The sequence below is a fragment of the Pseudomonas sp. NPDC099000 genome (assembly GCF_044759925.1).
GTDB lineage: Bacteria > Pseudomonadota > Gammaproteobacteria > Pseudomonadales > Pseudomonadaceae > Aquipseudomonas.
Genome location: NZ_JBIWAF010000019.1, coordinates 20,954 through 78,329, shown reverse-complemented (window position 1 = coordinate 78,329; position 57,376 = coordinate 20,954). Strand labels below are relative to the sequence as shown.

52 protein-coding genes (1 of these 52 only partly in view) are annotated in these 57,376 nt (G+C 59.3%); 29 read left to right on the top strand and 23 right to left on the bottom strand.

The features are described 5' to 3' along the window. From ACIQV9_RS20560 to ACIQV9_RS20490, 15 genes are all read left to right on the top strand, one after another. Nucleotides 1–1,343, top strand: the final stretch of a protein-coding gene (locus ACIQV9_RS20560; RefSeq protein WP_403105046.1) for a YncE family protein. 1,666 nt of this gene lie to the left of the window's left edge; 1,343 of the gene's 3,009 nt are visible here — the last part of the coding sequence; its start codon lies off the left edge, out of view; it ends in the stop codon at nt 1,341–1,343. 361 nt (nt 1,344–1,704) lie between these two features. Next, nucleotides 1,705–3,327: a methyl-accepting chemotaxis protein gene (locus tag ACIQV9_RS20555; protein ID WP_403105043.1), complete on the top strand. Its 1,623-nt coding sequence runs from the start codon at nt 1,705–1,707 to the stop codon at nt 3,325–3,327. Continuing rightward, nucleotides 3,327–3,863, top strand: coding sequence for a chemotaxis protein CheW (locus ACIQV9_RS20550; RefSeq protein WP_403105040.1), 537 nt, complete (start codon nt 3,327–3,329; stop codon nt 3,861–3,863). Before ACIQV9_RS20555 ends, ACIQV9_RS20550 begins: the two co-directional genes overlap by 1 nt. Beyond that, nucleotides 3,860–5,125 carry a CheR family methyltransferase gene (locus tag ACIQV9_RS20545; protein WP_403105038.1) on the top strand — a complete coding sequence of 422 codons (1,266 nt, stop codon included), beginning with the start codon at nt 3,860–3,862 and terminating at the stop codon, nt 5,123–5,125. Before ACIQV9_RS20550 ends, ACIQV9_RS20545 begins: the two co-directional genes overlap by 4 nt. Beyond that, nucleotides 5,122–5,805, top strand: coding sequence for a chemotaxis protein CheW (locus tag ACIQV9_RS20540; RefSeq protein WP_403105035.1), 684 nt, complete (start codon nt 5,122–5,124; stop codon nt 5,803–5,805). The genes ACIQV9_RS20545 and ACIQV9_RS20540 overlap by 4 nt, the downstream gene beginning before the upstream one ends. Next, nucleotides 5,802–8,093: a hybrid sensor histidine kinase/response regulator gene (locus ACIQV9_RS20535; RefSeq protein ID WP_403105033.1), complete on the top strand. Its 2,292-nt coding sequence runs from the start codon at nt 5,802–5,804 to the stop codon at nt 8,091–8,093. Before ACIQV9_RS20540 ends, ACIQV9_RS20535 begins: the two co-directional genes overlap by 4 nt. After that, on the top strand, nt 8,090–9,100 hold the full coding sequence (locus ACIQV9_RS20530; protein ID WP_403105030.1) for a chemotaxis response regulator protein-glutamate methylesterase: 1,011 nt from the start codon (nt 8,090–8,092) through the stop codon (nt 9,098–9,100). Before ACIQV9_RS20535 ends, ACIQV9_RS20530 begins: the two co-directional genes overlap by 4 nt. A gap of 48 nt (nt 9,101–9,148) precedes the next feature. Beyond that, a complete protein-coding gene (locus ACIQV9_RS20525) occupies nt 9,149–10,150 on the top strand; it encodes a diguanylate cyclase domain-containing protein (protein ID WP_403105027.1) in 1,002 nt (333 codons plus the stop codon). A 290-nt stretch (nt 10,151–10,440) separates the two neighbouring features. Further along, a protein-coding gene (gene prfB, locus ACIQV9_RS20520; protein ID WP_403105024.1) for a peptide chain release factor 2 occupies nt 10,441–11,536 on the top strand; the annotation gives its coding sequence in 2 pieces (ribosomal slippage) (nt 10,441–10,512 and nt 10,514–11,536; 1,095 coding nt in all). Between the two features lie 112 nt (nt 11,537–11,648). Next, entirely contained in the window at nt 11,649–13,151 is a 1,503-nt protein-coding gene (gene lysS, locus ACIQV9_RS20515) for a lysine--tRNA ligase (RefSeq protein WP_403105021.1), read from the top strand. 102 nt (nt 13,152–13,253) lie between these two features. Then, the gene (locus tag ACIQV9_RS20510) at nt 13,254–13,970 is read left to right on the top strand and encodes a TetR/AcrR family transcriptional regulator (RefSeq protein ID WP_403105018.1); all 717 of its coding nucleotides are present in this window, start codon (nt 13,254–13,256) and stop codon (nt 13,968–13,970) included. 152 nt (nt 13,971–14,122) lie between these two features. After that, nucleotides 14,123–14,683, top strand: coding sequence for a hypothetical protein (locus ACIQV9_RS20505; protein ID WP_403105015.1), 561 nt, complete (start codon nt 14,123–14,125; stop codon nt 14,681–14,683). Between the two features lie 36 nt (nt 14,684–14,719). Beyond that, nucleotides 14,720–15,997: a flavohemoglobin expression-modulating QEGLA motif protein gene (locus ACIQV9_RS20500; RefSeq protein WP_403105012.1), complete on the top strand. Its 1,278-nt coding sequence runs from the start codon at nt 14,720–14,722 to the stop codon at nt 15,995–15,997. Nucleotides 15,998–16,144: 147 nt separating this feature from the next. Next, a complete protein-coding gene (locus ACIQV9_RS20495; protein ID WP_403105010.1) occupies nt 16,145–17,059 on the top strand; it encodes an alpha/beta hydrolase in 915 nt (304 codons plus the stop codon). Beyond that, nucleotides 17,056–17,385, top strand: a complete 330-nt coding sequence (locus ACIQV9_RS20490) for a hypothetical protein (RefSeq protein ID WP_403105007.1) — start codon at nt 17,056–17,058, stop codon at nt 17,383–17,385. Before ACIQV9_RS20495 ends, ACIQV9_RS20490 begins: the two co-directional genes overlap by 4 nt. Nucleotides 17,386–17,579: 194 nt before the next feature. Here ACIQV9_RS20490 and ACIQV9_RS20485 read toward each other — a convergent pair whose 3' ends face one another. From ACIQV9_RS20485 to ACIQV9_RS20475, 3 genes are all read right to left on the bottom strand, one after another. Next, a complete protein-coding gene (locus ACIQV9_RS20485; RefSeq protein ID WP_403105004.1) occupies nt 17,580–18,368 on the bottom strand; it encodes an OmpA family protein in 789 nt (262 codons plus the stop codon). Between the two features lie 56 nt (nt 18,369–18,424). Next, nucleotides 18,425–18,838 (bottom strand): DUF4398 domain-containing protein, encoded by a 414-nt coding sequence (locus ACIQV9_RS20480; protein ID WP_010462902.1) that lies wholly within the window; start codon nt 18,836–18,838, stop codon nt 18,425–18,427. 389 nt (nt 18,839–19,227) lie between these two features. Continuing rightward, nucleotides 19,228–19,572: a pilin assembly protein gene (locus ACIQV9_RS20475; RefSeq protein ID WP_094468905.1), complete on the bottom strand. Its 345-nt coding sequence runs from the start codon at nt 19,570–19,572 to the stop codon at nt 19,228–19,230. Between the two features lie 214 nt (nt 19,573–19,786). On the opposite strand from ACIQV9_RS20475, the gene ppc reads away from it, so the two are divergent. From ppc to ACIQV9_RS20440, 7 genes are all read left to right on the top strand, one after another. Beyond that, nucleotides 19,787–22,417 (top strand): phosphoenolpyruvate carboxylase, encoded by a 2,631-nt coding sequence (gene ppc / locus ACIQV9_RS20470; RefSeq protein WP_403105000.1) that lies wholly within the window; start codon nt 19,787–19,789, stop codon nt 22,415–22,417. 288 nt (nt 22,418–22,705) lie between these two features. Next, a complete protein-coding gene (gene adk / locus ACIQV9_RS20465; RefSeq protein WP_109628179.1) occupies nt 22,706–23,353 on the top strand; it encodes an adenylate kinase in 648 nt (215 codons plus the stop codon). Between the two features lie 93 nt (nt 23,354–23,446). Continuing rightward, the gene (gene tsaB / locus ACIQV9_RS20460; protein WP_403104997.1) at nt 23,447–24,121 is read left to right on the top strand and encodes a tRNA (adenosine(37)-N6)-threonylcarbamoyltransferase complex dimerization subunit type 1 TsaB; all 675 of its coding nucleotides are present in this window, start codon (nt 23,447–23,449) and stop codon (nt 24,119–24,121) included. Between the two features lie 256 nt (nt 24,122–24,377). Then, complete coding sequence (locus tag ACIQV9_RS20455) at nt 24,378–24,683, top strand: hypothetical protein (protein WP_219097639.1); 306 nt, start codon at nt 24,378–24,380, stop codon at nt 24,681–24,683. After that, entirely contained in the window at nt 24,680–25,540 is an 861-nt protein-coding gene (locus ACIQV9_RS20450; protein ID WP_403105108.1) for a DUF72 domain-containing protein, read from the top strand. The genes ACIQV9_RS20455 and ACIQV9_RS20450 overlap by 4 nt, the downstream gene beginning before the upstream one ends. 33 nt (nt 25,541–25,573) lie before the next feature. After that, nucleotides 25,574–26,395: an oxaloacetate decarboxylase gene (locus tag ACIQV9_RS20445; protein WP_403104994.1), complete on the top strand. Its 822-nt coding sequence runs from the start codon at nt 25,574–25,576 to the stop codon at nt 26,393–26,395. A 2-nt stretch (nt 26,396–26,397) separates the two neighbouring features. Beyond that, complete coding sequence (locus ACIQV9_RS20440) at nt 26,398–27,093, top strand: extensin family protein (protein WP_403104991.1); 696 nt, start codon at nt 26,398–26,400, stop codon at nt 27,091–27,093. 3 nt (nt 27,094–27,096) lie between these two features. Here the strand turns inward: ACIQV9_RS20440 and ACIQV9_RS20435 are convergent, their stop codons facing one another. After that, nucleotides 27,097–27,717, bottom strand: coding sequence for an energy transducer TonB (locus tag ACIQV9_RS20435; RefSeq protein WP_403104989.1), 621 nt, complete (start codon nt 27,715–27,717; stop codon nt 27,097–27,099). Between the two features lie 93 nt (nt 27,718–27,810). Here ACIQV9_RS20435 and ACIQV9_RS20430 point away from each other — a divergent pair, with 93 nt between their 5' ends. After that, nucleotides 27,811–28,593: a class I SAM-dependent methyltransferase gene (locus ACIQV9_RS20430; protein WP_403104986.1), complete on the top strand. Its 783-nt coding sequence runs from the start codon at nt 27,811–27,813 to the stop codon at nt 28,591–28,593. A gap of 117 nt (nt 28,594–28,710) precedes the next feature. Here the strand turns inward: ACIQV9_RS20430 and ACIQV9_RS20425 are convergent, their stop codons facing one another. Continuing rightward, entirely contained in the window at nt 28,711–29,349 is a 639-nt protein-coding gene (locus tag ACIQV9_RS20425; RefSeq protein WP_403104983.1) for a TetR/AcrR family transcriptional regulator, read from the bottom strand. A 93-nt stretch (nt 29,350–29,442) separates the two neighbouring features. Between ACIQV9_RS20425 and ACIQV9_RS20420 the strand changes: the two genes are divergently transcribed. The 3 genes from ACIQV9_RS20420 to ACIQV9_RS20410 all read left to right on the top strand — a co-directional run bounded on the left by ACIQV9_RS20420 (nt 29,443) and on the right by ACIQV9_RS20410 (nt 34,488). After that, the gene (locus ACIQV9_RS20420) at nt 29,443–30,543 is read left to right on the top strand and encodes an efflux RND transporter periplasmic adaptor subunit (protein ID WP_403104981.1); all 1,101 of its coding nucleotides are present in this window, start codon (nt 29,443–29,445) and stop codon (nt 30,541–30,543) included. Nucleotides 30,544–30,549: 6 nt separating this feature from the next. Continuing rightward, nucleotides 30,550–33,615, top strand: a complete 3,066-nt coding sequence (locus ACIQV9_RS20415) for an efflux RND transporter permease subunit (RefSeq protein ID WP_403104978.1) — start codon at nt 30,550–30,552, stop codon at nt 33,613–33,615. A 483-nt stretch (nt 33,616–34,098) separates the two neighbouring features. Continuing rightward, nucleotides 34,099–34,488, top strand: coding sequence for a DUF6124 family protein (locus ACIQV9_RS20410; protein ID WP_403104976.1), 390 nt, complete (start codon nt 34,099–34,101; stop codon nt 34,486–34,488). A gap of 69 nt (nt 34,489–34,557) precedes the next feature. Here ACIQV9_RS20410 and ACIQV9_RS20405 read toward each other — a convergent pair whose 3' ends face one another. The 5 genes from ACIQV9_RS20405 to plsB all read right to left on the bottom strand — a co-directional run bounded on the left by ACIQV9_RS20405 (nt 34,558) and on the right by plsB (nt 39,462). After that, nucleotides 34,558–35,247: a DUF4197 domain-containing protein gene (locus tag ACIQV9_RS20405; RefSeq protein ID WP_403104973.1), complete on the bottom strand. Its 690-nt coding sequence runs from the start codon at nt 35,245–35,247 to the stop codon at nt 34,558–34,560. Between the two features lie 28 nt (nt 35,248–35,275). Then, nucleotides 35,276–35,674: a YbaY family lipoprotein gene (locus tag ACIQV9_RS20400; RefSeq protein ID WP_403104970.1), complete on the bottom strand. Its 399-nt coding sequence runs from the start codon at nt 35,672–35,674 to the stop codon at nt 35,276–35,278. Between the two features lie 76 nt (nt 35,675–35,750). Beyond that, the gene (locus ACIQV9_RS20395) at nt 35,751–36,116 is read right to left on the bottom strand and encodes a YbaY family lipoprotein (protein WP_403104968.1); all 366 of its coding nucleotides are present in this window, start codon (nt 36,114–36,116) and stop codon (nt 35,751–35,753) included. 150 nt (nt 36,117–36,266) lie between these two features. Continuing rightward, a complete protein-coding gene (locus tag ACIQV9_RS20390; RefSeq protein WP_403104965.1) occupies nt 36,267–36,869 on the bottom strand; it encodes a hypothetical protein in 603 nt (200 codons plus the stop codon). A 109-nt stretch (nt 36,870–36,978) separates the two neighbouring features. Beyond that, nucleotides 36,979–39,462 (bottom strand): glycerol-3-phosphate 1-O-acyltransferase PlsB, encoded by a 2,484-nt coding sequence (gene plsB / locus ACIQV9_RS20385; protein WP_403104962.1) that lies wholly within the window; start codon nt 39,460–39,462, stop codon nt 36,979–36,981. Between the two features lie 236 nt (nt 39,463–39,698). Between plsB and ACIQV9_RS20380 the strand changes: the two genes are divergently transcribed. After that, entirely contained in the window at nt 39,699–39,908 is a 210-nt protein-coding gene (locus tag ACIQV9_RS20380; RefSeq protein ID WP_010462862.1) for a cold-shock protein, read from the top strand. A gap of 116 nt (nt 39,909–40,024) precedes the next feature. Here the strand turns inward: ACIQV9_RS20380 and ACIQV9_RS20375 are convergent, their stop codons facing one another. The 4 genes from ACIQV9_RS20375 to ACIQV9_RS20360 all read right to left on the bottom strand — a co-directional run bounded on the left by ACIQV9_RS20375 (nt 40,025) and on the right by ACIQV9_RS20360 (nt 45,243). Continuing rightward, nucleotides 40,025–40,402, bottom strand: coding sequence for a hypothetical protein (locus tag ACIQV9_RS20375; protein ID WP_403104958.1), 378 nt, complete (start codon nt 40,400–40,402; stop codon nt 40,025–40,027). Nucleotides 40,403–40,477: 75 nt separating this feature from the next. Continuing rightward, on the bottom strand, nt 40,478–41,287 hold the full coding sequence (locus ACIQV9_RS20370) for a putative RNA methyltransferase (RefSeq protein ID WP_403104956.1): 810 nt from the start codon (nt 41,285–41,287) through the stop codon (nt 40,478–40,480). Further along, nucleotides 41,287–42,438: a succinyl-diaminopimelate desuccinylase gene (gene dapE, locus ACIQV9_RS20365; RefSeq protein WP_403104954.1), complete on the bottom strand. Its 1,152-nt coding sequence runs from the start codon at nt 42,436–42,438 to the stop codon at nt 41,287–41,289. The genes ACIQV9_RS20370 and dapE overlap by 1 nt, the downstream gene beginning before the upstream one ends. Nucleotides 42,439–42,651: 213 nt before the next feature. Next, nucleotides 42,652–45,243, bottom strand: coding sequence for a glycosyltransferase (locus ACIQV9_RS20360; protein ID WP_403104951.1), 2,592 nt, complete (start codon nt 45,241–45,243; stop codon nt 42,652–42,654). 218 nt (nt 45,244–45,461) lie between these two features. Here ACIQV9_RS20360 and tcdA point away from each other — a divergent pair, with 218 nt between their 5' ends. Continuing rightward, a complete protein-coding gene (gene tcdA / locus ACIQV9_RS20355; RefSeq protein ID WP_403104948.1) occupies nt 45,462–46,271 on the top strand; it encodes a tRNA cyclic N6-threonylcarbamoyladenosine(37) synthase TcdA in 810 nt (269 codons plus the stop codon). A 117-nt stretch (nt 46,272–46,388) separates the two neighbouring features. Here tcdA and ACIQV9_RS20350 read toward each other — a convergent pair whose 3' ends face one another. The 9 genes from ACIQV9_RS20350 to map form a co-directional block, all read right to left on the bottom strand. After that, on the bottom strand, nt 46,389–46,793 hold the full coding sequence (locus ACIQV9_RS20350) for a SufE family protein (protein WP_403104945.1): 405 nt from the start codon (nt 46,791–46,793) through the stop codon (nt 46,389–46,391). After that, nucleotides 46,790–47,995: an aminotransferase class V-fold PLP-dependent enzyme gene (locus ACIQV9_RS20345; protein WP_403104943.1), complete on the bottom strand. Its 1,206-nt coding sequence runs from the start codon at nt 47,993–47,995 to the stop codon at nt 46,790–46,792. The genes ACIQV9_RS20350 and ACIQV9_RS20345 overlap by 4 nt, the downstream gene beginning before the upstream one ends. Before the next feature lie 161 nt (nt 47,996–48,156). Beyond that, on the bottom strand, nt 48,157–49,191 hold the full coding sequence (gene dapD, locus ACIQV9_RS20340; protein ID WP_403104940.1) for a 2,3,4,5-tetrahydropyridine-2,6-dicarboxylate N-succinyltransferase: 1,035 nt from the start codon (nt 49,189–49,191) through the stop codon (nt 48,157–48,159). Between the two features lie 33 nt (nt 49,192–49,224). After that, complete coding sequence (locus tag ACIQV9_RS20335; RefSeq protein WP_010462846.1) at nt 49,225–49,587, bottom strand: ArsC family reductase; 363 nt, start codon at nt 49,585–49,587, stop codon at nt 49,225–49,227. A gap of 382 nt (nt 49,588–49,969) precedes the next feature. Continuing rightward, a complete protein-coding gene (locus tag ACIQV9_RS20330) occupies nt 49,970–50,725 on the bottom strand; it encodes a M12 family metallopeptidase (protein ID WP_403104936.1) in 756 nt (251 codons plus the stop codon). A gap of 78 nt (nt 50,726–50,803) precedes the next feature. Next, complete coding sequence (locus tag ACIQV9_RS20325; protein WP_403104933.1) at nt 50,804–51,454, bottom strand: hypothetical protein; 651 nt, start codon at nt 51,452–51,454, stop codon at nt 50,804–50,806. A 373-nt stretch (nt 51,455–51,827) separates the two neighbouring features. After that, the gene (dapC, locus tag ACIQV9_RS20320) at nt 51,828–53,027 is read right to left on the bottom strand and encodes a succinyldiaminopimelate transaminase (RefSeq protein ID WP_403104931.1); all 1,200 of its coding nucleotides are present in this window, start codon (nt 53,025–53,027) and stop codon (nt 51,828–51,830) included. 153 nt (nt 53,028–53,180) lie between these two features. Then, a complete protein-coding gene (locus ACIQV9_RS20315; protein WP_403104928.1) occupies nt 53,181–55,883 on the bottom strand; it encodes a [protein-PII] uridylyltransferase in 2,703 nt (900 codons plus the stop codon). Nucleotides 55,884–55,928: 45 nt separating this feature from the next. Beyond that, the gene (gene map / locus ACIQV9_RS20310) at nt 55,929–56,711 is read right to left on the bottom strand and encodes a type I methionyl aminopeptidase (protein ID WP_010462836.1); all 783 of its coding nucleotides are present in this window, start codon (nt 56,709–56,711) and stop codon (nt 55,929–55,931) included. A gap of 373 nt (nt 56,712–57,084) precedes the next feature. Here map and rpsB point away from each other — a divergent pair. Then, the coding region (rpsB, locus tag ACIQV9_RS20305) for a 30S ribosomal protein S2 (RefSeq protein WP_403104924.1) at nt 57,085–57,376 on the top strand (292 nt) is incomplete at its 3' end.

Below are 57,376 nucleotides of genomic sequence, written 5' to 3'. Positions count from 1 at the left end.
TCAACAAAGGGCTTGATCATGTGTTGTCACGTAAAGAGTTAGAGCTGTTCAAGCCTGGTAACCAGTTAACCGTCCGGTTACGCGTAGACCTTTATCCCAATGAAAATGCCGACACGATTGTGACCTTTTTGTTGAAGCGCTACATCTTGGTCGTGGCGGGGATGGATGACTCGTTAGAGTTCCTGAATGCACCCTATATTGTTGCGCCGACCGGGCGCCTAACGGATATCGAATTAAAAGCTGTTGATGCGAACGGCGACTTCATTAAGCAGAAGTCGATCTACGTGACGATTCCCGATAATTTTAAATACGCAGAGGGTAGTAGTGGTCGGCGTGAATTCAAAACCGGCTTTTTCGGCGAGGTTATTATCAAGGGGGTCACAGCACCTGATGCGCCTGGAACGAGTTATACCGTCAAGACAGAGCTTGATGGTAAGGCTTTCATTGCCAAACTGGATGTCACGGCGCGAGGGTGGGTCGGGGAGCTGGACATTGGTTTTATTTCGAATCCTATTACTGTTAGCCCGGATGGTACTAAAATCTGTGCGATTAGTCCGCACCATATAGATGGTAAGTTAGTTGTCATTGATACCCTGTCGCTAAAGGTATTGTCTGAGGAAAAAGTTAATGGGTATTACATTGCCGTTGGTCCTGATAGTAATCGTGTCTTTGTAAGTAGTTATCATAGTAATAGTTATATAGTTATTAACTTGGCAGCAGGAGGGAAGGTCTTGGTTTCGGCAGTTCATGATTCTGGGAATTGTATCTGGAGTCGGGAAGGGGTTTATGCTTATGTGTTGGCTAGTTACGGCAGGCTTGTCAAGGTCGATACAATATTGGGGCGTACGACATCTATTGTAACGGGAAATAGACATTTTGACGCTTCAATGATTATTAGTCCTGACGGTCAAAATATTTTCTTTTGCGGAAGTGATGCATTTGGTCATATATACAAAGTATCTACTGCCAGTCTTGCGTTCATAAGAACGACTACTGCTTCCACCCGGGGGGCAGGAATTGCAATCAGTCCGGATAGTAAGCGTCTGTATGTCAGTTTTTATTCCGACCAAAAGATAAGGGTGTTCGATTCCGCAAACTTGCTGGAAACTCGTTCCGTGGATGCTTTTAAACCTGGCGTAAATACGCTGAGCCCCGATGGTCGATTGCTCTACATTGCCAGTGAGGACGCGAAAGTGAGGGCTTTCGATACGGTGAGTTTTCAGGTGGTCAAGACTTTTGATGTTGCAGGTGACCCGAAGAGCCTTGCCCTCAGCCCTGATGGTTCGCGCCTCTATGTAGCCTATAAAACCAAAACGATTATCACGGTTATTCAAGTCGGATAGCCTCAGTGAAAGGGTGACGAATCTATTTACTCTTCAATAAACCCCATCAACGCTTTTCTACATCGCTGATGAGGTTTGTTGTTTGGTTTCAGATTTGGCTAAAGCAGGCTACTCATGCCGTCAGCCCCGACGATCCGATGCCGACATTTTCAGCCACGCTACCTACCCCAATGACCCTTTCGCGCTCCGTTTCTTCCAAATCACCACTGGCACCTCCCCCCGAAATAGTGCAAAGGCCCACCTCAGGGCCAATCCCGGCTGTTTTTTGCCGGGGATGAGAAGTGGTGCGCAACCCTTTCTAGATGCAACCCCGCCCTCGGCTATACTCCGCAGCATTTGAATCCCCCCCCGAGGACTGACTGTGAAGAACTGGACGTTGCGCCAACGCATCTTGGCGAGCTTTGCGGTGATTATCGCCATTATGTTGCTGATGGTCGTCGTGTCGTATTCCCGTTTACTGTCGATTGAGTCCAGTGAGAACGTTGTGCGCTCGGACAGCATCCCCGGGATTTACTACAGTTCCCATCTTCGCGGTGCCTGGGTCGATGATTACGTGCTGACCCAGCAACTGATCGGAATGAGCGGCGGTCGAGCCATGACCCAGGCTGACAAGGATATGTACCAGGCTATTGAGGAAAGGCTGCAACGCTCGATGGACAGCTATCAGAAGTCCATCTTCGAGAAAAATGATCAGGCCAAATTCGACGAGTTTCAAAAGCAGCATGATCAATATGACAAGCTGCTCGAAGAAGTACTCGATTTCTACCAGCGTAAGGACATCGAACAGGCCCAACGCCTATTTGCCGAACAACTGACCCCAGCATGGATTGCTGGGCGCAAACAATTGGACGAACTCGTTGATTTCAACAGAGAGGCGGCTGAGGCGGCCACTGACTCGATTATTTCATCGGTAGCGGTGGCAAAGCTAATCATGGGCATTTCGTTGCTGGTCGCGGTCATTATTGCCGGGCTCTGTGGTCTTTTGTTGATGCGCGCGATCATGGCGCCGTTGAAGCGGATCGTCGAAATTCTCGAAATCATGCGCACAGGCGACCTGAGCAGTCGTTTGAACCTCACTCGCAAGGACGAGTTTGGCGCGGTGGAAACCGGCTTCAACGACATGATGGTCGAGCTCACCTCTCTGGTGTCTCAGGCCCAACGCTCCTCGGTGCAGGTCACCACATCGGTGACCGAGATCGCCGCCACCTCCAAGCAACAGCAAGCGACCGCCACTGAAACCGCCGCCACCACCACCGAAATCGGCGCAACGTCCCGTGAGATTGCGGCCACTTCGCGAGATCTGGTGCGCACCATGACCGAAGTGTCCACCGCCGCCGATCAGGCCTCGGTGCTTGCCGGTTCCGGGCAGCAAGGGCTGGCGCGGATGGAAGAGACCATGCAATCGGTGATGGGCGCGGCCGATCTGGTCAACGCCAAACTGGCGATCCTTAATGAGAAGGCCGGCAACATCAACCAGGTGGTCGTGACCATCGTCAAGGTCGCCGACCAGACCAACCTGCTGTCGCTCAACGCGGCGATTGAGGCTGAAAAGGCCGGCGAATACGGCCGCGGGTTTGCCGTGGTCGCCACCGAAGTGCGGCGTCTGGCGGACCAGACTGCCGTCGCCACGTACGACATCGAGCAGATGGTGCGCGAGATCCAGTCGGCGGTGTCGGCCGGGGTGATGGGCATGGACAAATTCTCTGAAGAAGTGCGCCGCGGCATGTCCGAGGTGCAGCAGGTCGGCGAGCAGTTGTCGCAGATCATCCATCAGGTTCAGGCGCTGGCGCCGCGGGTGTTGATGGTCAACGAAGGCATGCAGGCGCAGGCCACCGGCGCCGAACAGATCAACCACGCGCTGGTGCAGTTGGGTGATGCCAGCAGTCAGACCGTCGAGTCCTTGCGCCAGGCCAGTTTCGCCATTGACGAGCTGAGCCAGGTGGCCGTAGGGCTGCGGGGCGGCGTCTCGCGATTCAAAGTCTGATGAGCGAACTTGTGGTCAAAAGCGGCACAATGATGCCGGCCAGACACGCGTTGTTTCTGCTGTTTCGCATCGGCAACGAGCGATATGCCTTGCAGGCGCGCGAAGTGGTCGAAGTACTGCCGCGTCTGCCATTGAAGCCGATTGCCAAGGCGCCGGATTGGGTCGCCGGGGTGTTCGCCTATCGTGGAGCGGTGGTGCCGGTGATCGACCTCAGCGCGCTGACGTTCGGCCAGCCGGCGCAAGCCCGCACCAGCACGCGGCTGGTGCTGGTGCACTATTGGCCGGATGAGCAGACGCCTTCAAAGTTGCTCGGGCTGATTCTGGAGCAGGCCACCGACACCTTGCGCTGCAACCCGGCGGATTTTAAACCCTATGGCCTGGACAATCGCCAGGCACCCTACCTGGGGCCGGTCCGTGAAGATGCCCAGGGTTTGCTGCAGTGGGTGCGGGTGGCCGATCTGCTCGATGATCAGGTGCGCGCGCTGCTGTTTCCTTCGCCACCGCTGGACCTGGCTCTGCTTGAGGACCGGCCATGAGCAGCGATCAGCGGTTTTTCGATTTCCTCAAGGAACGCATCGGCCTCGACGTGACGTCGGTGGGTCCGGCGATCATCGAGCGCGCGGTGCGCCAGCGCAGCACGGCCTCCAGGGCGCTGACGGCCGATGAGTATTGGCACACGCTGCAAGGTTCGCGGGACGAACAGCAGGCGTTGATCGAAGCGGTGATCGTTCCCGAGACGTGGTTTTTCCGCTACCCGGAATCCTTCGCGACCCTGGCGAAACTGGCGACCCAGCGCCTGGCCGACATCAGTAACATGCGCGCGCTGCGAATTCTCAGCCTGCCGTGCTCCACGGGCGAGGAGCCGTACTCCATCGCCATGGCTTTGCTCGATGCCGGGCTCAAGCCGCATCAGTTCAAAGTCGAAGGCATGGACGTCAGCCCGTTGTCGGTGGCAAAAGCCAAGCGCGCGCTGTACGGCAAGAATTCGTTCCGTGGCCAGGACATCGAGTTTCGCGAGCGGCATTTCCGTGCCGAAGAAGACGGCTATCGCCTCAGCGAGCGGGTGCTGGAACAGGTGCGATTGCAGGTCGGTAATCTGCTCGATCCGGCGTTGCTGGACAGCGAGCCGCCTTACGATTTTGTGTTCTGCCGCAACCTGCTGATCTATTTCGATCTACCCACCCAGCAGCAAGTCTTCGAAGTGCTCAAACGGCTGACGCATGTCGACGGTGTGCTGTTTATCGGCCCGGCCGAAGGCAGTTTGCTCGGTCGATTCGGCATGCGCTCGATCGGCATTGCGCAGTCTTTTGCGTTCAGCCGACAAAGCGCGCCTGAATCTCCGCCAGCCTTCGTACCGACACCGCTGCCGGTGCGCCAACCGGTGCGCAGCGTGGCACCACCGCCCGTGCGCAATCGTCCGTTCACCGCCGTCGCGTCGCTGGCCAACACCCCGAAAACAGCCAATCCGGACGCCGCCGCGCTGCTGGCGAACATCGCCGCGCTGGCCAACGAAGGCAAAAGCGCCGAAGCCCGCGCCGCCTGCGAAGGTTATTTGCGCAGCCACGAACCGGTGGCCCAAGTGTTTTACTGGCTGGGACTGCTAAGTGATGTCGCCGGCCGAGTCCTCGAAGCCCAGGGTTTTTATCGCAAGGCGTTGTACCTCGAACCGCAACACCCCGACGCGTTGATGCACCTGGCAGCCTTGCTGCAATCCCAGGGCGACACGGCGGGTGCGAAAAGATTGCAGGACCGCGCCGCTCGCAGCGAGCGCGCCGCCGACAGTGAGCGTAAACGATGAACGCCTTCGACACCTTGAGCCTCACACATGAAGATGCCCAGGCCATCGACGACTGCTGGAACCGCATCGGGATCCACGGCGACAAGTCCTGCCCGCTGCTGATCGAGCACATTCACTGCCGTAATTGTGCGGTGTATTCCGCCGCTGCCACGCGCTTGCTCGACCGCTACGCCTTGCAACAGGACGATCGCGAGCAGGTCTCGGTGGCGGTCGAAATCGACGTGAAAACCCGCTCGCTGCTGATGTTTCGTCTCGGCGAAGAATGGCTGGGCCTGGCCACTCGCAGCCTGGTCGAAGTGGCGCCGCTGCAGGCGATTCACTCGTTGCCGCACCAGCGCTCCCGGGCCTTGCTTGGCGTGGCAAATGTGCGCGGTGCTTTGGTGGCGTGCCTGTCGCTGGTGGAACTGCTCGGTCTCGATGGCACCGGCAGCGTGGCGTCTGGGGCGCGAGTGATGCCGAGGATGCTGATCATTGCCGCCCACGGCGGGCCAGTGGTGGTGCCGGTGGATGAAGTGGACGGGATTCATGCGATCGACGAGCGTATCCTCGATGCCGCATCGCAGTCTGGCACCCAGGCCAGTGCCAGATACACCCGGGGCGTGTTGCAATTCAAGGGGCGCAGCCTGCGTTGGCTGGATGAAGAACAGCTATTGTCCGCCGTGACCCGGAGCCTCACATGACCCCCGAGCAAATGCGCGACGCCTCGTTGCTGGAGTTGTTCAGCCTCGAAGCTGAAGCCCAGACCCAGGTGTTGAGTGCAGGTCTTCTGGCGCTTGAGCGTGATCCAACCCAGGCCGATCACCTTGAATCGTGCATGCGCGCCGCTCACTCGCTCAAAGGTGCGGCGCGGATTGTCGGGGTCGATGCCGGCGTGAGCGTCGCCCATGTGATGGAAGATTGCCTGGTCAGCGCGCAGGAAGGGCGCCTGTACCTGCGGCCCGAGCACATTGACGCATTGCTGCAAGGCACCGATTTACTGATGCGCATAGCGACGCCCAATAACAATCCAGGCCCCGAGGACATTGAGGCTTATGTGGCGTTGATGGCGCGGTTGCTGGATCCGCTGGCACTTGCCGCGCCGATCAGCACACCCATCGCGCCGTTCATGGCCGAGTCTTCCCCGCAGGAGCCAGAGATAGAGCTGCCTGTTCCGGTTGTCGAGCCGATGCCGGCAATGCCCGTCGAACCTGCGCGCCAGACCAAACGCACCACCGAAAACGGCGAACGCGTACTGCGCGTCACGGCCGAGCGCTTGAACAGCCTGCTCGACCTGTCGAGCAAATCCCTGGTGGAAACCCAGCGACTCAAGCCGCACCTGGCCACGATGCAACGCCTCAAGCGCATGCAGAACAATGGCCTGCGAGCACTGGAAAACCTCAACGTTCACCTCAAGGAACATGCCTTGAGCCTCGAAGCCCAGGAAGCCCTGGGTGATGCCCGTCGGCTGCTGGCCGAGTCCCAGCAATTGCTGGTGGAAAAAAACGCTGAACTGGATGAGTTTGCCTGGCAGGCCAGTCAACGGGCCCAGGTTTTGTACGACACCGCGCTGGCCTGTCGCATGCGGCCGTTTGCCGACGTGTTGAGCGGGCAAGTGCGCATGGTCCGCGACCTCGGTCGCAGCCTCGGTAAACAGGTGCGGCTGGAGATCGAGGGCGAGAAAACCCAGGTCGATCGCGACGTCCTGGAAAAGCTCGAAGCGCCGCTGACGCACTTGTTGCGCAACGCTGTGGATCACGGCATCGAGTCCCCCGAGCAACGCTTGCTCGCCGGCAAGCCTGAAGAAGGGCTGATTCGTCTGCGCGCCTCCCATCAAGCCGGTCTGTTGGTGCTGGAGTTGAGCGACGACGGTCACGGCGTCGATCTGGAAAAGGTCCGCCGCAGCATCATCGCGCGGCAGTTATCCCCCGCTGAAACCGCCGCGCAGCTAAGTGAAGAAGAGCTGCTGACGTTCCTGTTCCTGCCGGGTTTCAGCTTGCGCGATACGGTCACCGAAGTGTCCGGGCGCGGCGTTGGCCTCGACGCGGTTCAGCACATGGTCCGTCAGTTGCGCGGCGCGGTGGTGCTGGAGCAGACGGCAGGCGAGGGCAGCCGCTTTCATCTCGAAGTGCCGCTGACGCTGTCGGTGGTGCGCAGTCTGGTGGTGGAAGTCGGTGACGAGGCATACGCGTTTCCGCTGGCGCACATCGAACGCATGTGCGACCTGGAACCGGCGGACATCGTTCAGGTCGAAGGGCGTCAGCACTTCTGGTACGAAGGCAGGCATGTCGGGCTGGTCGCCGCCAGTCAACTGTTGCAGCGTCCGGCGAGCGCGAGCAGTCCGCAAACCCTGAAAGTCGTGGTGATCCGCGAGCGCGAGGCGATTTACGGCGTGGCGGTCGAGCGCTTTATCGGCGAGCGGACGTTGGTCGTATTGCCGCTGGACGAACGTCTGGGCAAGGTGCAGGACATTTCCGCCGGGGCCTTGCTCGACGACGGGTCGGTGGTGCTGATCGTCGACGTCGAAGACATGCTGCGCTCGGTGGACAAACTGCTCAATACCGGGCGGCTGGAGCGGATTGCCCGTCAGGGCAGCCAGGCCGTAGAAGCGGCCCGCAAACGGATTCTGGTGGTCGACGATTCGTTGACCGTTCGCGAGTTGCAGCGCAAGTTGCTGCTCAATCGCGGCTACGACGTGGCCGTGGCGGTCGATGGTATGGATGGCTGGAACGCCCTGCGTTCGGAGGATTTCGATCTGCTGATCACCGACATTGATATGCCGCGCATGGACGGCATCGAACTGGTGTCTTTACTGCGCCAGGACAATCGCCTGCAATCGCTGCCGGTTATGGTGGTGTCCTATAAAGATCGCGAAGAGGACCGTCGTCGTGGACTGGACGCCGGAGCCGACTATTATCTAGCCAAAGCCAGTTTTCATGACGACGCCCTGCTTGATGCAGTGGTTGAGCTCATCGGAGGAGCGCGGGCATGAAAATAGCGATCGTCAACGACATGCCGATGGCGGTGGAGGCCCTGCGCCGCGCCTTGGCATTCGAACCGGCGCATGAAGTGGTCTGGGTCGCCGCCAATGGCGCCGAGGCGGTGCAACGTTGCGCCGAACTCACCCCGGATCTGATCCTGATGGACCTGATCATGCCGGTGATGGACGGCGTGGAGGCCACCCGTCGGATCATGGCAGAGACCCCGTGCGCCATCGTCATCGTCACGGTCGACCGTCAACAGAACGTGCACCGGGTGTTCGAGGCCATGGGCCACGGCGCGCTGGACGTGGTCGACACGCCGGCCCTCGGTGCCGGCAATGCCCAAGAGGCAGCGGCGCCGTTGTTGCGCAAGATCATAAACATTGGCTGGCTGATTGGTGACAAGGGCAATAGCGAGCGATCGGCCCCCAGCCCGCTGCGCAGTTCGGCCTCGCGCCAGCACCTGGTCGCGATCGGCTCGTCGGCCGGCGGGCCGGCGGCGCTGGAAGTCTTGCTGAAAGGGCTGCCACGGGATTTTTCGGCTGCGATCGTGCTGGTACAGCATGTGGACCAGGTATTTGCCGCCGGCATGGCCGAGTGGCTCAGCAGTGCCAGCGGCCTGAAGGTGCGCCTGGCCCAGGAAGGCAAGCGGCCGCAGCCCGGCACAGTGTTGCTGGCGGGCACCAATCACCATATTCGCTTGCTGAAAAACGGCACGCTGGCCTACACCGCCGAACCGGTCAACGAAATCTATCGGCCCTCGATCGATGTGTTTTTCGAGAGCGTGGCCAGTTACTGGAACGGCGATGCCGTGGGGGTTTTGCTCACCGGCATGGGGCGTGACGGCGCACAGGGGCTTAAACTCATGCGCCAACAGGGCTACCTGACCATCGCTCAGGACCAACAAAGCAGTGCAGTTTACGGAATGCCGAAAGCGGCAGCGGCCATCGACGCCGCCGTGGAAGTTCACCCACTGGACAAGATAGCGCCACGATTGCTGGAGATTTTCCCAAAATGAAGACTTTTCACAGCAATCCTGACCCAAGCAGTATTCAGGTGACCGCACATGACTGACTTACAGCTCGACGACTTCAAAACCAACGAAAACGCCGCCATGGTGTTGTTGGTGGACGATCAGGCGATGATCGGCGAGGCGGTGCGCCGCGGGTTGTCGAACGAAGACAACATCGACTTCCATTTCTGCGCCGACCCGCATCAGGCCATCGCCCAGGCGATCCGCATCAAACCGACGGTGATCCTCCAGGATCTGGTGATGCCCGGTCTTGACGGCTTGAGTCTGGTGCGCGAGTACCGCAACCATCCGGCGACCAAGGACATCCCGATCATTGTCCTGTCGACCAAGGAAGACCCGCTGATCAAGAGCGCGGCGTTTGCGGCCGGGGCCAATGATTACCTGGTCAAGTTGCCGGACAACATCGAACTGGTGGCGCGCATCCGCTATCACTCGCGTTCCTACATGACGTTGCTGCAGCGCGATGCGGCCTACCGTGCGTTGCGGGTCAGCCAGCAGCAATTGCTCGACACCAACCTGGTGCTGCAGCGGTTGATGAACTCCGACGGCTTGACCGGGCTGTCGAATCGCCGGCATTTCGACGAATACCTGGAACTGGAATGGCGCCGTTCCCTGCGTGATCAGAGCCAGTTGTCACTGTTGATGATCGATGTCGACTACTTCAAGTCCTACAACGACAGCTTTGGCCACCTCGAAGGCGATGAAGCCCTGCGTAAAGTCGCGACCGCGATTCGCGACGCCAGCGCCCGACCGTCGGATCTGCCAGCCCGTTACGGAGGGGAAGAATTTGTCCTGGTGCTGCCCAATACCACGCCGGGCGGCGCGCGACTGGTGGCGGAAAAACTGCGCCTGACCGTGCAGGGGCTGAAGATTCCGCACATTTTCCCCAGCGAAGGCTCAAGCCTGACCATCAGCATCGGCCTGTCGACCATGATCCCGCAGCCGGGCAGCGATTGTCGGCAATTGATCTCGGCGGCGGACAAGGGGCTGTACCTGGCGAAGAACAATGGGCGTAATCAGGTGGGAATTGCATAACGTCATTCGGCGCCCTGTAGCAGCTGCCGAGCAGCGCGAGGCTGCGTTCGGCGGCGAAGCCGTCGTAAATTCAGGCTGCGCAGTCTTTCAGTTAAACCGCATGCACAGAATTGACGAGGACTGCGTCCTCGAACGCAGCCTCGCAGGCTCGGCAGCTGCTACAAGTGTCAGCTTCTCATAGCTTCAGCCCAAAACCATTCGCCCTAAAGCCGCCAGGCGGACTGCCGTTTCAGGCCGTTTGCCGTTATACTCGCCGGCTTTCAAAAGTTCGCCAACGAGTGCTGCCCGCCATGGAAATCAACCCGATCCTTAACAGTATCAAGGACCTGTCCGAGCGCTCCGAAACTATTCGGGGGTATCTTTGACTACGATCAAAAGCATGAGCGTCTGACTGAAGTCAATCGCGAGCTTGAAGATCCGTCTGTCTGGAACAACCCGTCGTACGCTCAGGAACTGGGCCGCGAGCGGTCGCTGCTGGCTCAGATCGTCGAAACACTCGACGAAATGCACAGCGGTCTGGCCGATGCCAAAGATTTGCTGCTGATGTCCGCCGAAGAAGAAGACCAGGCCGCCGTCGATGACGTCGCTGCCGAAGTCGAGCGCCTGCGCGAGTCGCTGGAAAAACTCGAATTCCGTCGCATGTTCAGCGGTGAGATGGACGCCAACAACGCCTACCTGGACATCCAGGCCGGCTCCGGCGGTACCGAGGCCCAGGACTGGGCCAACATCCTGCTGCGCATGTACCTGCGCTGGGCAGACAAACGCGGTTTCGACGCAACCATCATGGAGCTGTCGGCCGGTGAAGTCGCCGGGATCAAGGGCGCCACGGTCCACATCAAGGGCGAATACGCCTTTGGCTGGCTGCGCACCGAGATCGGCGTGCACCGTCTGGTGCGCAAGAGCCCGTTCGACTCCGGCAACCGTCGTCATACCTCGTTCTCGGCCGTGTTCGTGTCGCCGGAAATCGATGACAACATCGAAATCGACATCAACCCGTCGGACCTGCGCATCGATACCTACCGCTCCTCGGGTGCCGGTGGTCAGCACGTAAACACCACCGACTCGGCCGTCCGTATTACGCACGTACCGACCAACACCGTGGTCAGCTGCCAGAACGAACGCTCCCAGCACGCCAACAAAGACACCGCGATGAAAATGTTGCGGGCGCGCTTGTACGAGCAGGAAGTGCAGAAACGCAATGCCGCCTCCCAGGCCCTGGAAGACACCAAGTCGGACATCGGCTGGGGTCACCAGATTCGCTCTTACGTGCTCGATGCGTCGCGAATCAAGGATTTGCGCACTAACATCGAACGCAGTGACTGCGACAAGGTACTCGACGGCGACATCGACGAATACCTGATGGCGAGCCTGAAACAAGGGCTGTAAAGGCACGCGCTACAGGATCTGCGGACACTCCGCGGTCCTGTAGGAGCGAGGCTTGCCCGCGAACCCTGCCGTCAGGCAGGGGCAACGAACCTGTGATGGAATTTCTAAAGACATGAGCGACCTACAACTCGACCCGCAAGCCCTGCAACAGGAAGAAAACTCCCTGATCGCCCTGCGCAAGGAAAAGCTTGCTGCCGAGCGCGCCAAGGGCAATGCCTTCCCCAACGACTTCCGCCGCGACAACTACTGCGAAGACTTGCAGAAACAGTACGCGGACAAGACCAAGGAAGAGCTGGCAGAGGCTGCGATCCCGGTCAAGGTTGCCGGTCGCATCATGCTCAACCGTGGCTCGTTCATGGTGATCCAGGACATGACCGGGCGCATTCAGGTCTACGTCAACCGTAAGACCCTGTCCGAAGAAACCCTGGCCGCGGTGAAAACCTGGGACATGGGCGACATCATTGCAGCCGTTGGCACCCTGGCCCGTTCCGGCAAGGGCGACCTGTACGTTGAAATGACTGAAGTGCGCCTGCTGACCAAGTCGCTGCGCCCGCTGCCGGACAAGCATCACGGCCTGACCGACACCGAACAGCGCTACCGTCAGCGCTACGTTGACCTGATCGTCAACGAAGAGGTGCGCCAGACCTTCCGCGTGCGTTCGCAAGTGATTGCGCACATCCGCAGCTTCCTGATGAAGCGCGACTTCCTCGAAGTCGAAACGCCGATGCTGCAAACCATCCCGGGCGGCGCGGCGGCCAAGCCTTTCGAGACGCACCACAACGCGCTGGACATGGAAATGTTCCTGCGTATCGCGCCTGAGCTGTACTTGAAGCGCCTGGTTGTCGGCGGCTTCGAGAAAGTGTTCGAGATCAACCGCAACTTCCGTAACGAAGGCGTTTCGACTCGTCACAACCCTGAATTCACCATGTTGGAGTTCTACCAGGCTTACGCCGACTACGAAGACAACATGGACCTGACCGAAGAACTGTTCCGCGAACTGGCGCAGCTGGTTCTGGGCAGCACCGACGTGCCGTATGGCGACAAGGTGTTCCACTTCGGCGAACCGTTCGTGCGTCTGTCGGTGTTCGACTCGATCCTCAAGTACAACCCCGAGCTGACCGCTGACGACCTGACTGACATCGACAAGGCTCGCGCCATCGCCAAGAAGGCCGGCGCCAAGGTGCTGGGCTTCGAAGGTCTGGGCAAGTTGCAGGTAATGATTTTCGAAGAACTGGTCGAGCACAAGCTGGAGCAGCCGCACTTCATCACTCAGTATCCGTTCGAAGTGTCGCCGCTGGCCCGTCGTAACGACGAGAACCCAAGCGTCACCGACCGTTTTGAGCTGTTCATCGGCGGCCGCGAAATCGCCAACGCTTACTCCGAGTTGAACGACGCGGAAGACCAGGCAGAGCGTTTCATGGCGCAGGTTGCCGACAAGGACGCGGGCGACGACGAAGCCATGCACTACGACGCCGACTTCGTTCGCGCGCTGGAGTACGGCATGCCGCCAACGGCCGGTGAAGGGATCGGCATCGACCGTCTGGTGATGTTGTTGACCAACTCTCCGTCGATCCGCGATGTGATCCTGTTCCCGCACATGCGGCCGCAAGCGTAAGTGTTTCGATAAAAAAGCCGCCTGAAATGGGCGGCTTTTTATTGCCTGTCTGGTACAAACGTATCAAATGGTTACTTTTGAAGTAAGAGAGGAATACCTGTCGTGAACCGTGCAATTGCTCAAGAAGGTGCAGCGGGCATCGCCACTGCGGTCGCTGAAAGCGTTCAGTACCAGGGTCGCAAGGCCAGCCGACAGGGCAGCGAGCAGCGTCGACAGGACATTCTCGACGCGGCGATGCGCATTGTCGTGCGCGATGGCGTGCGGGCCGTGCGCCACCGAGCGGTAGCGGCCGAGGCCGGCGTGCCGCTGTCGGCCACCACTTACTACTTCAAGGATATCGATGACCTGCTCACCGATACCTTCGCCCAATACGTAGAGCGCAGCGCCGCGTTCATGGCCAAGTTGTGGATAAACAACGAGGGCCTGCTGCGCGAGATGGTGGTCAGCGGCGACGGCAGCCCCGAGTCGCGCTCGCAGCTGGCGGACGACATTGCGCGGTTGATGGCGGACTACGTTCACCGGCAACTGATCAACCGCCGCGAACACTTGATGGCCGAACAGGCGTTCCGCCAGGAAGCGCTGCTGAACCCGCGCCTGGCGCTGTTGGTACGCTCACATCAGCAAATTCTGCTACAGGGCACGTGCCAGCTTTTCCAGGTATTGGGTTCGCGCGAACCGCAACAGGATGCCAAGGTGTTGACGGCGATTATCGGACGGATGGAATATCAAGGCCTGCTCAACGACGCCGAGCCTGTCGCCGAAGCCGAAATGCTCGGTATCCTGACTCGCTACATGCATCTGGTGTTGGCGTCGGTGTAATCCGGTCCTCTGATCGTTCCCACGCTCCGCGTGGGAATGCCGCCCGGGACGCTCCGCGTCCCTTACGGTGTGACGCAGAGCGTCACTGGATGCGTTCCCACGCAGAGCGTGGGAACGATCATGAGGCGAAGAGTGTTCATAGGGAGTGTTGAATGAAAGCCTGGCGTGTCGTTGTGATCGCCTTGTCGTTCCTGCTGCTCAGTGGCTGTCTGGTGACCTTCAAGGACCCACTGCCCGCCAGCGACCCCGCGCCCAAAGGTTTACTCGGCAAATGGACCAGCACCAACGCCTGGGGCGAGCCGATGAATCTGGAGTTGAGCCGTCTGAGCGACAATCGCTATCAGGCGGTCAGCTACTTCAAGGCGAAACCCAAGGAGCGCGAGGCCTACCCCTTTACGGTGTCGCGTCATGGCAGCCGCTGGTACCTGTCGGCGAAAGTGCCGGCGCAATTCGGCGGGCATTTCATCATTGCCGGGTTTGAAATCACCGATAAGCACGAATTGGTGGTCTACAACCTCGATCTCGAGCAGATCAATCAAGCCCTCGGACAAGAAGCCCTGAGCGGTGAAGGCTTCCAGACCGATGATGGCGACGGCGTCTTGATCAACAACAGCATGGACCAGGTCTTTGCTTACCTCGATGATCCGGCCAATACCGATGTCTTCGTCGAGGCGGTGCGTTATCAGCGCCTGGCCAAAGCTAAAGTTAAATAAAGCCAGCATCTAACGGTTTTACTACAGGAGTTTCGGGTGGACGATTACCAGCAGACGATACGCATTTTGTCCGATCGCATTGTGCTGGCGCAGACGCCGATTCGCGTCCTCGATGCGGTCAAGTGGGACGACAGCATCCGCAAGGGTTTCCTCAAGGCCAAGGGCAAGGAAATGCCGGCCGTGGACCGCGACTATTACCTCAATCGGCCGCTGTCTTTTGACTCCAGCAAAGTGAAACTGGAATTCCAGAACATCGAACGCGACATCACCCGGCAGCTCGGCCAGTTCAACCCGGTCGGCCAGATCATGCGGCGCATGTGCAAGGAATACCGGATGGTGGTGCGCATGCTCGAAGCGCGCGGCACCGAGGACTTCGGGCTGATTTCCCAGGAATTGTACGGCGCCGCGTCCGACGCGTTCCACGCCGGCGACCCGACCCTGTCCGACCTCGGCCTGATGCTCTCCGATTACCTGAACAACATCGATGGCCGGGGTGACCTGAAGGACGAGCCGAAAACCCTCACCGCCAAGAATGCCGTACATCTGCTGCAAACCCGCTTGAGCAAAGTGTTTGGCGAAGCCGAGGAAACCATCCGGGTGTTCGAGTCCGACGGCATCGTGGCCGATGCGGCGGCCGGCGCCGACTACATCAAGATTCGCACCGACGCGATGTTCAACGAACGTGACGTGCGTGCCCTGGAAGTTCATGAAGGGCTGGTGCACGTGGGCACCACGCTCAACGGGCTGAACCAGCCGATCTGCACCTTCCTGTCCAAAGGCCCGCCGTCCTCGACAGTGACCCAGGAAGGCCTGGCGATCCTGATGGAAATCATCACTTTCGCGTCCTACCCGAGCCGCCTGCGCAAACTGACCAACCGCACCCGGGCCATTCACATGGTGGAGGAGGGCGCGGACTTCTTGCAGGTCTTCGAATTTTTCTGCGAGCAAGGCTTCGAAATGCCCGAAAGCTACGGCAACGCCAGTCGTGTTTTCCGTGGTTCGGTGCCGACCGGTCTGCCCTTTACCAAAGACTTGTCCTACCTCAAGGGCTTTATCATGGTTTACAACTACATTCAGTTGGCCGTGCGTAAAGGCAAGCTAGAGCAGATTCCGCTGCTGTTTTGCGGCAAGACCACGCTGGAAGACATGCGCACCTTGCGTCAGTTGGTGGACGAAGGGCTGGTGGTGCCACCGAAGTATTTGCCGGATCAGTTCCGCGACTTGAACGCACTGTCGGCGTGGATGTGCTTCTCCAACTTCCTCAACCACCTGAGCCTGGACCGGATCGAAGCGGATTACTCCAACATTTTGTGATCACCACAAAACCTGTAGGAGCGAGGCTTGCCCGCGAAGTCGATATGTCAGTCAACATAGATGTTGAATGTTAAACCGCCTTCGGGCAAGCCTCGCTCCTACAGGTTCGCGGTGCTTTCCCACTCCATCTCTGCGAGGTTTCAACGGATGAGAATCCTCGGCATCCTTTGCCTTCTCCTGACCTTGAGCGGTTGCAGCTCCCTGCTGTTCTACCCCGAGCCCGGCCAGTTGTTCACCCCGGAAAAAGCCAAACTCGAATACCGCGAGGTGACCCTGACCACCGCCGATGGCCTCAGGCTGAACGCTTGGTGGCTGCCGGCGAAAAAAGGTGTCGAGGTCAAGGGCACGGTGCTGCATCTGCACGGCAACGGCGGCAATCTGCCGATGCATCTGGGCGGCAGTTGGTGGTTGCCGGAGGAAGGTTATCAAGTGCTGCTGATCGATTACCGCGGTTACGGGTTGTCCGAAGGTGAACCGAGTCTGCCGGCGATCTATCAGGACATCGACGCCGCATTCAAGTGGCTCGACCAGGCGCCGGAGGTCAAAGGCAAACCGCTGATCCTGCTTGGCCAGAGCCTTGGCGGTTCAATGGCCGTGCATTACCTGGTTCAGCACCCCGAACGCCAGAAACAACTCAAGGCTTTCGTCCTCGACGGCGTGCCGGCCAGTTATCGCAGCATCGGCCGGTTCGCCTTGAGCAATTCCTGGCTGACCTGGGCGTTCCAGGTGCCGCTTTCGTGGCTGGTGCCGGACGGCGACAGCGCGATCAATTCCATGGCGCAACTCAACGGCGTACCGAAACTGATCTACCACAGCATCGACGATCCGATCGTGCCCCTTTCCAACGGCATCCGTCTGTATCAAGCTGCGCCGCCGCCGCGCGTACTGCAATTGACCCGCGGTGGTCATGTGCAGACATTTGCCGACCCGGTCTGGCGCAAGGTCATGCTGCGTTATCTCGACGACCCGCAGCATTTCAACGGCCTGCGCCGCCTGGGTGAAATACCCAATTACCCGGCACCCCCGAATTCAGAAGATGAACCCTCAGAGAGTCCGCAATGAGTGAAGAACGTAACGCCATCCCGCTGATCATCACCGGTATCTGCAGCATCCTCGGCACAGTGGGTGCCCTGTGGTACTACGGCTACCTGCACTTCGCCAAACCCGAAGATGCGCTGCTGCTCAGCGACTTCACCATGCTCAAGACCGTGCCGGGAGAGGACTACAAAGTCTCCCTGGAACCCGCGGCGCAAGTGGCCCAGTGCATCGATGGCGTGCTGGTGATGTTCGACACCGAACAAAAAGGCCTGACCGGCGTATTGGTCAACAGCAAGAAAAAAGCGGTGCGCTGCATGGGCGAAGAAACCCCGCAAAAACTGGAGCAATAACCCAGTCCTGGCTGCAACAGAGATCAGATGTAGGAGTGAGCCTGCTCGCGATAGCGGTGTGTCAGGCAACACCGTTTTGAATGTGAGATAGCTTTCGCGAGCAGGCTCGCTCCTACAGGGTTGTGTGATCTACAGATATAAAAAGCCCCGCCTGATCGACTCAGGCGGGGCTTTCGTGTTTCAGCAGGCGAAACTTAGTTCGAGCTGATAGCCGAACGCGGGATCACGGGCTGGTTGTCGTTGGAAATGGTCACTTCCACACGACGGTTCATCGCACGACCCGAGTTGCTGGTGTTCTCCGCAACCGGGTACTCCTTGCCATAACCCTGCGCAACGATGCGCGCTGGATCAACGCCCATCTTCACCAGTGCCATGCGCACGGAACCGGCACGACGCTCGGACAGCGACTGGTTATGCGAAGCCGTACCGGTGCTGTCGGTGTAGCCTTCGACGATCACCTTGCGGTCCGAGTTTTCCTGAAGGAACTGCGCCAGTTTGTTGATGTTCACCAGACCGCTGGATTTCAGGTCAGCACGGTCGGTAGCGAACAGCACGTCACCGAAAGTCACCAGCGTACCGCGATCGGTTTGCTTGGCGTTCAAGCTGTCCTGCAGCTGCTTGATCTGCTGATCGCGAGCATCCAGACGCGCCTGGGCACGTTGCGCCGATGCGTTTTTCAGGTTGGCCTCAGCGGTGCGCAGGGCGATGGTCTGCTTCGCCACTTCAACACGTTGATTGGTCAGATAGGCCAGTTGGTCGACCTCGTTCTGATCTTTCTTGTCCAGATAAGCCTTGTCGGCCTTGTCCAGGTAATCGCTGGCGTCTTTGGTTTCCAGTGCCGCCACTTTGCTGGCTTGCGGGTTGGTTTGCAGGCCGCTGTAGTTGGTGCGGGCCTGTTCCAGGTTCGCGTTAGGCGGGGTGGAGCAGGCAGCCAGTGCAACGCTTGCAGCCAGGAGAGCGGGGATCATCAATTGTTTACGCATAATAATTCGTCCTTTCTATCGATAAGAGACTTCAAGTCTGGTGTCGGGATGCGCGCTTACTGCACGGTGCGCTGGCTTTCCTGACGCAGTTCCTGAACCCCTTTCTGAGAGTCCTTCACAGCCTGTTCGGCTTTCATCGCCTGAGCTTTGCGTTCGGCTACGCGAGCGTCCCACTCAGCCTGCTCGGCCAGCACTTTGGCCTCGGCATACTTTTTGTCATGCATGGCGATTTCGGCTTGTTTGAGCTTGTCCTGCGCGGATTTCATTTCCACGGCGGCGAACTCGGTGCCGCCGGCGCTGACGGCGCCATTCACAGCCGATTGGGTCACGGCGAATTGCTCGGTCGGCGGATTGCCGGCGCAACCGGCCAGTACGAAGCTGCTGCCGATTGCCAGGGCAGCCAGTTTCAGACTGCGCAGGTGGGTGAACGAGGATTTGGCAGTTCGGGTCTTCATGGTCTTCAACTCCATTGGTATAACTCCTGAAAAACTTAAAAATCCATGCTGGGCAAGGAGCCGTAACCGTCAATTTCCGGGGGTGTTTTGAAACGGCCGTCCCAGGCGTGGTTAATGGCTGTGACCCGAGGCGTTTTTCAAAAGTTCAGAGAAGATGGCCTATAGCCCGAAAAAACTTTGACCGGATGGGCAAGGCTCTAAATCGGGAACTTTGGCGATGTGCAGCGGTATACCCGACCTTTTCAAGGCTCGGGAACACGCAATTATCGAAGGGAAATGCAGGTCAATGTAGGAGTGAGCCTGCTCGCGAAGCGGTGTGTCAGCCAACAGAAATGTTGAATGTTCAACCGCAATCGTCGGAACGCCGCCCGGAGCAAGCTCGCTCCCACAGATATGGGGGGGAATCAGTGTTTCTGCTTGTCGTCACCCGATGACAAATCGTGCAAGTGACGACGGGACAACGCGAGGAAACGCGGGGTCGGGCCGACGTCTTCGTACAGTGGATCACCTTCTTCATCGGTGGCCACCACGGTCGATCCTTTCACGTAGGGAAAGCTCTTTTCGAGCTCCTCCAGCGCGGCGCCGATCAGCTCGCCAAGCAGTTCTTCGGGTTGGCGTTTGGGGTACATCTCGGTAATCGCCGCCAGCCGTGCGGCCGCTTCCATGTCCAGATGAATCCTGTAACCGGTGTCGGTCAGGCGACCCTTGGCGTTTTCTTCCCAATGCTGGGCAAGTTCGCGGATTTTCATAAAAACCTCATTTCGCTCCTGCTCGTGGCAGGCGTGTGAGTGTCCGCCAGCGGTCGGCGGCAAGCCGTTGTGCGGCTTACTCTTCAGACTAGCTCGAACCCATAAGGTTTACCGTCCCTTCGTCGTCCGCTTGTAAGAAGCGCTTTAGAGCGGCACTCTCTGTGGTCAGAGCATGGCATTCATAGACACCCGGATTTTCGCTGGAGAACTGCTGATGACCGATATTGATGCACGCTTGCGCGAGGACGTTCACCTGTTGGGTGAGCTGTTGGGCAACACCATTCGTGAACAGTACGGGGACGGCTTTCTCGACAAGATCGAGCAGATCCGCAAGGGTGCCAAGGCCGACCGTCGCGGTTCGATGGATGCCGAGCTGAGCGCCAGCCTCAACCAATTGAGCGAAGAAGAGTTGCTGCCGGTAGCGCGGGCGTTCAACCAGTTTCTCAACCTGGCCAATATCGCCGAGCAATATCAGCTGATTCACCGCCGCGAAGAGTCGCAGCCGGCCCCGTTTGAATCGCGAGTGCTGCCGGAACTGCTCGCGCGCCTGCGCGCCGAAGGCCACAGCGCCGAATCCCTGGCCCGGCAATTGGGGCGGCTGGAGATCGAACTGGTCCTCACCGCGCACCCGACCGAAGTGGCGCGCCGCACGCTGATCCAGAAATACGACGCCATCGCCGCGCAACTGGCCGCCCAGGATCATCGCGATTTGACCACCGCCGAGCGCGAGCAGATCCAGGCGAAGTTGCAGCGCCTGATCGCCGAAGCCTGGCACACCGAAGAAATCCGCCGCACCCGCCCGACGCCGGTCGACGAAGCCAAATGGGGTTTCGCGGTGATCGAGCATTCGCTGTGGCAAGCGATCCCCAACTACATGCGCAAGGCCGATAAAGCCCTGCACGCCGCCACCGGCCTGCATCTGCCGCTGGAAGGCGCGCCAATCCGCTTCGCCTCGTGGATGGGCGGCGACCGCGACGGCAACCCGAACGTAACGGCCGCCGTGACCCGCGAAGTCCTGCTGCTGGCGCGCTGGATGGCCGCTGATTTGTACGTGCGCGATGTCGATCACCTCGCCGCGGAACTGTCGATGCAACAGGCCAGCGATGCGCTCAAAGCCAAGGCCGGAGACAGCGCCGAACCTTATCGTGCGGTGCTTAAACAGTTGCGTGAACGTCTGCGGGCGACGCGTAATTGGGCGCATGCCTCATTGACGGCCCCCACCCCGGCAACCGCCGATGTGCTGCACAACAATCGCGACCTGCTGGATCCGCTGGAGTTGTGTTACCAGTCTCTGCACGAATGCGGCATGGGCGTGATCGCGGAGGGTCCGTTGCTCGATTGCCTGCGTCGGGCGGTGACCTTCGGGCTGTTCCTGGTACGGCTGGATGTGCGCCAGGACTCGTCCCGTCACACGGCGGCGATGACTGAAATTACCGATTACCTCGGCCTCGGTCGTTACGAAGACTGGAGCGAGGAAGAGCGCATCGCCTTCCTGGTGCGTGAACAGAACAACCGTCGGCCGTTGCTGCCGGCGTACTTCAAACCGTCGGCCGACACCGCCGAAGTGTTGGCGACGTGCCGGGAAATTGCCGCCGCCCCGGAGGCCTCTCTCGGCTCTTATGTGATCTCCATGGCCGGCGCCGCTTCCGATGTGCTCGCCGTGCAACTGTTGCTCAAGGAATCCGGTGTGTTGCGGCCGATGCGCGTAGTGCCGCTGTTCGAAACCCTCGCTGACCTCGACAACGCCGGTCCGGTGATTGAAAAGCTGTTGCTGCTGCCGGGCTATCGCTCGCGTCTGCAAGGGCCGCAGGAAGTGATGATCGGCTATTCCGACTCGGCCAAGGACGCTGGCACCACGGCAGCGGCCTGGGCGCAGTATCGGGCGCAGGAGCGTTTGGTCGATATTTGCCGCGAGCAGCAAGTGGAGCTGCTGTTGTTTCACGGTCGCGGCGGCACCGTGGGGCGCGGCGGCGGTCCGGCGCACGCGGCGATTCTGTCGCAGCCGCCGGGTTCGGTGGCGGGGCGTTTCCGCACCACCGAGCAGGGGGAAATGATTCGTTTCAAATTCGGGCTGCCGGACATCGCCGAGCAGAACCTCAATCTGTACCTCGCGGCGGTGCTGGAAGCGACGCTGTTGCCACCGCCGCCACCGGAACCCGCCTGGCGCCATTTGATGGACGAACTGGCCGCCGACGGTGTCAAGGCTTACCGCGCCGTGGTGCGGGAAAATCCGCAATTCGTCGAGTATTTCCGCCAATCCACCCCGGAGCAGGAATTGGGGCGCTTGCCATTGGGCAGCCGCCCGGCCAAGCGCCGCGCCGGCGGGATCGAAAGCCTGCGCGCCATTCCATGGATCTTCGGCTGGACCCAGACGCGCCTGATGTTGCCGGCCTGGCTCGGCTGGGAAGCGGCGCTGAGCAAGGCGCTGGAGCGCGGTGAAGGCGAGCTGTTGGGGCAGATGCGCGAACAGTGGCCGTTCTTCCGCACACGCATCGATATGCTGGAAATGGTCCTGGCCAAAGCGGACGCCGACATCGCCCGATCCTACGATGAGCGCCTGGTCGAGCCGGATTTGCTCGCTTTGGGTGCGCATTTACGCGACCTATTGTCGCAGGCCTGCGCCGTGGTCCTTGGGCTGACCGGTCAGTCTCAGCTACTGGCACATAGCCCAGACACCCTCGAATTCATCCGCTTGCGCAACACCTATCTCGATCCGCTTCATCTATTGCAGGCCGAACTGTTGGCGCGTTCGCGGCAACAAGAAGTGGCGCAGGGCAGCCCGGTAGAACAGGCGCTGCTGGTGTCTGTGGCGGGGATTGCTGCCGGTTTGCGAAATACCGGCTAAGGTTTTCGTCGTGGGGGAAGGCGCCCGGCGCAAGCTTTGGGTGCCGGTGGGCGAGGGGCTGAAAAGGTCTGCCAGGCGACAGTTAATGATGGGGTTGCGACTTGGGGTACCCCGTCGCAAGGTCACTCAAGGCGCGGGTTTCTCCGACTTTCGGCGGCTTGTGTGGTCCGGGCCTGCTGTGTATCTTGATCAGCCTTTGGCCGTTTGGGCGGCCACGACCCTGTTTTTGAGATTGGCCCCACGAGGCGAATCCGTTGTTATCTATATAAAAAATTGAGGAGCACATCGATGCGCGTCATTCTGCTGGGAGCTCCCGGGGCCGGTAAAGGTACTCAGGCTAAGTTCATCACCGAAAAGTTCGGCATCCCGCAAATCTCCACCGGCGACATGCTGCGTGCCGCGGTCAAGGCCGGCACCGAGCTGGGCCTGATCGCCAAGAGCGTCATGGACAGCGGTGGCCTGGTTTCCGATGACCTGATCATCAATCTGGTCAAGGAACGCATCAGCCAGGCCGATTGCGCCAACGGTTTCCTGTTCGACGGTTTCCCGCGCACCATTCCTCAGGCTGAAGCCCTGGTGAAAGCCGGCGTCGAACTGGACCACGTATTGGAAATCGACGTTAAAGACGAAGACATCGTCCAGCGTATCGCTGGCCGTCGTGTTCACGAGGCCAGCGGCCGCGTGTACCACATCGTCTACAACCCGCCGAAAATTGCCGGTAAAGACGACATCACCGGTGAAGAGCTGGTGCAGCGCAAGGACGACACCGAAGAAACCGTGCGTCATCGCCTGTCGGTCTACCACGCGCAGACCGAGCCTCTGGTGAAGTTTTACCAGGAGCTGTCCGTCGCTCAAGGCAAGCCGAAGTACAGCCACGTCGAAGGCATTGGCTCGGTTGAAGCGATCACCGGCAAGGTGCTTGAAGCGCTGAACTGAAAAGACTGAATCGCTTTATCGTCTACGGCCCGCTTGCGGGCCGTAGTTGTTTATACTGGCGCACTTTTTCTGACCTCTCTTACGGAAACATCGATGAGCACCTTGCTGGCCCTGGACACCGCGACTGAAGCTTGCTCCGTTGCCTTGCTGCATGACGGCAAAGTCACGAGCCATTACGAGGTGATCCCGCGCCTGCATGCGCAGAAGCTGTTGCCGATGATCCAGCAGTTGCTCGCCGATGCTGGAACCACCCTGCAAGCGGTCGATGCCATCGCCTTCGGCCGTGGGCCGGGCGCATTCACCGGCGTGCGGATCGCCATTGGCGTGGTGCAAGGCCTGGCGTTTGCGCTGGATCGCCCGGTGTTGCCGGTCTCCAACCTGGCGGTACTGGCGCAGCGGGCGTATCGCGAACACGGCGTGAGCCAGGTCGCGGCCGCCATCGATGCGCGCATGGACGAGGTGTATTGGGGTTGCTACCGCGAAACGGCGGGGGAGATGCGCCTGGTCGGCAATGAAGCGGTGCTGGCGCCGGAAGTGGCCGCATTGCCGGCCGATGCCAGTGGTGTATGGTTCGGCGCTGGCACGGGCTGGGGGTATGCCGAGCGTATTGCCGTCAACCTGACCGGGCAGGACGCGGGCATGCTGCCACACGCTGAAGACCTGCTGACGCTGGCGCGGTTTGCCTGGGAGCGTGGCGAGGCGATTGTTGCGGATGAGGCTCAGCCTGTTTATTTGCGCGACAAGGTAGCGACACCGAAAGCGCGTTGATCCGAGACCGAGTTGAACCCTTCGCGGGCAAGCCTCGCTCCTACAGGTTTGAGCCGATCGCAAAATGCGTGAACGACACAAACCCTGTAGGAGCGAGGCTTGCCCGCGAAAGCGATCTAACAGAAGTAGCCAATCGTCACTTTCTAACCCTCGCTTTTAAACCTTTTCGTATTTCTGTGTTCTAGTTATCACTCGGCGGTTTGCGAAGTGGAATAGGTGCCACTAAACTGCCATTACTGATACCGGACATGTACTCATGCGTATAGACGGCGTTTCCTCCCAGTCCTACCCCATCAAGCGCAAGCCTCGCAAAGGCCCTGTGGCGGATGACGACTACGTCGATATCGACGGCGAGCTGGAAATTCCGTCCGAAGAGCAAATGGCCGCCCGTGCCGCCAAAGCCTCCGCGCAACGCCTGAGCAATCTCCCGGCCCGTCAGCAAGACATGATCTACCACCGCGCCATGAGCAAAAGCGTCGCCACGGCACTCGCCAGCTACCTGAGCACCGCCGGTTTTGTCGATTGGGATACGGATGTAATGGGCCTCGACCTGTACATCTGATGCTGCCTTACTACCTCGGCTGCCCATCCTGGAGTGAAAACGCCTGGCGCGATTATCTGTATCCGCCGGACGCCAAACCCGCCGAATTTCTTAATCTATATTCCCAAGTATTCAACGCCGTAGAAGGCAATACGACCTTCTACGCGAGTCCGGCTGCCAGCACGGTGCAACGCTGGGCCGAAACCATGCCCGAACACTTTCGCTTCACCGCCAAGTTTCCCGGTGACATCAGCCACGGCGGTGACCTGCGCGAACAAATGACCGCCGCCGACACCTTCCTGCAACTGCTCAGCCCGCTCGGTGAACGGGTTTCGCCGCTGTGGCTGCAATTGTCGAAAAGCTTCACCCCGCACCGATTGCCCGAACTGGCCGGCTTCATTGATGCGCTTGAGCGACCGCTGGCCGTGGAAGTGCGGCATGACGAATTCTTCGCCAAAGGTGATAGCGAGCGCATGCTCAATCGCCTGCTGCTGGACCGTGGCGTAGAACGCATTTGCCTTGATCCGCGAGCGCTGTTCAGCTGCACGTCGACCGATCCTTCAGTGCTCCATGCCCAATCGAAAAAGCCCAGGGTGCCTCCGCGTCCGGCAGCGTTTACCCAATTTCCGCAGGTGCGCTTCATCGGCCATCCGCAGCTTGAAGCGAACGATCCATTCCTGGAGCCGTGGGTCGAGAAAATCGCCGTGTGGATCGAAGAGGGCCGCACGCCCTACATCTTCCTGCACACCGCCGATAACCTGCTGGCCGCCAGACTGGCGCAACGTTTTCACGCAAAACTGATGGTGCGTTTGCCTGGCTTGCCGCCGTTGCCTGAGCTATACAGAGAGCCCGCCGCCGAGCAACTTGGCCTGCTCTGAGGCGGATTCGATCCCCTTTTCAGGAGCCTGCCAATGGATGCGCAAACCCTTCGAGCCCAGGCGTTCAAAGCACTGCACGAACGCGAGGGCGCTTTTGTCATTCCCAATCCGTGGGACGCCGGCTCGGCGAAGATGCTCGCCAGCCTGGGTTTCGAGGCGCTGGCGACCACCAGTGCCGGTTATGCTTTTTCCAACGCGCGCCCCGATGGTGGGTTGACGCTGGACGATACGCTGGCGAACGTGCGGGCGATTGTCGCGGCAACCGAACTGCCGGTGGCGGTGGACCTGGAAAACGGTTTCGCGGACGACCCGGCTGAATGCGCACAGAGTATTTTGCAGGCCGCGGCGGCCGGTGCGGTCGGGGGTTCGATCGAAGATGCCACCGGCCGTGAAGACGCGCCGATCTACTGTTTCGAGCATGCCGTAGCGCGCGTTGAAGCTGCCGTCGCAGCGGCGCGCAGCCTGCCTTTCCCTTTTACGCTGACCGCCCGCGCCGAGAATTTCCTGCACGGCAATCCTGACCTGGCCGATACTATCCGCCGTTTGCAGGCGTTCGCCGAGGCGGGCGCCGACGTGTTGTACGCACCGGGTCTGCGCAGCGCTGAAGACGTGTTGGCGGTGGTCCGCGCCGTGGCGCCGAAACCGGTCAACGTGTTGATGTCCGGCGGACTCAAATTGACGGTCCAGCAGTTGAGCGAGATGGGCGTCAAACGCATCAGCGTCGGTTCGGCACTGGCCTTGGCAGCCTATGGCGAGTTTTTCCGCGCCGCCGAAGAGATCAAGACGTCGGGCACCTTCGGGTTCACGTCGCGGTCCATGCCATACGCCAAGGCCAATCAATTGTTCAAAGGCTGACGATGCGGTTTCGGTGGTGGCTGTTGTTAATGCTGTTGATGATCGCTGCGGCGGGCGTGAGCGTCTGGCGCGGCTGGATCTCGCTGCCACCCCAGTGGAACCCCTGGGCGCCGCTGGACGTGAAAGCCGAACCGAACTTTCTGACGCGCTACAAACTGATGCGCCTGCGCGATGATCCGCAATTGTGTGATCAAGCCTTGAGCAGCTCCGGATTACGCGTCACGCATCAGGCTGACAGCCCCGGTGCGACGTGTCCGTTGATCAACACCTTGCGGGTGCAGGGCGGCGATGTCGCGCTGAGCAGCAGCTTTCTCGCCAGTTGCCGCCTGGCGGTGTCGTTTGCCCTGTTCGAACACCATGCCCTGCAACCCGCCGCGCAAGCGGTGTATGGGCAGCCCGTCAGTCGTGTCGATCACCTCGGCAGCTTCGCCTGTCGCAACGTCTACGGCCGCGAAAACGGCAGGCGAAGCCAGCACGCCAGCGCCGATGCGCTAGACATCGCCGGTTTCCGCCTGGCGGATGGTCGAGCCATCAGCGTGCTCAAAGATTGGCCCAAGGATAATCAGGACGCACGGTTTCTGCGCCAGGTTCGCGATGGCGCCTGTGGACTGTTCAGTGTGGTGTTGAGCCCGGACTACAACGCCGCCCATCGCAATCACTTTCATGTCGATGTCGGGCCGTGGTGGGTGTGTCGCTGAGGCTTAAGCGGCGATGCGCAGGTTTTGCAGGACGATGGGGCGAGCCCAGCCGGTATCGAAATCGAAGTGTTTTTGTTGCTCGACCAGTTCTTCGGGGGAGAACGGCGGGAACGGTTTGTCCAGCAGGTCGAGTTCGAATTCGGCAATCGGCAAGTGCAGTGGACGCGGTTGTGGCGCCGGGCCGGCTTCAGGCACAGGCTGGCCGGCGGTGAGCACGATCGGACGCACCCAGCCACTTTCGAAGTCTTGTTGTTTCTGCTGGGCGACGATTTCTTCAGCCGGGAACGGCGGGAAAGGCTTGTCGGCCAAGTCCATTTCGAACTCGGCAATCGGCAGGAACAGCGGCTCGGGTGGTTTGACTTCGGTTTCTTTCACATCGCATTCGCGCTGGCTGACGATGTGCGCCAGCAGCTCGCTGCCAACTGTAGGCTCGACCGGGCTGTCGAGATCAACCGGTGGAAACGTCCCACACGCCGGCACCACATCGGTCGACTGTTCGGCCAGGGCCTGGGCAAAAAAATCCTGCCACAGGTGACTGACGCCGCTCAGTGCCTGTGAATTTCGCAGGCCATAATCGCCATGACGCGATATGTAGCCTACGGATGTGGATTGAATGCCTGACATTTTTCTCGGTCGACGCTCAGCTCTGGCAAAATGCTCGTTAGTTTTGTTATCGGCCGTTTTTGCCGATCATTAATTTTTTGAGCGTGTTTTCCCATGATTGAGCAACCTGCGGCCTGCCGCATCCATGTCGAGGCCTCGGCCCCGGCGTTTCAGCCACAAGCCGAGCAGTGGGCCGAACGCCTGGGCTTGCCTTTGCACGTGGATGACGGCGAGTTTGCCTTGCAGGTGGGTGAACAGGGTTTGCAGCTGCAACAACTCGGGCCGGACGCACCAGGGCCGGTGCGGGTGGACTTCGTCGAAGGTGGCGCGGCGCATCGTCGGTTGTTCGGCGGTGGCGCCGGGCAGATGATCGCCAAGGCGGTTGGCATCGCCCAGGGTGTGCGTCCGCGTGTACTGGATGCCACGGCGGGGTTGGGCAAGGATGCGTTCGTGCTGGCGAGCCTGGGCTGCGAGATGAGCTTGATCGAGCGTCAGCCGCTGATAGGGGCGCTGCTTGAGGATGGTCTGGCCCGTGGTGCGGAAGATTTCGACGTGGCACCGATTGTGGCGCGGATGAAGTTGCTCAAGGGCAACTCGATCGAGGTCATGCGCAACTGGGAAGGCGAGCCGCCGCAAGTAATCTATCTCGACCCGATGTTTCCGCACCGTGAGAAAACGGCGTTGGTGAAGAAGGAAATGCGACTGTTCCGGCCGTTGGTCGGCGATGATCCCGATGCGCCGGCACTGCTCGAAGCCGCATTGGCACTGGCCAGCCACCGGGTGGTGGTCAAGCGCCCGCGCAAGGCGCCGTGCATCGAAGGGCCGAAGCCAAGTCATGCGCTGGACGGGAAATCCAGTCGGTATGACATTTATCCGAAGAAAGCGCTCAAGCCCTGACTCAACACTGATCGTTCCCACGCTCTGCGTGGGAATGCAGCCCGGGACGCTCCGCGTTCCTTCAAAGCCGAACGCGGAGCGTCCGTTGAGGCATTCCCACGCAGAGCGTGGGAACGATCAGTACGGTCGATACGCCCGCATAAACAACCCCACGACTTCCTGCACATGGCTCTCGGCCGCATCCCCGGTCAACGGCTCGCCACAGCCATAAAGCAGCCTGAAATTCCCCGCCCCCTTGAGCAGGCAGAAGAAATGCTCGGCCGCATTGCGCGGTTTATCGATGCTCAACGCGCCGCTCTGATCCACCTTGGTCAGCAACCGCTCCATGCCCTGCAGCATGCGCTCAGGCCCGGCCTCGAAGAAGATCAGTGAGAGTTTCGGGTCCTGGCTGCCCAGAGCCATCATCAGCCGATGCAGGTTCACCGATTCATCGCTGTTGATCAGTTGATGAAAGCCACGTGCGATGTTCAGCAGCACCGTTTCTACGGAAATGCCGTCCGGCAACTCGAAAAACAGCGTGGGCAACTGCTCTTCGCACTTGGCCATCACGGCGGCGGAGAACAGCGTCTCCTTGTCGTTGAAATGGCTGTAGACCGTCAGCTTCGACACGCCGGCTTCTGCCGCCACGGCATCCATGCTGGTGCTGGCGTAACCCTTACTCAGAAACAGAATTTTCGCCGCATCAAGGATGGCCTGGCGCTTGGCCAGATCCTTGGGGCGGCCCGGGCCGTTGGGTGCTGAAAGATTGTTCGACATTCTTCGCTTTAATACTGGACTGGTGAGTTTGCTATTAATAACATACTCGCCAGTATAATTATTCCAAGCACCATTAGCGAAAGGTCCTTCACCATGTTCCGCTATGCCTTGCCCCTCGCGTTGCCAGTCAGTCTGGCGTTTTTATTGTCTGCGTGTGGCCACGAAGAGGCGCCGAAAGCCACTGTCCGCCCGGCCATGGTGGTGCAGCCAGAGCCTTCGGCCCAGGCAATGGAAAGCTATCCCGGTGAAGTGCGGGCTCGCTATGAGCCGGACCTGGCGTTTCGCATTGGCGGCAAAGTCAGCCGACGATTGGTTGAAGAGGGGCAGCGGGTCAAGGCCGATCAGCCTCTGGCTGAGCTCGATCCTCAGGACGTACGCCTGCAACTGGAAGCCACCCGTGCCCAGGTTGCCGCCGCCGAAGCCAATCTGAGCCTGGTGCGCGCCGAGCGTGATCGCTATAAGACCCTGATGGACCGTCAGATGGTCAGCCGTTCGCAGTACGACAATGCCGAAAATCTTTACCGATCCGGTGAAGCGCGCCTCAAACAAATCAAAGCCGAATTCAACGTGTCGACCAATCAGGCCAGCTACGCAGTGCTGCGTGCGCCTCAGGATGGCGTGGTGGCCAAACGCGCAGTTGAAGTCGGGCAAGTGGTGGCGGCGGGGCAAACCGTGTTTACCCTCGCCACCGATGGCGAGCGCGAGGTGTCGATCAGCTTGCCGGAACAGAACTTTGGCCGCTTCAAGGTCGGTCAGCCGGTGTCGGTAGAACTCTGGACCCAACCCGACCAGCGTTTCGCCGGGCGCATCCGTGAGCTGTCACCCGCTGCCGATCCCAAGTCGCGCACCTTCGCTGCCCGCATTTCATTCACCGGCGGCAAGGTCCCGGCCGAACTCGGCCAGAGCGCCCGGGTATTCGTCCAGACCGCTGACGTGATACCGCTGTCTGTGCCGCTGTCGGCACTGACGGCGGAAAACGGCGCGACCTACGTCTGGGTCGTCAGTGCCAACAATACCTTGAAGAAAACCCCGGTCCGGGTCGGCGCCTTCGGCGAGAAAACCGTGCCGGTGCTCGAAGGTCTGAATGCCAGCGACTGGGTGGTGGCCGCTGGCGTCCATGTCCTGCTCGAAGGGCAGCAAGTGCGTCCGGTGGATCGCTCCAACCGCGTGGTCAATCTGGCGGACAAGGAGTAATCCCCGATGGGTTTCAATCTTTCCGAATGGGCGCTGCGCAATCGCCAGATCGTACTGTTCCTGATGCTCTTGCTGGCCGTCGTTGGCGCGCTTTCCTACACCAAGCTCGGCCAAAGCGAAGACCCGCCGTTCACCTTCAAAGCCATGGTGATCCGCACCAACTGGCCGGGCGCCACGGCGCAGGAAGTCTCGCGCCAGGTCACCGAACGCATTGAAAAGAAACTGATGGAAACTGGCGAATACGAACGCATCGTGTCGTTCTCGCGCCCCGGCGAATCCCAGGTGACTTTCATTGCCCGTGACTCCCTGCATTCGGTGCAAATCCCGGAGCTGTGGTATCAGGTCCGCAAAAAGGTCAGTGACATTCGGCATACCTTGCCGCCGGGTATCCAGGGGCCGTTTTTCAACGATGAATTCGGCACCACCTTCGGCAATATCTACGCGCTGACCGGCGACGGTTTTGATTACGCGGTGCTCAAGGATTACGCCGACCGCATCCAGATCCAGCTGCAACGAGTGAAGGATGTGGGCAAGGTCGATCTGCTCGGGCTGCAAGACGAGAAGATCTGGATCGAACTCTCCAACGTCAAACTCGCGACACTCGGTTTGCCATTGGCCGCCGTGCAGCAAGCCCTTGAAGAGCAGAACGCGGTGTCCACCGCCGGGTTCTTTGAAACCACCAGCGAGCGATTGCAGCTACGGGTTTCGGGGAATTTTCAGACAGTCGACGAGATCAAGAACTTCCCGATTCGCGTCGGTGATCGCACCTTCCGCATTTCCGATGTGGCGGACGTGCGTCGCGGCTTCAACGATCCACCGGCACCGCGCATGCGCTTCATGGCGGAAAACGCCATCGGTCTGGCCGTGGCGATGAAGGACGGCGGCGATATTCTGGTGTTGGGCAAGGCGCTGGAAGTCGAGTTTGACCGCATCCAGAAAAACCTCCCGGCCGGCATGCAGCTGCGCAAGGTGTCCGATCAGCCTGCGGCGGTGAAAACCGGGGTCGGCGAGTTCGTTCAGGTGTTGGTGGAAGCCCTGGCGATTGTGTTGCTGGTGAGCTTTTTCTCCCTCGGCGTGCGCACCGGCATGGTGGTGGCGCTGGCTATTCCGCTGGTGTTGGCGATGACCTTCGCCTGCATGTATTACCTCGGCATCGGCCTGCACAAGATTTCCCTCGGCGCGTTGGTGCTGGCGTTGGGCTTGTTGGTGGACGACGCGATCATCGCCGTGGAAATGATGGCGATCAAAATGGAGCAGGGCTTCGATCGCATCAAGGCCGCCAGTTATGCCTGGACCAGCACCGCGTTCCCGATGCTCACCGGCACCCTGATTACCGCCGCCGGTTTCCTGCCGATTGCCACCGCGCAGTCGGGTACCGGGGAATACACCCGTTCGATCTTCCAGGTGGTGACCATCGCGTTGCTGGCTTCGTGGATTGCAGCCGTGGTGTTTGTGCCGTATCTGGGGGAAAAACTCCTGCCGGACCTGGCGAAGATTCATGCCGCCAAACATGGCACGGGTCAGCCCGACCCTTATGGCACTCCCTTCTATCAGCGGGTCAGACGCTTGGTGGAGTGGTGCGTGCGCTGGCGTAAAACCGTCATCGTGCTGACCGCGGTGTTGTTCATCGGCTCCATCGTGCTGTTTCGCTTTGTGCCGCAACAATTCTTCCCGGCCTCGGGTCGACTCGAATTGATGATCGATCTGAAACTCGCCGAAGGCGCGTCCCTGAGCAACACCGCCGACGAGGTTAAACGCCTTGAAGCCTTGCTCAAGGACCACGCCGGTATCGACAACTATGTGGCCTACGTCGGCACCGGTTCGCCACGTTTCTACCTGCCGCTGGATCAGCAACTGCCGGCGGCGAGCTTCGCCCAGTTTGTGGTCCTGGCCAAGACTATCGAGGAGCGTGAAATCCTGCGCACCTGGCTGATTGAAACCCTCAACGAACAATTCCCGGCCCTGCGCTCGCGGGTCACACGCCTTGAAAATGGTCCGCCGGTCGGCTATCCGGTGCAGTTCCGGGTGACCGGTGAGCACATCGAGGAAGTCCGCGCATTGGCCCGCAAAGTGGCGGCCAAGGTTCGCGAGAACCCGCACGTGGTGAACGTCCATCTGGACTGGGAAGAACCGAGCAAAGTCGTCTACCTGAACGTCGATCAGGACCGCGCCCGGGCGCTGGGCGTGAGCACGGCGAACCTGTCGAAGTTCCTGCAAAGCTCCCTGACCGGCTCCAGTGTCAGCCAGTACCGCGAAGACAACGAGTTGATCGAGATCCTGCTGCGCGGCACCTTGCATGAACGCACCGAACTGTCGTTGCTGCCAAGCCTGGCGGTGCCGACCGACAACGGCCGCAGCGTGGCACTGTCGCAAATCGCGACACTGGAATATGGCTTCGAAGAAGGCATCATCTGGCACCGTAATCGCCTGCCGAACGTGACGATCCGCGCTGACATCTACGGCAAGGAACAACCAGCGACGCTGGTGCAGCAGATCATGCCGACCCTCGACCCGATTCGCGCCGAACTGCCGGACGGTTACTTGCTGGACGTTGGTGGCACGGTGGAAGACTCGGCCCGTGGCCAGAACTCGGTGAAGGCCGGCGTGCCGCTGTTCATTGTGGTGGTGCTGACCTTGCTGATGCTGCAACTGCGCAGTTTTTCACGCACGGTGATGGTGTTCCTGACCGCACCGCTGGGCTTGATTGGCGTGACGCTGTTCTTGATGGTGTTTCGTCAGCCGTTCGGTTTTGTCGCGATGCTCGGGACCATCGCGCTGTCCGGGATGATCATGCGTAACTCGGTGATTCTGGTGGACCAGATCGAGCAGGACATCGCCGCCGGGCTCAAGCCGTGGCAAGCGATTATCGAAGCCACAGTGCGGCGTTTCCGGCCGATTGTTTTGACCGCGCTCGCGGCGGTGCTGGCGATGATTCCGTTGTCCCGCAGCGTGTTCTTCGGGCCGATGGCGGTGGCGATCATGGGCGGATTGATCGTGGCGACAGCGCTGACGCTGCTGTTTTTGCCAGCATTGTATGCGGCGTGGTTCAGGATCAAGAAAGAGTCTGTGTAATCTCGGCGGCCTTCGGGCCGCCCGCTCTCTTGCTGACGTTCGCCGCTCTAAATTGTGGGAGCGAGCCTGCTCGCGATGGCGTCGTGTCAGGCAATACAAATACCGTGTACGACACAAAACCCTGTGGGAGCGGGCTTGCCCGCGATGGCGATCTGGCAGGCGACTATGTTTAAAGATCTGCCAAAACATCAGAACCTTCCCACGAAATTTTCAGGTTGTCTGTCGGAAGCGCGATCTCTAGGCTTTTGGATGTCGCTGCAAAAAGCAGCGACCGGGTTTCGCAGCCCGGTTAAACTTCAGACGCACAGCGTCCACCATCCGAAAGCGGGCGCTTTTTTATGCCTGTGTTATGGCGGCTGTGCGCGGGAGATCTTCGGATCTGCCGGGTTCCTGAAGTCCCGGTCTGCGAACCTGCGTACAGCTGCCACCTTATGTTCGTTTCGCAGCGAACGGTGACAGCTCCACTACTTCAGGAGCTACACAATGATTAAAGACAGCCCAAATCCTCCAGACACGGAAGCAGAACTGGAAATAGAAACCGACCCGGTTTCCCCTTACGCCTTTCTCGATTCCAAAAAACTCCACGACGCGGCAATTCGCGCTCTTGATCACTATTTGGCGCCACCACCCGAAAAAAAGGCTAAAGCCGACCGTCGTCCCAGCTCGGTTTTCGTCATCGCACCCAACGTCGATTCCGAAACCCTTTTGGCTCACGCCTGCGAAACCCTCGCTTCGGCAAATGTGATGGCCAGTGAGTTAGCCTTCGGTCTGAACGGACCGACATGCAATCTTATGTTGGCGGTTCAACAGATGATTTCGCTGGCGGAGTTATCGGTAAATCGCGTTCTGGATCAGGTTGATCCTCACCAGTAGCACAAACGGAAAAAGCCCACTGATCTGTAAAGATCAGTGGGCTTTTTTGCGAGTTTCAATTGCCTGGAATTAAAGCGTACCGAAGACTTTCTTCGCCAAACTCGTCGCCGCAGCCGCAGGATTCTGGCGAATGGTTTCTTCCTGTTTGCCAATCATCTCGAACAAGCCGTTCAACGCCTGCTCGGTCACGTAGCTTTCGATGTTGGCGTTCTTGGCATCCAGCACACCCATCGTCGCCGCTTGACCCGCGAAGGTGTTGTATTGCTTGGCCAGGCCGACCTGGTCGGTGGCTTGTTTGACGATAGGCAGGAACTTGACGCGAATTTGTTCGCGGCTGGTTTTGCTCAGGTACTGGGTGGCCGAATCGTTGCCGCCGCTGAGAATCCCTTTGGCGTCCTCGACGCTCATCTTCTTCACGGCGTCCACCAGAATCGGTTGGGCCTGGGTCACGGCGGTTTCGGCCGCTTTGTTCATGCTGGTTTCCAGCTGAGTGACCTGGTCGCCCATGCCGAACTGTTTCATTTTGCTGGCGACTTTGCTCAGTTTGCCCGGCAGTTCGATTTTCACGTCCGGGTTGTTGCTGAAGCCGCCCGGTGTGCCGAGTTGTTTGACGGCCAGTTGCGCACCTTGGGTCAGGGCGTCTTTGAGGCCGCCGGTAGCGTCCTTTTGCGACAGGTCATTGAGCGACAGCGCCAGTGCGCTGGCGGAGATCATCAAGCCTGCGCAGAGGCCGGCGAAGCGAAGGGTAGGGCGGAGCATGGCGGCTTCCTTGTTCAAAAAAGAGAAATTAGCGAACGGCGTCGACGCGGATTTTCAGTGGTTGCGGATCGCGGCCATCAAGCTGTACGGCATGGTGTTCGGTGGTGATGAACATCAGTTTGCCGTCGACTTCGATGCGCGCGCTGACCGAATAGCGATGGCCGGGTTTGACCTGGGCCGGATCGTAACTCAGATGAAACGGCAGCGGCACCTGGCCTTTGACCGGGCCTTGCTGCTCGTCGAGGATAACGGCGGGCGCATCCGCAAGGGACACGTCCTGCAGGCTGACGCTCAAGGTGGCGCTCGGCGGCAGGGCGATGCGTTGCAGGTAGAAGACTTCGCCATCGAGGCTGGTTTTTACGGCAGGTTGCAGGGTTTGGCAGGCACTGAGCAAAGCGGCCAGTCCCAGAAGCGAGCGTTTTTTCATGAATTGAATCCTTGTCCCTGGCGCCCGAAGAAGACCGGCGCCAACGACAATTTAACGGATTTTTTCAGTGCAGGGCTTAGAAGTTACCGTCTGGTTTGGTACGAACGTTGCGGACAATAACGTCCTCAGGACGCAGGTGATCGACACCCAACTGCACTGCGTGATCTTTGGTGGTCGCGAAGATCACTTGTTCGGTGGTTTCGATCCGTGCACGGATTGCATAGCGGTGGTCAGGCAGGACATCGGCCATCTTGTACAGCAAGGTAAAGTCCAAACCGGTTGTTTCTGCGTGAGGGATGACTTGCCGGGCGAGTTCTTTGGCGGGGGCCTCTGCGCAGGTGACATCCAACAGATTGACGTGAAGTGTCGAGTTGGTTGGTAACTCAACTCTCAGTAGATAGTGCACGGTGCCGCTGATGCTCTTTTCGTAGTCGTTGCTCACTTTGATTTCCTTATCAAATGCATCGTCGGAAATGACGAGTCGTCAGCATATCGCCGAGAGCAACGAACTCTATGTAGGGCATTTCCTGACTTGCTGAGCGAATAGGCAGCGAGATAACGAAACGACGAAGATAAATAGGTTGAGCGTCTTTCAAGCCATGCTGAAGGGTTTCAATACAACGGATCCCGGATATACCGCTATTGAATTCTGGTATTCGTTTTCAGTGGCGGTCAGGGTATAGCGCTTGCCGGGAACAACAGTGGCTGGATCGTATTCCAGATAAAACGCCTCTGCCATTTTTTCGCTGACATGGATTTGGGTGACGAGTGCCTGCGTGTCGTCGTGCTCGTGGGCGGCAAGGGTGACGGCATGTTCGGGTTCGACCGCTCGGGGCGCTTGCGCCTGGATGTAGAGACGGCCAATCGGGCTCAGATGCAGGGTCTGTCGGTGCGGTGCGCGATGGACGATCACGACGTAGTCCAGATCAATCAGCAAAGGAACGCCGTTATGGGTCATGTTGATCGTCACGAGGTATTTGACGCTGACATCGGAATAGTTGTGTGCAAACGAAAAGTTCCAGCGTCCGCTGCGCAGTATCGGTTCCCGGAATTGCACTACGTTGAGCGGGATGGAAGTGTTGGCAGTTTGAACGCTTATGTAAGTTTCACCTTCGCCATCGCTAGGGGGTGAAAAGTCTTCAGGCAAACTAAATGTCAAGGTGATGTAGGGGGTGGTGTTATTTGATTGGCTCATCGCGATATCCGTATCGGAATTAAATGGGCCTCTATTAATCCATGACTGACAGATTATAAGAACATCCTTGTTCCTATAGTCATTATCAGGAAGTTACAGCCGACTCCAACTAAGCCTGGTCCGCCGCATCTTCACTTCGATGCAACGCCACCTGACGGATCGACAACCGAATCTCCGCCGGCAACACCCGTTTGGCCGCGCCTTCTGCCAACTCACCCAACAGTTCGTGATAACTAAGCTTGCCCGCTTCGTCACGCTTGAGCACGTCGAGATCCAGCATAGTCTGGATGAAGTGCCGGAACAGGCTCTTGTCGAAGAACTCCGGGGCATTCAGCCCGTGCAGGATCGACAGGCGCTGGGCCATGACGGTGCACAGGTCTTCCAGTTCTTCGGCGCTGATGCTGTTTTGGCCGCTGTTGAGCAGCAGGGACACGGTCATGTAGAAGCGTTGCAGTGTCTGGGCGATGCTCTTCGACAACAACGTCAGCAACACAAAATGCCGCGAACTCGGCGCCGGGCGCAGGTAGACGTCGTTCTCGAAACGCAGCAGACCTTGCTCGACGAACGCTTCGAGCCATTGATCGATCACGCCATCCAGTTCGTCCAGCGTCCAGCGAATGAACAGTTCCGATTGCAGGTACGGATACAGCGCGCGGGTGTAGCGCAGGACCTGTTCGCGACTCATGCGTGACGCGCTCTGGAAGAAACTCGCGAGCAAGGCGGGCAGGGCGAAGATGTGCAGCACGTTGTTGCGGTAGTAGGTCATCAGGACCGCGTTCTGCTCGTCCAGATACAGAATCTTGCCCAGCGCATCGCTCTGTTCGGACAGCAGATCCATGTCCTTCACATGAGCGATCAGCGCCCGGCCGTCACCTTCGGGCAGCGTGGTGTGCGGTGAGTATGGAACCTTGCGCAACAGCGCCAGATACAAATCCAGCACCCGCGCCATGGCGCGATCATCCAGCGCCAGGCGGGAGGTGGACAGCAGCGCCAGGGCCACCAGGTTCACCGGGTTGATCGCCGCCGCTTCGTTCAGATGCTGCGCGACTTTCTCGCCGAGGCGGTTAGTGGTTTCGTTGAGCCAGGCCGGTTTGAACTGCGGGCCGAGTTCCTGTTTACGCCAGTCGGGTTGTTCGCTGTCGAGGAATTCCGCCAGTTTGATCGGCTCGCCAAAGTTCACCGCCACTTGGCCAAAACGCTGCTTGAGCGCACCGATGACTTTGAAGATGTCGAAAATCGATTCTTTCTTCTTGCTCGCGCCACGCAGTTCGCCCAAGTAGGTCCGGCCTTCCAGCACGCGTTCATAACCGATGTAGACCGGGATGAACACGATCGGCATCCGCGACGAGCGCAAGAAGCTGCGCAGGGTAATCGCCAGCATGCCGGTTTTCGGTTGCAACATGCGCCCGGTGCGCGAACGGCCGCCCTCGACGAAGTATTCGACCGGGAAACCTTTGGTAAACAGCGTGTGCAGGTATTCGTTGAACACCGAGGTGTAGAGCGGGTTGCCCTTGAAGGTGCGGCGCATGAAGAACGCACCGCCACGACGCAACAGGCTGCCGATCACCGGCATGTTCAGGTTGATCCCGGCGGCGATGTGCGGCGGGGTCAGGCCGTTGCGGAACAGCAAGTAGGACAGCAGCAAGTAGTCGATGTGGCTGCGGTGGCACGGCACGTAGATCACTTCGTGACCTTGGGCGACCTTCTGCACGCCTTCGATGTGGTTGACCTTGATCCCGTCGTAGATCTTGTTCCAGAACCAGCTCAGCACCACTTCCAGGAAGCGGATCGCGGTGTAGGTGTAGTCCGAGGCGATCTCGTTGCCGTAGCGCAGGGCTTGGGCCTTGGCCTTCTCCGGGGAGATGTTTTCGCGCTCGGCTTCATCGAGGATCGCTTGCTTGACCAGCGGCTGATTGAGCAGGCCCTTGACCAGGTTGCGACGGTGCGAAATGTCCGGACCGATCACGGCGGCTTTCAGGTTGCGGAAGTGCACCCGCAGGATCCGCTGGGCCATGCGCACCGTGCGCTCGTGGCCTTTGTTGTGGTCAATCAGCTCGCGCAAATGAATCGGCGCGGAGAACTGCACGCGGGTTTTGCGCCCCAGCACAATGATGCTCAGCAAGCGACGCAGGCGTCCGGTCACGGCCCAGCTGTCGGCGAAGAGCAATTTCCACGGGCTCGATTCGCTGTCGGGTGACTGGCCCCAGAACACGCTGACCGGAATGATCTGTGCGTCTTCGGCGGCGTTCTGGCTCAGGGCACTGACCAGGCGGGTCAGGGTTGGCGGTGCACCGCGTTTGTCCTGGCGGCCGAGCCAGTCGGGCTCCGGCGTCAGATAGAAAAATGCGGCGGGTTCCACCAGGTTGCCCACCGACACAGGCAGCACCGGGCGGGGCAAACCGGCCTTGGTGCATTCGGTGTCGACCACGGCAAGGTCGGTCAGCGAAGGGTTTTGCAGGACGTAGAACACCGGACGACTGCGGTCGAGGTTGAGGGTGAACGACGACTGGTTGATCGTCTCCGAGCGAACCCAGAGATAGAGCAGTCGGCGCAGGGTGCCAAACACAAGACGGCGGAACGGGGAACGGGTCATACGGCTTCTGCGTGAGTGGATAAAACCAAGCAAATGCTTGGGCGGGCGATAGTGTGCCGGATTCGTCGAAAATCGGCAAAAAAGCGCGCAAGTAAACTCCAGTTGAGAGTTTTAGCGTCTGTCATATACTCGGCATGCCCGCACTGGCCAGACAGTGGCACCTCTCAGTGCAAAGCAATGTCCCAGAGGCTTTCCTGCGATAAGCCCGATCAATAATAAGAAAGGAGTATGAACAGATGGCAACACGCGAAACCGGCAATGTGAAGTGGTTCAACGACGCCAAGGGCTACGGCTTCATTCAGCGCGAGGACGGGGTGGACGTGTTCGTGCATTACCGCGCGATTCGCGGCGAGGGGCATCGTTCGCTAGCTGAAGGTCAGCAGGTTGAATACGCCGTGGTGACGGGGGAGAAGGGGTTGCAGGCTGAGGACGTAGTCGGCCTTTAAAGATCGTTCCCACGCTCTGCGTGGGAATGCCTCAACGGACGCTCTGCGTTCGGCTCTGAAAGGGACGCGGAGCGTCCCGGGGCTGCATTCCACGCAGAGCGTGGGAACGATCAGTGTCAGGCGGTTTTCCAGGTGATTTCTTCTTCACCGTCAGCGCTGATGCGCATCCAGCGATCCGCGGTCTCTTCACCTTCTTCTTCAACCCAGCTGCCCGGTGCGCAACGCACTTCGACGTTCAGTGCGGCAAACGCGGCGCGGGCGCAGGCGATGTCGTCTTCCCACGGGGTCTGGTCGCTGTCCAGGAACAGGCTGTTCCATTTGCCGACGGCCTTCGGAAGCCAGGTGACGGGCACGTTGCCGGCCTTGCACTTGTAGGTCTGGCCTTTCTGGGCCCAGTCGGTGCACGGGCCGATAGCGGTGCCGAGCCAGGCCGCGATGGCCTTGTAGTCGACGTCGGCGTCTTTCAGGTAAATCTCGATATCGGGTTGGCGCATGGATGTCCTCACTGCGGTCTTGAAAAATCCATTCGCGGATTTAGCCGGCCTCGAGCCATTGCTCGAAACCAAAAATTATTGAAGTACGAAATAATCGTAGCGCATCGAAACGGTGACCTCGAACGGCTCCGCCTGCTCGATGACCGCCGTCCGGCGTTCGGCACTGGCACGCCAGCCGTGGGGCGTCATGGCCAGCAGGTTCGCCCGGTCCTGACCGCTTTCCAGCGTCAGTCTGAATTCAAGGGTTTCGCTGTGTTGCAACGCCATGCCGTCTGGCACCAGGGCCAGGTGCTTGTCGTCGGTGTATTCACGGACTTCGTCGTACAGCCGCTCGCGCAATTCCATCAGATGGCCGCTGGTCGGCCCGACTTTCATCAAGCCGCCGCCGGGGCTGAGCAGGCGCTTGGCCTCTTCCCAATCCAGCGGACTGAAGACACTGGCGAGAAACTGGCAGCTCCCCGAGGCCAACGGCACCCGGGCCATGCTGGCGATCAACCAGGTCAGCGCAGGGTTGCGTTTGCAGGCGCGTTTGACCGCTTCCCGGGAGATGTCCAGCGCGTAACCGTCAGCATTCGGCAAGGCCTCGGCGATTTGCGCGGTGTAGTAACCCTCGCCACAACCGATGTCCAGCCAGCGCTGGGGTGCGTATTGCGCCGCCAGTTCGGCCAGACGCTTGGCCACCGGCGCGTAATGGCCGGCGTTCAGAAAGTCGCGACGGGCCTCGACCATGGCGAGGTTATCCCCAGGGTCGCGGCTGTTCTTGTGCTGCACCGGCAACAGGTTCAGGTAACCCTGTCGCGCACGGTCGAATCGATGCCCGGCGGGGCAGGCCACGCCGTTGTCCACCGCGTTCAGCGGTTCGCTGCAGATCGGGCAGGCCAGCATCAGGCGAGCAACTTGATCAGGGTCTGGTAGTAGATTTCGGTCAGCACATCGAGGTCGGCAGCCAGTACACGCTCGTTGACCTGGTGGATCGTCGCGTTGACCGGGCCCAGTTCAACCACCTGCGTACCCATGGTCGCAATGAAGCGTCCGTCGGAGGTGCCGCCGCTGGTGGACGCTTTGGTTTCACGACCGGTGATGTCCTTGATGCTCGACGCCACGGCATCCAGCAACGCACCCGGCTCGGTCAGGAACGGCAGGCCAGACAGCGCCCAGTCGATGTGCCAGTCCAGGCCATGCTTGTCGAGGATGTCAGCGACGCGCTTTTGCAGGCCTTCCACGGTCGATTCGGTAGAGAAGCGGAAGTTGAACACCGCCACCAGATCACCCGGAATCACGTTGGTCGCGCCAGTGCCGGAATTCACGTTGGAGATCTGGAAACTGGTCGGCGGGAAGAAATCGTTGCCGTGGTCCCAATGCTCGGCGGCCAGTTCGGCCAGGGCCGGGGCGGCGAGGTGGATCGGGTTCTTCGCCAGGTGCGGATAGGCCACGTGACCCTGCACACCGCGAACCGTCAGCTTGGCGCCGAGGGAACCGCGACGGCCGTTCTTGACCACGTCACCCACCAGGGTGGTGCTCGACGGTTCGCCGACGATGCACCAGTCCAGACGCTCCTTACGAGCGGCAAGGCGTTCAACCACAGCCTTGGTGCCGTGGTGCGCCGGGCCTTCTTCGTCGCTGGTGATCAGGAAAGCGACCTTGCCCTTGTGATCCGGATAGTCGGTGACGAAACGCTCGGCGGCCACGGTCATGGAGGCGAGGCTGCCTTTCATGTCGGCCGCGCCACGGCCACAGAGCATGCCGTGTTCGTCGATCAGCGCGTTGAACGGGTCGATCTGCCAGGCGGACACCGGGCCGGTCGGCACCACGTCGGTGTGGCCGGCGAAGCACAGTACCGGACCGTCGTGTTTGCCGTGGGTCGCCCAGAAGTTATCCACATCTTCGATGCGCATCGGTTCCAGGGTGAAACCGGCATCGCCCAGGCGCTGCATCATCTGCTTCTGGCAATCGGCGTCGACCGGCGTCACGGACGGACGGCGGATCAGGTCGATGGCGAGTTGAAGGGTCGGCGAAAGGTCGGCGTGGGCCGTCATGGAAAACTCCGGAAGCTTTTATTTGTAGGAGCGAGCGATGCGGCGACCCGACTTGCCCGCGAAGAACGATAATGCGGTGTATCTGTTACACCAAGTCGCTTCATTCGCGGGCAAGCCTCGCTCCTACAGGGGATGGGGCAAGGCGCGCAAAATGGCGGTTATCTTAAAGCAAAACGGCGGCCATTGGCCGCCGTTTAGTACATCTGCGCAGATTTAGACTGCCGGTGCAGTTTCGGCCGCAGGTGCCGGTTTCGGCAGCGAAGACAGGAACGCCATGATCAGCGCCGCCAGGTACGGCAGCGACTGCACCAGCAACATGGTCACCCAGAAGCGCATGTCGTTGCTCGGCATGCCGTTCACCAGGTAAATCCCCAGCGCCGCGCCCCACAACAACAGCATGATGAACACTTCTTCGCGCGCCTCCGAAATCGCCACCCAGAAGCCGTGGTTATCGGCGTTCTTCGGAGTGCGGAAAAACGGAATGCTGCTGGTGAAGAAGCCGTACAGCACCGCTTTGGCGATGGTGTGCGACAACGCCAGCCCGGCCAGTGCCGCGCAGAACGCATTCTTGAGGTTGACCCCCACCGCACGGCGGTAGAGGAAGATGATCTTGCCGACCTTGAACACGAACAGTGCCAACGGCGGGATCGCGAAAATCAGCAACGGCGGATCGACCCGCTGGGGCACGATGATCATCGCCGCCGACCACAACAGGGCACCCACGGTGAAGAAGATGTTCATACCATCCGCCACCCATGGCAACCAGCCCGCGAGGAAGTGGTAACGCTGGCCGCGGGTCAACTCGGTGTCCTTGCCGCGCAGCAGGCTGGCGGTGTGCCGCTTGATGATCTGAATCGCACCATAGGCCCAGCGGAACCGCTGTTTCTTGAAGTCGATAAAGGTATCGGGCATCAGGCCTTTGCCGTAGCTGGTGTGGTAATACGCCGCCGACAGACCTTTTTCGAACACGCGCAGACCCAACTCGGCGTCTTCACAGATGCACCAGTCAGCCCAGCCCAGTTCCTCGAGCACCGAGCGACGGGTCATGGTCATGGTGCCGTGCTGAATGATCGCGTCACGGTCGTTTCGGGTGACCATGCCGATGTGAAAGAAACCTTTGTATTCCGCGTAGCAGAGCTTCTTGAAGGTACTTTCGTTCTGGTCGCGGTAATCCTGCGGCGACTGCACCACGGCGATTTTCGGGTCGGCGAAGTGCGGGACCATGTGCTTGAGCCAGTTCGGGTCGACGCAGTAGTCCGAGTCGATCACCGCAATCACTTCGGCATCCTTGGCGGTGTGCGGAATCAGGTAATTCAGCGCGCCGCCCTTGAAGCCGGCCAGCGGCGCGACGTGGAAGAACTTGAAGCGCGGGCCCAGGGTTTCACAATAATCGCGCACCGGTTCCCAGACCGCCGGGTCCTTGGTGTTGTTATCGATGATCAGGACTTCGAAGTCCGGATAGTCGAGGTTGGCCAAGGCGTTGAGGGTCTGTTTGACCATCTCCGGCGGCTCGTTATAGCAAGGGACGTGGATCGAGACTTTTGGTCGGTAGTCCGAATCGCCCACCACCGGCAGGAATTCGCGCCGACGCTTGTGGGTCCAGACCGCTTCGGCCAGTTCATGCGCCTCGGTCAGCAATACGATAAAGACCCCGAGTGCGCCAAGGGCGAGGAGGCCCCCGACCGTCAGGCTGAACCAGGTGCTGTATTGCAAGCTGTAGTCGTAACCGATCCACACCAGTACCGAACCGCAGAGGAAGGCGATAAAGGTCAGGAAAGTACGGCCGCGTTGGCGCAGGGCAGAGCCGTCAATCATCAGCAGGGTCAGGGACAGCAGCGCCAGCACCACCGAACCGACCGCCAGCACGCGCCATTGCGGGATCGCAACGACTGGGCCGTCGAAGTTGAATTTCTGCTGGCGCGCCGCGTTGAAAACACCCCAGTAAGCGCCCACCGAACCTTCGTCGCTGGCCTTCCACGGTTGGTCAAACGCTTCAATCACGAAGTAGTTGAATCCCTGGCGGTTGAGCTTGTTGACCAGCGTGCGCAGGTAAATCGCCTGGTCTGCCGGCGACGCATCGGCGCCACCGCGCATACGGCCGTTACTCGGCCAGCCGACTTCCGACAGCAACAACGGTTTTTTCGGGAACATCTTTTTCAGATCACGGGCACGGTCGAGTACGAACTGCCCGGATTGCTCCATCGGCACATGTTCCCAATACGGCAAGACGTGGGCAGCGATCAGGTCGACGTGCTTGGCCAGGCTCGGGTTTTCTTCCCAGACGTGCCATTGCTCGGACGTCGTTACCGGCACTTTCACTGCCGCGCGAACGCGATCCAGAATAATACTGAGTTCAGCGGCGGTAATTTCCTTACGGAAGATCGCCTCGTTGCCTACAACCACGCGAACCACACTGCGGGAGGTGTTGGCGAGTTCGATGGCGCGCAGGATCTCACGCTCGTTGCGTTCCTCGTCCGGGCTGATCCAGATGCCGAGGGTGACCCGCAGACCGAATTCTTCCGCCAGTTTGGGGATGTCTTGCAGGGAGCCGTCGACCGAGTAAGTACGGATGTTGTCCGTCAGCTTGCTCATGATCTCCAGATCGCGACGCATTTCATCGTCGGTCGGGTATTGCTCTTTCTGTGGGTACTGGCCTTGCTGGAACGGCGAGTACGAGAAGCCGGAGATCTGTTCGGGCCAGTTGGGGGCGGTGACCGGGCGATTGATCAGCGCCCAGAAGCCGGTAAACAAGGCAGCGATGGCAAGCACCACAACCAGGTTGAGTCCAAATTTACGCGATGACATAGCTATTTCAGGTTCCAAAGGCTGTGGAACGAAGGACCGGTCGGCGTTCGCCAAGGGGCGCGCATCCTACACCGGGCATTCCCCGAGCGTATAGCTGACAGGGAAATGCCCTACGTTTGGCAATCCCGTTTCGCATAAGTTCTTACACTTGTCGCGGGAACTTAGATCTTGTTGTCGCACTAGCCCTATAATGCGCGCCGGTTTTTGGGGTTATGGTCATGAGTACAGAAGATCCGCGGTTTGCAGGCATCGCCCGTTTGTATGGCATCGACGGCCTTGAGCGCCTGCGCGCAGCCCATGTGGCGATCGTCGGCGTCGGTGGCGTCGGTTCCTGGGCGGCGGAAGCCATCGCCCGGTGTGGTGTGGGCGAGATTTCGCTGTTTGACCTGGATGACGTCTGCGTCAGCAACGCCAACCGTCAGCTGCATGCGCTGGACAGCACCGTCGGCAAACCCAAGGTCGAGGTGATGGCCGAGCGTTTACGCGGGATCAACCCGGACTGCACGGTGCACGCGGTGGCGGATTTCGTCACTCGCGAGACCATGGCCGAGTACATCACGCCAAACATCGACTGCGTGATCGATTGCATCGACAGCGTGAATGCCAAGGCGGCGCTGATCGCCTGGTGCAAACGCCGCAAGATCCAGATCATCACCACCGGCGGGGCGGGCGGGCAGATCGACCCGACACTGATCCAGGTCTGTGACTTGAACCGGACTTTCAATGATCCGTTGGCGTCCAAAGTGCGCTCGACCCTGCGTCGGGATTATGGCTTCTCGCGCACCGTGACACGCCATTACAGCGTGCCGTGCGTGTTCTCGACCGAACAACTGCGCTACCCGAAACCGGATGGCAGCATTTGTCTGCAGAAGAGTTTTGTCGGCGATGGCGTCAAGCTCGACTGCGCCGGCGGGTTTGGCGCGGTGATGATGGTGACGGCGACGTTCGGCATGGTCGCGGCGACCAAGGCTGTGGACAAGATTGTGGCGGGTGTAAGACGCCCGGCCGACAGGATCAAGCCTGCCTGATACTGATCGTTCCCACGCTCTGCGTGGGAATGCAGCCCGGGACGCTCCGCGTCCCTTCAACAGCCGAACGCGGAGCGTCCGTTGAGGCGTTCCCACGCAGAGCGTGGGAACGATCAGTTACTGAGCCAACTCATTCATCCGCTGTAATACGGCATTGAGGCCATTACTGCGCGACGGAGATAACTGTCTCCTAAGTCCAAGCTGATCAAACCATTCCGGCAAATCCACCTGCCGCAACTCAGCCGCCGACAACCCGTTGACCCGCGCGAGCAGCAACGCCACCAACCCACGGATCAACCGTGCATCGCTGCTTGCCGCAAACTGCCAGTGACCGTCATCGAGCGAACCCACCAACCACACCTGGCTTTCACAGCCATGCACGCGGTTGGCGTCGACTTTATCCACATCTTCCAGCGCAGGCAGACGGTCGCCCCATTGCATCAGCAGCCGCGCCCGCTGTTCCCAGCCAGCAGCATTCTGAAAGGTATCGAGTGCGGTAACGGCATCAGCCGGCAAACTCATCGCAACAACTCCAGCGCCTGATCCAGTGCTTCAAAGAACCGCTCGAGGTCTTCGGAATCGTTGTACAACGCCAACGACACCCGGATCGCCCCGGCCAGTTCAAAGCTTTTGAGCAACGGCATCGCACAGTGATGACCGGCGCGCACGGCGATGCCCTGTTCGGTCAGTAAATGCGCCAGATCGGAGTTATGCACACCCTCGACGACAAAACTGGCCAAGGCCAGTTGCGGCTTGCCCAGCAGCCGAATGCCATTGCGCGCCTCAAGACCCTTCAACAGATAGTCATGCAGCGTCGCTTCATGGGCCGAGACCGCGTCCTGATCGAGTCCCGCGAGGTAATCCAGCGTCGCCCCAAGACCGATCACACTCGATATCGGCGGCGTTCCAGCCTCAAACCCCAGTGGCGCGGGGCGAAAGCGTGCGTTGTGGTAATCGGCATCCAGCACCATTTCGCCGCCGAACTGCCAATGGCGCAGTTGTTTGAGCGCTTCATGGCGACCAAACAGCACGCCCAGACCGTCGGGGCCATAGAGCTTGTGGCTGGAAAATACATAGAAATCGCAACCCAGCGCCTGCACGTCATGGCGACCATGAACCACGCCTTGCGCGCCATCGACCACGGTCAACGCGTCGTGCGCCTGGGCCATTGCCAGTAAGGCGGGCAACGGCTGCCAGGCACCGAGCACGTTCGACAGCTGACTGACCGCCAGCAAGCGGGTTCTTGGACCGATCAATTGCGCGGCAGCGTCGAGGTCGATCAAACCGTCAGCGTCCAGCGGCAGGATCACCAGTTTCAAGTCGCGACGCAGTGCCAGTTGCTGCCACGGCAGCAGGTTGGCGTGATGTTCCAGGGCGCTGATGACAATCTCATCGCCCGCAGTGAATACGTGCTCAAGGCCATAGGCCAGGAGGTTCAGCGCGGAGGTCGCGCCGTGGGTAAAGATAATCTGCCCGCACTCGCCGGCATTCAGCCATTGGGCGACTTTGCTGCGGCTGGCCTCGAAGGCCTGGGTGGCATGGGCGCCGGGCAAGTGTTGCGCCCGATGCACGTTGGCCGCGCCGTTGGCGTAGTAATGCGCCAGGGCATCCAGTAGGGCTTGAGGTTTTTGCGTGGTGGCGGCGTTGTCCAGATAGGTCTGGTCTTGCCGTTGCAATGCGGCGATGGCCGGAAAATCGGCGCGCCAGGGAGAGGGAATCATCATGTTATGCGGCCCTGGTCAACATGGGCGGGTGTACGCCTGACCTGATGGTCGGGTCTACGCCGAACCTGTAGGAGCGAAGCTTGCTCGCGAAGCTTTTGGCGGCCTCAAGGGCCCTTTCGCGAGCAAGCTTCGCTCCTACAGGGTAATCCGTTTGGCGCTGCTTAGTTGTGAGCGTGCAGCGCTTCGTTCAGTTCGATCGCCGATTTGTGGGTTTTGCATTCCACGGCACCGGTTTCCGAATTGCGGCGGAACAGAAGGTCAGGTTGACCGGCCAGTTCACGGGCCTTCACGACTTTGACCAGTGCGTTGTTTTCGTCCAGCAGCGCGACTTTGGTACCCGCGGTCACGTACAGGCCCGACTCAACGGTGTTGCGGTCGCCCAACGGAATGCCGATACCGGCGTTCGCGCCGATCAGGCAGCCTTCGCCGACCTTGATCACGATGTTGCCGCCGCCCGACAGGGTGCCCATGGTCGAGCAACCGCCACCCAGGTCCGAACCCTTGCCGACGAAGACGCCAGCGGAAACGCGGCCTTCGATCATGCCCGGGCCTTCGGTGCCGGCGTTGAAGTTGACGAAACCTTCGTGCATCACGGTGGTGCCTTCGCCGACGTAGGCGCCCAGACGAATACGCGCCGCGTCAGCGATACGCACGCCGGCCGGCACCACGTAGTCGGTCATTTTCGGGAACTTGTCTACCGAGAACACTTCCAGCAGCTCGCCGCGCAGACGGGCTTCCAGTTGGTGCTCGGCCAGTTCGGCCAGGTCGATGGCGCCCTGGCTGGTCCAGGCCACGTTCGGCAGCAGCGGGAACACGCCCGCCAGGTTCAGGCCGTGCGGCTTGACCAAACGATGGGACAGCAAATGCAGCTTGAGGTAGGCCTCAGGCGTGGAGGTCAGCTGAGCGTCTTCAGCCAGAAGGGTCGCGACCAGCGGCTTGTGGCTCTCGGCCAGACGGGTCAACAGTGCGGCTTGTGCAGCGTCGACGCCTTTCAACGCTTCAGCCAGTTGCGAAGCCTGAGCGGTGCTGAATGCGATGGCCTGATTGCCTTCGGTGTAGCCAAGAATCGGCGCGATGGCCGCAACCAGTTCGGCCGACGGGTTAAGCAGTGGCTGTGCGTAAAACACTTCCAGCCATGCGCCTTGACGGTTTTGAGTGCCGACACCAAAGGCCAGGCTGAACAGGGTAGTGGACATGTAAATACCTCTAACAAAATTGAACGGGCAGGCTTACTTGAGCGCCGCCGCGTAGATATCTGGCTTGAAGCCAATCAGGGTTCGGTCACCGAGATCGAGCACCGGGCGCTTGATCATCGAGGGTTGTGCGAGCATCAGTTCGATGGCTTTCGCTTGGTCGAGATCGGCTTTGCGTTCGTCGTCGAGCTTGCGAAAGGTCGTGCCTGCACGGTTCAACACCACTTGCCAGCCGTGCTCGTCGCACCATTGGGTCAGGTGTTCACGGTCGATTCCGGCCGTCTTGTAATCATGGAAGTCATAGCTGACAGCGTGTTCATCGAGCCAGGTGCGTGCCTTTTTCATGGTGTCGCAGGCTTTGATGCCGAAAAGGTGCAACGTTTTGCTTGAAACGGTCAAGGAATTGCCCCCTTTGCAGGTGCTGGAAATAAAAGGTGAAGGATTATGCCATGACCCTTGAATTAATACGCAAAACCCTGAGGGAGCGAGCCAGCTCGGCTCGCTCCCTCAGGGGTTCAAGACTGCGTGCGACATCAGCCCGCAGTCTAAGCGACTAATATGGCACTTCAATGCTGTCGATTGCCTGGGAATCGCTGCTGATTGGCAGCAGCGCAATACGCTTGAAAGCGCTGCGGGCGCAGCGCTTTGGAGTTTTGACAGCCTGTGCCGCCAGCCCCCGATCAGCGGTTACCTGCTGCGGAAGGTGTGGGGTGAGCTGGATCTGACTGAGTCGAATCCGGGGCAGGCCAAATAGAGGCCTCCCGATTATCCAGAAACCGGTTTAGAGATTCTTCCAAGGCACATCGTTCGGATCTTCCGGGTAAGTGCGTTTCGCCATTTTTATATCCAGCTCACTCAGTGCGGTATTCTTGCTGACTTCCCAGACACCGTCGGTCAACTCTTTATCAACCTCGTAATGCATGATGGAGTGCTTATCGTATTCGGTGTCGACGATCGCACCCGAATAGGGCGTCAACACGTTTTCATCTACGCGCTGTTTGTCCCATCCGTAATTCTCGAAATAATGTTCGTAAACTTTTTCTCGGTTCCAGGGGATGGTTGCGTCGCGGTGCAAGTGTTCGTGCAGGTAACCAAGTGCGTGCCCCATTTCATGGAGTACGGTTGATTCGAAGTCTTCGTCGCTAGGGGTTGTTTCAAGGTGCATCGTCGCTATATTTTGATCAAACGTCAGGGCGTCGGTACCTATCATTGATTTGTTGTCTCCGCTGACAGTTGTGATTCGGATGTCTGCGTCGCCCTTGGGCACGATTAAAAATTTTAGATTTACATGTTTTATCCAGTGGGTGATTGCCTGGGAGAAGGCTCGTAAAAAGCTTGATGAAACATCTTCAAGAAAACGGATTTTCAGTTCGCGACCAGGCTTCCACAGTTTTTGGTAGTCGCCAATGCCTAATATGGAAATTTCATTGTTTGAGGCATTGTTTGAGGCGTTGCTCGGGTTTTCTGTAATGGCGGCATTGTATGACGCTTGTCGATCTGTAGGCGGAATTATAGAACAGGGTTTTACGTTTTTCATTTTGGTTCTCATTAAGGTGGGGCTTGATTCAGTCGGAGCAAACCTGGGCAAGTTAAATAACGCTCATTGAGTAGAAAATTATTCGTTTTCTGCCGGGTAGGGATAAGCCTTCGCCATGAAGGCCTTGTCTTTTTCGCTGAGATCAAGATTGAGAAAAATCTGGAAGTCGCCTTCGGTCCAGGATTGGCGGATGACGTAGTGCATGATCGACTTTCGGTCGTACTCTGAATAAACGCTTGCGTCGGGGGCTGCGCGATCCAGGTACCACAGGTGCAGTCTTTTTCGCGTCACGCTGGCTTGGTAGCCGTCGTCTTCAGGGTTATCGGTTATTCCATGTTCTGCATAAAAGGCTGACGTGTTCCACGGGATGTTTGCCGTCGGATGGGTCTGCTCATGTTCTGCACCCAGCATATGGCCGAACTCATGCATTACATTGGCTGCAAAATAACGTGCATGGTTGGGTGAGTGCGGCCAGAGCCTCATTGTCGGCTCATCGGTAGACAACAGTGCGTCTGTGCCGACGTCAGACCAGAACGTTCCTTCCTCGCTAAGTATGCGGATGTCGCCTTCTTTACCTTCGACGAATTCGAATTTCAAATTGATATGCGGCAGCCAATTGTTGGCTGCAGAGATGGTAGCTGCCTTGAATTCCGGGGTGCCATTGAGAAAGGCGATGCGAAGCGTGCGGCCGGGAGTCCAGAATTTGGAAGGATTTTTCTTGGCCCACATTATTCTGCAACTCCTGGGAAAACCTGAGTAAGGGTGTGTGCTGTAATTGCAAGGTTGCAGGGAACTTCGAAGTGTTCGATGGGTGTTATAGAAAAAGGTGCTGTGGAATACATGATTTAACTTCCTTGTTTTATTAATGGAGAGTGCAGGTTTTTCTGCGGAAGTAGAATCTAGTGTTGGTAACAGGTTTAGTAAAGTGGGAAGTTTTCGGGGTGTGTTACTTGGTGTTGTTAGAGTCGCCAGGTGTTGCGCTCGATAAGCAATATGGCGTTGTAAGAACGTGGGTGTCTTGTAATAGAGAGGGGGTGGTTGTATTGAGGTAGGGTCAGATATACAAGTTACCGTGCCAGATTGACTGGCACGGCTTTGTGGATTACTGCTGGCGGGTAATAAACGCGCGAATACGTTCGGCGGCTTCCACACACTCCGCCAGTGGCGCAACCAGCGCCATGCGAACTCGGCCTGCACCTGGATTAAAACCGTCAACTTCACGGGACAGATAAGAACCCGGCACCACGGTCACGTGTTCTTCGACAAACAGATCGCGGCAGAACGCCTCGTCGTCGCCTTCAACATTCGGCCACAAGTAAAAACCGCCATCCGGACGCTGCACGTCCATTACCGGGCTGAGGATTTCCAGCACGGCATCGTACTTCTCGCGGTACAGCGCACGGTTGGCGCGGACATGCACTTCGTCATTCCAAGCGGCGACGCTGGCCAGTTGGGTTTGCACCGGCATTGCGCAGCCGTGGTACGTGCGATAGAGCAGGAAGCCCTTGAGGATGTCGGCATCACCGGCGACAAAACCTGAACGCAGGCCCGGCAGGTTGGAGCGCTTGGACAGACTGTGGAACACCACGCAGCGCTTGAAGTCCTTGCGGCCCAGTTCCACGCAAGCACTGAGCAGGCCGGCCGGCGGGGTTTGTTCGTCGAAATACAGCTCGCTGTAGCACTCGTCCGCGGCGATCACGAAGTCGTATTCGTCAGCCAGGGCGATCAGTTTTTTCAGGGTGTCGACCGGAATCAGCGCGCCGGTCGGGTTGCCTGGGGAGCACAGGAACAGGATCTGGCAGCGTTTCCAGATGTCCGTCGAGACAGCGTCGAAATCCGGGTTGAAGCCGTTTTCGTCCAGGCATGGCAGGTAGTGCGGCTTGGCCCCGGCGAGGAACGCCGCGCCTTCGTAGATCTGATAGAACGGGTTCGGGCTGACCACCATTGCGTCTTCGCCACGATTGACCACAGTCTGGGTGAAGGCAAACAGCGCCTCACGAGTTCCATTGACTGGCAATACGTTGCGCGCCGGGTCGAGCCAGCCGTTCGGGACGCTGAAGCGGCGTTCGCACCATGCGGCGATGGCTTCGCGCAGGGCGGGGATGCCGAGAGTGGTCGGGTACACGGCCATCTGATCCAGATTGCTTGCCAGGGCTTCAGCGACAAAGCTTGGGGAGCGGTGCTTCGGCTCGCCGATGGACAGCGCGATGGCGCGCTTGTCCGGGTTTGGCGTGACGCTGCCGAGCAGGGCGCGGAGCTTCTCGAACGGGTAGGGCTGCAACTGGTTCAGAGCGGTGTTCATGAGGGGGCCTCGTTCATAGTGGAAGCAGGCTTTTGTGGGAGCCTGGCTTGCCCGCGATGCAGGCGCCTCGGTGAGTCAGGTGCACCGAGGTGATGCTATCGCAGGCAAGCCAGCTCCCACACAAGCTGCTCCCACAGGGGGAAATGTGTTGATTCAGATGCTAATGCGCGACAGTTTGATATCCGGTTCATGGCTGACGCTCAGCTGTTCAACGATCGCATCTTGCAGACGGGTGCATAGCAGCGGGTCGGACAGCGGCTGGTTGTTCGCGTCGGTGATAAAGAACACGTCTTCCACGCGTTCGCCGAGGGTCGCAATCTTGGCGTTCTGCAGCGACAGGTCGAATTCGAGGAAGATCGTGCCGATTCGCGCCAGCAGGCCCGGGCGATCCGGAGCGCTGAGCTCAAGTACCGTTACCGGACGCTGAGCGTCGTTGTGGATCGTCACTTGGGGCGCAAACGCGAAATGCTTGAGCTGACGCGGCACCCGGCGCTGGATGATGGTCGGGTAGTCGTCCGGGTTGCGCAGGGCTTCAGTCAGGCCGTCGCGGATCTGTTTGACCCGCGCCGGGTTATCGCCGATCGAGTCGCCGTCAGTGTCGAGCACGATATAGGTGTCGAGGGTGAACTGGCTGCTGGAAGTGATGACCCGGGCGTCGTGAATGTTCAGGTTGAGCTGGTCCATCGCGGCCACGGTCACGGCGAAGAAGTCATGCTGGTCCGGGGCGTAAATGAAGATCTGCGTGCCGCCTTCGAACTCGCGTTGGGTAGTTTCCTTGATCAGCACCAGCGGCCCGCCATCGGCCGGTTGCTGGAGGATCGCGTCACTGTGCCAGGCCACGTCGCCAGCGGTGTGGCGCAAGAAATAGTCATCGCCCAATTGCGACCACAGCTGTTCGACATCGTCCGGGTCGGTACCACCTCGCACCAGAATGTCCAGAGCGGCGCTCTGGGTCTGACGGATTTGCATTTCGCGGTCCACCGGGTTTTCCAGGCCGCGGCGCAAGGCGCGCTTGGTCTCGGTGTAGAGCTGGCGCAAGAGGCTGGCGCGCCAGGAGTTCCACAGAGTCGGGTTGGTGGCGTTGATGTCGGCGACGGTCAGCACGTACAGATAGTCGAGACGGGTTTCGTCGGCGACGGCTTGTGCGAAGTCGTGGATCACCTGCGGGTCAGACAAGTCCTTGCGCTGGGCGGTGGTCGACATCACCAGGTGGTTCTGCACCAGCCAGACGATCAGGCGGCTGTCCCACACCGGGAGTTGGTGGCGCTGGCAAAAGGCTTCGGCATCCACCGCACCGATTTCCGAGTGATCGCCATGCCGGCCCTTGCCGATGTCGTGGTACAGGCCAGCCAGGTAAATCAGCTCGGGTTTGGGCAACTTGGCCATGAGCTTGCTGGCCAGCGGGAATTTTTCCGACACCTGGGTGTACTGCAACTTACGCAGGTGCTTGATCAGATTCAGGGTGTGGGCGTCGACCGTATAGATGTGAAACAGGTCGTGCTGCATCTGCCCGACAATGAAGCCGAACTCCGGCAGATAACGCCCGAGGATGCCGTAACGGTTCATGCGGCGCAGGTTGCGGTGGATGCCGATCTTGCACTTGAACAGTTCGATGAACAGGCTGGTATTGCGAATGTCGTTGCGGAAATCGTCGTCGATCAGGTGACGGTGCTCGCGCAGCAGACGAATGGTATCGGCGCGCACGCCTTTGATTTCCGGTTGCTGGGCCATCAGCACGAAGATCTCGAGCATGGCGAACGGCGTGCGACGGAACACGTTGTCGTTGCGCGCTTCGATGTAGCCATCGTGCAGCTGGAACCGCGAGTTGATCGGCTGCGGTGGCGCTTCGTCTTCCGGGGCGAGGATGACTTCCTCGAAGTGCTGGATGATCAGGTCGCTGAGCTGGGCAATGCTCATGACCACCCGGTAATACTGCTGCATGAAGTTTTCGATGGCTTGCTTGGCATCATCGCCCTCGAAACCCAGCAGCCCGGCAATCGAGCGCTGGTGGTCGAACAGCAAGCGATCTTCGGAGCGACCGGCGAGCATGTGCAGCGCGTACCGGACCTTCCACAAAAACTCCTGGGACGAGGCGAGCAGGGCGTTTTCGCTTTCGACCAGAAAGCCTTCGCCGGCCAGGGCGCGCAGGTTCAGGGTGCCGTATTCGCGACGGGCCACCCACAGAATCGTCTGAATGTCCCGCAGGCCGCCGGGCGAACCTTTGACGTTGGGTTCCAGGTTGTATTCGGTGTCGTTGTATTTGTGGTGACGGGCCTTTTGCTCGGCACGCTTGGCCAGGAAGAAGTCCTTGCTCGGCCACATGTGCGCGGTGCTGGTGACGTCGAGCATGCGCTGGCGCAAACGCTCGGGGCCGCAGATGGTGCGGCTTTCCATCAGGTTGGTGACAACCGTCAGGTCGGCGCGGGCCTCAATGGCGCATTCGTCCACCGAGCGAACGCTCTGGCCGACTTCCAGGCCGATGTCCCACAACAGCGTCAGAAAACGCTCGATGGAATCGCGGAAAACTTCGTGATCGGCACTATCCAGCAGGATAAGCAGGTCGATGTCGGAATAAGGGTGCAACTCGCCGCGACCGTAGCCGCCGACCGCGACCAGCGCGATGTCGGCGTCTTCGCTCCAGTTGAATTGCTCCCAGGCCTTTTGCAGGATGTTATCGACGAACCAGGCGCGATCCTCTATTAGCCGGCGAATGTCCCGGCCGCTGCGAAAGCGCCCGTCGAGCACCTCGCGGGCCTGGCGGATCGCCTTCTTGAAGGCCGCGATCGGGCTTGCCTTCAGGGCCAGTTCAGCCTGGAACTGGCCGCGGTCGAAGAGTTCGGGATCCACCTGCGGCATCGATTGCTTTCCTGTCTATAAGGCTTTTGGACGGTGCGGGTCGGATCAGGCCGAAACGCGCGGGATGGTGTCATCGGCGCGCAAGGTGAAGATCTCGTAACCGGTCTCGGTCACCAGCAGGGTGTGTTCCCACTGGGCCGACAACTTGCGGTCCTTGGTGATCGCGGTCCAGCCGTCGCCCAATACCTTGGTGTCGGCCTTGCCCTGGTTGATCATCGGCTCGATGGTGAACGTCATGCCCGCTTTCAGCTCCATGCCGGTGCCGGCGCGACCGTAATGCAGGATTTGCGGCTCTTCGTGAAACACCTTGCCGATGCCATGACCGCAGAACTCGCGAACCACCGAGAAACCGTTCTTTTCAGCGTGTTTCTGGATGATTTCACCGATGTCGCCTAGGCGGCAGCCGGGTTTGACGATTTCGATGGCCTTGTACATGCATTCCTGAGTCACTTGCGACAGGCGCTCGGCCCAGACCGGCACGCTGCCGACGTGGAACATGCGGCTGGTGTCGCCGTGGAAACCGTCCTTGATGACGGTGACATCGATGTTCAGGGTGTCGCCATCCTTCAGCGGCTTCTCGTTCGGGATGCCGTGGCAGACCACGTGGTTGATCGAGGTGCAGATCGACTTCGGGTAGCCTTTGTAGTTGAGTGGGGCAGGGATGGCTTTCTGCTCGTTGACGATGTAGTCGTGGCAGATGCGGTCCAGTTCTTCGGTGGTGATACCCGGCTTGACATGTTCGGCAATCATTTCCAGCACATCGGCGGCCAGTTTGCCGGCGACACGCATCTTTGCGATGTCCTCGGGGGTTTTGAGGGTGACGGTCATACAGGCTCTCTCTGCGCTCGATGGCGCTTGCTAAAACGAAATGGGCATTGCGCGATCGATCTTCGCGGCCCTGAAAAACGCGATTCTAACAGACGATCAGCGCAAATCTGAGCCTCTGTGCATCGCTTCTCTCTATAGATTGGCGCATTCCTGGGCGATTCCAAGTGCGCGGTTGAAGTCGCGCATCAGGAATTGATAATCCGGGTTCCGTTTTTTGCAGCCCTGTGATATAAAATGCGCCGCTTTCCGGGGATACCCCGAAAGGCTTAAATCCACACACGTGTCGACACGATGACCTGGGTGCCTTCAGCTGATGCTGCTGGTTGGTCATTGGGATACGTGGAGGCCAAACCCGACTTATTAAGGAACTATCATGTCCCAAGTCAACATGCGCGATATGCTGAAGGCCGGTGTGCACTTCGGTCACCAGACCCGTTACTGGAACCCGAAAATGTGTAAGTACATTTTCGGCGCGCGTAACAAGATCCACATTATCAACCTTGAAAAAACCCTGCCAATGTTCAACGAAGCTCTGACTTTCGTAGAGCGTCTGGCCCAGGGCAAAAACAAGATTCTGTTCGTCGGCACCAAGCGATCAGCTGGAAAGATAGTTGCTGAAGAAGCAGCACGATGCGGTTCGCCGAACGTCGATCACAGCTGGTTGG

Excerpts from the sequence above, each read along its gene's own strand:
- ACIQV9_RS20480 (WP_010462902.1), bottom strand. The coding sequence starts at position 18,838 with ATGGAGTTGAAGACCATGAAGACCCGAACTGCCAAATCCTCGTTCACC.
- ACIQV9_RS20435 (WP_403104989.1), bottom strand. The coding sequence starts at position 27,717 with ATGTCAGGCATTCAATCCACATCCGTAGGCTACATATCGCGTCATGGC.
- ACIQV9_RS20370 (WP_403104956.1), bottom strand. The coding sequence starts at position 41,287 with ATGCTGGCCTGCCCGATCTGCAGCGAACCGCTGAACGCGGTGGACAAC.
- tsaB (WP_403104997.1), top strand. The coding sequence starts at position 23,447 with ATGAGCACCTTGCTGGCCCTGGACACCGCGACTGAAGCTTGCTCCGTT.
- ACIQV9_RS20420 (WP_403104981.1), top strand. The coding sequence starts at position 29,443 with ATGTTCCGCTATGCCTTGCCCCTCGCGTTGCCAGTCAGTCTGGCGTTT.
- lysS (WP_403105021.1), top strand. The coding sequence starts at position 11,649 with ATGAGCGACCTACAACTCGACCCGCAAGCCCTGCAACAGGAAGAAAAC.
- ACIQV9_RS20530 (WP_403105030.1), top strand. The coding sequence starts at position 8,090 with ATGAAAATAGCGATCGTCAACGACATGCCGATGGCGGTGGAGGCCCTG.
- ACIQV9_RS20490 (WP_403105007.1), top strand. The coding sequence starts at position 17,056 with ATGAGTGAAGAACGTAACGCCATCCCGCTGATCATCACCGGTATCTGC.
- dapD (WP_403104940.1), bottom strand. The coding sequence starts at position 49,191 with ATGTCCACTACCCTGTTCAGCCTGGCCTTTGGTGTCGGCACTCAAAAC.
- ACIQV9_RS20405 (WP_403104973.1), bottom strand. The coding sequence starts at position 35,247 with ATGCTCCGCCCTACCCTTCGCTTCGCCGGCCTCTGCGCAGGCTTGATG.
- ACIQV9_RS20350 (WP_403104945.1), bottom strand. The coding sequence starts at position 46,793 with ATGAGTTTGCCGGCTGATGCCGTTACCGCACTCGATACCTTTCAGAAT.
- ppc (WP_403105000.1), top strand. The coding sequence starts at position 19,787 with ATGACCGATATTGATGCACGCTTGCGCGAGGACGTTCACCTGTTGGGT.
- ACIQV9_RS20430 (WP_403104986.1), top strand. The coding sequence starts at position 27,811 with ATGATTGAGCAACCTGCGGCCTGCCGCATCCATGTCGAGGCCTCGGCC.
- ACIQV9_RS20505 (WP_403105015.1), top strand. The coding sequence starts at position 14,123 with ATGAAAGCCTGGCGTGTCGTTGTGATCGCCTTGTCGTTCCTGCTGCTC.
- ACIQV9_RS20455 (WP_219097639.1), top strand. The coding sequence starts at position 24,378 with ATGCGTATAGACGGCGTTTCCTCCCAGTCCTACCCCATCAAGCGCAAG.
- map (WP_010462836.1), bottom strand. The coding sequence starts at position 56,711 with ATGACCGTCACCCTCAAAACCCCCGAGGACATCGCAAAGATGCGTGTC.
- ACIQV9_RS20390 (WP_403104965.1), bottom strand. The coding sequence starts at position 36,869 with ATGAGCCAATCAAATAACACCACCCCCTACATCACCTTGACATTTAGT.
- ACIQV9_RS20415 (WP_403104978.1), top strand. The coding sequence starts at position 30,550 with ATGGGTTTCAATCTTTCCGAATGGGCGCTGCGCAATCGCCAGATCGTA.
- tcdA (WP_403104948.1), top strand. The coding sequence starts at position 45,462 with ATGAGTACAGAAGATCCGCGGTTTGCAGGCATCGCCCGTTTGTATGGC.
- ACIQV9_RS20495 (WP_403105010.1), top strand. The coding sequence starts at position 16,145 with ATGAGAATCCTCGGCATCCTTTGCCTTCTCCTGACCTTGAGCGGTTGC.
- ACIQV9_RS20360 (WP_403104951.1), bottom strand. The coding sequence starts at position 45,243 with ATGTCATCGCGTAAATTTGGACTCAACCTGGTTGTGGTGCTTGCCATC.
- adk (WP_109628179.1), top strand. The coding sequence starts at position 22,706 with ATGCGCGTCATTCTGCTGGGAGCTCCCGGGGCCGGTAAAGGTACTCAG.
- ACIQV9_RS20325 (WP_403104933.1), bottom strand. The coding sequence starts at position 51,454 with ATGTGGGCCAAGAAAAATCCTTCCAAATTCTGGACTCCCGGCCGCACG.
- ACIQV9_RS20545 (WP_403105038.1), top strand. The coding sequence starts at position 3,860 with ATGAGCAGCGATCAGCGGTTTTTCGATTTCCTCAAGGAACGCATCGGC.
- ACIQV9_RS20445 (WP_403104994.1), top strand. The coding sequence starts at position 25,574 with ATGGATGCGCAAACCCTTCGAGCCCAGGCGTTCAAAGCACTGCACGAA.
- ACIQV9_RS20410 (WP_403104976.1), top strand. The coding sequence starts at position 34,099 with ATGATTAAAGACAGCCCAAATCCTCCAGACACGGAAGCAGAACTGGAA.
- ACIQV9_RS20540 (WP_403105035.1), top strand. The coding sequence starts at position 5,122 with ATGAACGCCTTCGACACCTTGAGCCTCACACATGAAGATGCCCAGGCC.
- ACIQV9_RS20375 (WP_403104958.1), bottom strand. The coding sequence starts at position 40,402 with ATGCGCCAACCCGATATCGAGATTTACCTGAAAGACGCCGACGTCGAC.
- ACIQV9_RS20330 (WP_403104936.1), bottom strand. The coding sequence starts at position 50,725 with ATGAAAAACGTAAAACCCTGTTCTATAATTCCGCCTACAGATCGACAA.
- ACIQV9_RS20345 (WP_403104943.1), bottom strand. The coding sequence starts at position 47,995 with ATGATGATTCCCTCTCCCTGGCGCGCCGATTTTCCGGCCATCGCCGCA.
- plsB (WP_403104962.1), bottom strand. The coding sequence starts at position 39,462 with ATGACCCGTTCCCCGTTCCGCCGTCTTGTGTTTGGCACCCTGCGCCGA.
- ACIQV9_RS20440 (WP_403104991.1), top strand. The coding sequence starts at position 26,398 with ATGCGGTTTCGGTGGTGGCTGTTGTTAATGCTGTTGATGATCGCTGCG.
- ACIQV9_RS20535 (WP_403105033.1), top strand. The coding sequence starts at position 5,802 with ATGACCCCCGAGCAAATGCGCGACGCCTCGTTGCTGGAGTTGTTCAGC.
- ACIQV9_RS20400 (WP_403104970.1), bottom strand. The coding sequence starts at position 35,674 with ATGAAAAAACGCTCGCTTCTGGGACTGGCCGCTTTGCTCAGTGCCTGC.
- dapE (WP_403104954.1), bottom strand. The coding sequence starts at position 42,438 with ATGACGGCCCACGCCGACCTTTCGCCGACCCTTCAACTCGCCATCGAC.
- dapC (WP_403104931.1), bottom strand. The coding sequence starts at position 53,027 with ATGAACACCGCTCTGAACCAGTTGCAGCCCTACCCGTTCGAGAAGCTC.
- ACIQV9_RS20525 (WP_403105027.1), top strand. The coding sequence starts at position 9,149 with ATGACTGACTTACAGCTCGACGACTTCAAAACCAACGAAAACGCCGCC.
- ACIQV9_RS20315 (WP_403104928.1), bottom strand. The coding sequence starts at position 55,883 with ATGCCGCAGGTGGATCCCGAACTCTTCGACCGCGGCCAGTTCCAGGCT.
- ACIQV9_RS20425 (WP_403104983.1), bottom strand. The coding sequence starts at position 29,349 with ATGTCGAACAATCTTTCAGCACCCAACGGCCCGGGCCGCCCCAAGGAT.
- ACIQV9_RS20475 (WP_094468905.1), bottom strand. The coding sequence starts at position 19,572 with ATGAAAATCCGCGAACTTGCCCAGCATTGGGAAGAAAACGCCAAGGGT.
- ACIQV9_RS20550 (WP_403105040.1), top strand. The coding sequence starts at position 3,327 with ATGAGCGAACTTGTGGTCAAAAGCGGCACAATGATGCCGGCCAGACAC.
- ACIQV9_RS20485 (WP_403105004.1), bottom strand. The coding sequence starts at position 18,368 with ATGCGTAAACAATTGATGATCCCCGCTCTCCTGGCTGCAAGCGTTGCA.
- ACIQV9_RS20380 (WP_010462862.1), top strand. The coding sequence starts at position 39,699 with ATGGCAACACGCGAAACCGGCAATGTGAAGTGGTTCAACGACGCCAAG.